Origin of the sequence: Micromonospora sp. NPDC005413, from assembly GCF_040606435.1 — a bacterium.
Lineage (GTDB): Bacteria > Actinomycetota > Actinomycetes > Mycobacteriales > Micromonosporaceae > Micromonospora.
In genome coordinates, this window is the sequence record NZ_JBEXEV010000001.1 from 291,061 (window position 1) to 348,731 (window position 57,671).

Annotated in this window: 44 protein-coding genes (1 of these 44 running past the window's edge); 29 read left to right on the forward strand and 15 right to left on the reverse strand. The window is 70.2% G+C overall.

What is annotated here, in order from left to right; genetic code table 11:
* The 4 genes from ABZS37_RS01125 to ABZS37_RS01140 form a co-directional block, all read left to right on the forward strand.
* A partial coding sequence (locus ABZS37_RS01125) for a hypothetical protein (RefSeq protein WP_355164761.1) occupies positions 1 to 1,763 on the forward strand: 1,763 nt, incomplete at its 5' end.
* Positions 1,764 to 1,876: 113 nt separating this feature from the next.
* Positions 1,877 to 2,197, forward strand: coding sequence for a WXG100 family type VII secretion target (locus ABZS37_RS01130; RefSeq protein WP_354992343.1), 321 nt, complete (start codon positions 1,877 to 1,879; stop codon positions 2,195 to 2,197).
* Positions 2,198 to 2,224: 27 nt separating this feature from the next.
* Positions 2,225 to 2,539, forward strand: coding sequence for a WXG100 family type VII secretion target (locus ABZS37_RS01135; protein WP_355164762.1), 315 nt, complete (start codon positions 2,225 to 2,227; stop codon positions 2,537 to 2,539).
* An 11-nt stretch (positions 2,540 to 2,550) separates the two neighbouring features.
* Positions 2,551 to 2,859, forward strand: coding sequence for a YbaB/EbfC family nucleoid-associated protein (locus ABZS37_RS01140; protein ID WP_355164763.1), 309 nt, complete (start codon positions 2,551 to 2,553; stop codon positions 2,857 to 2,859).
* 116 nt (positions 2,860 to 2,975) lie between these two features.
* Here the strand turns inward: ABZS37_RS01140 and ABZS37_RS01145 are convergent, their stop codons facing one another.
* From ABZS37_RS01145 to ABZS37_RS01155, 3 genes are read right to left on the reverse strand one after another with little or no spacing between them, the layout of a single operon-like run.
* A complete protein-coding gene (locus ABZS37_RS01145; RefSeq protein WP_355164764.1) occupies positions 2,976 to 3,695 on the reverse strand; it encodes a hypothetical protein in 720 nt (239 codons plus the stop codon).
* Positions 3,692 to 11,398 (reverse strand): hypothetical protein, encoded by a 7,707-nt coding sequence (locus ABZS37_RS01150; protein ID WP_355164765.1) that lies wholly within the window; start codon positions 11,396 to 11,398, stop codon positions 3,692 to 3,694. Before ABZS37_RS01150 ends, ABZS37_RS01145 begins: the two co-directional genes overlap by 4 nt.
* 9 nt (positions 11,399 to 11,407) lie before the next feature.
* Positions 11,408 to 11,890, reverse strand: a complete 483-nt coding sequence (locus ABZS37_RS01155) for a hypothetical protein (protein WP_355164766.1) — start codon at positions 11,888 to 11,890, stop codon at positions 11,408 to 11,410.
* Between the two features lie 142 nt (positions 11,891 to 12,032).
* Here ABZS37_RS01155 and ABZS37_RS01160 point away from each other — a divergent pair, with 142 nt between their 5' ends.
* Positions 12,033 to 12,677 carry a hypothetical protein gene (locus tag ABZS37_RS01160; RefSeq protein WP_355164767.1) on the forward strand — a complete coding sequence of 215 codons (645 nt, stop codon included), beginning with the start codon at positions 12,033 to 12,035 and terminating at the stop codon, positions 12,675 to 12,677.
* A 3-nt stretch (positions 12,678 to 12,680) separates the two neighbouring features.
* Here ABZS37_RS01160 and ABZS37_RS01165 read toward each other — a convergent pair whose 3' ends face one another.
* Positions 12,681 to 13,889, reverse strand: a complete 1,209-nt coding sequence (locus ABZS37_RS01165) for a zf-HC2 domain-containing protein (protein WP_355164768.1) — start codon at positions 13,887 to 13,889, stop codon at positions 12,681 to 12,683.
* 152 nt (positions 13,890 to 14,041) lie between these two features.
* Here ABZS37_RS01165 and ABZS37_RS01170 point away from each other — a divergent pair, with 152 nt between their 5' ends.
* Entirely contained in the window at positions 14,042 to 14,785 is a 744-nt protein-coding gene (locus ABZS37_RS01170) for a response regulator transcription factor (RefSeq protein ID WP_355164769.1), read from the forward strand.
* A 55-nt stretch (positions 14,786 to 14,840) separates the two neighbouring features.
* Here the strand turns inward: ABZS37_RS01170 and ABZS37_RS01175 are convergent, their stop codons facing one another.
* Positions 14,841 to 15,476, reverse strand: a complete 636-nt coding sequence (locus ABZS37_RS01175) for a sigma-70 family RNA polymerase sigma factor (protein ID WP_355164770.1) — start codon at positions 15,474 to 15,476, stop codon at positions 14,841 to 14,843.
* Between the two features lie 111 nt (positions 15,477 to 15,587).
* Here ABZS37_RS01175 and ABZS37_RS01180 point away from each other — a divergent pair, with 111 nt between their 5' ends.
* From ABZS37_RS01180 to ABZS37_RS01190, 3 genes are all read left to right on the forward strand, one after another.
* The gene (locus ABZS37_RS01180; protein ID WP_355164771.1) at positions 15,588 to 15,722 is read left to right on the forward strand and encodes a hypothetical protein; all 135 of its coding nucleotides are present in this window, start codon (positions 15,588 to 15,590) and stop codon (positions 15,720 to 15,722) included.
* A 72-nt stretch (positions 15,723 to 15,794) separates the two neighbouring features.
* Entirely contained in the window at positions 15,795 to 18,065 is a 2,271-nt protein-coding gene (locus tag ABZS37_RS01185) for a hypothetical protein (protein WP_355164772.1), read from the forward strand.
* Positions 18,065 to 27,076 (forward strand): hypothetical protein, encoded by a 9,012-nt coding sequence (locus tag ABZS37_RS01190; RefSeq protein ID WP_355164773.1) that lies wholly within the window; start codon positions 18,065 to 18,067, stop codon positions 27,074 to 27,076. The genes ABZS37_RS01185 and ABZS37_RS01190 overlap by 1 nt, the downstream gene beginning before the upstream one ends.
* Positions 27,077 to 27,126: 50 nt before the next feature.
* Here ABZS37_RS01190 and ABZS37_RS01195 read toward each other — a convergent pair whose 3' ends face one another.
* From ABZS37_RS01195 to ABZS37_RS01220, 6 genes are all read right to left on the reverse strand, one after another.
* Positions 27,127 to 28,155: a CE1758 family FMN-dependent luciferase-like monooxygenase gene (locus ABZS37_RS01195; RefSeq protein WP_355164774.1), complete on the reverse strand. Its 1,029-nt coding sequence runs from the start codon at positions 28,153 to 28,155 to the stop codon at positions 27,127 to 27,129.
* A gap of 48 nt (positions 28,156 to 28,203) precedes the next feature.
* Positions 28,204 to 29,283, reverse strand: coding sequence for a hypothetical protein (locus ABZS37_RS01200; RefSeq protein ID WP_355164775.1), 1,080 nt, complete (start codon positions 29,281 to 29,283; stop codon positions 28,204 to 28,206).
* A 350-nt stretch (positions 29,284 to 29,633) separates the two neighbouring features.
* Positions 29,634 to 31,373 carry a S8 family serine peptidase gene (locus tag ABZS37_RS01205; protein WP_355164776.1) on the reverse strand — a complete coding sequence of 580 codons (1,740 nt, stop codon included), beginning with the start codon at positions 31,371 to 31,373 and terminating at the stop codon, positions 29,634 to 29,636.
* Between the two features lie 229 nt (positions 31,374 to 31,602).
* Positions 31,603 to 32,352, reverse strand: a complete 750-nt coding sequence (locus ABZS37_RS01210; protein ID WP_355164777.1) for a zf-HC2 domain-containing protein — start codon at positions 32,350 to 32,352, stop codon at positions 31,603 to 31,605.
* Between the two features lie 37 nt (positions 32,353 to 32,389).
* Positions 32,390 to 34,069, reverse strand: coding sequence for an RICIN domain-containing protein (locus ABZS37_RS01215; RefSeq protein ID WP_355164778.1), 1,680 nt, complete (start codon positions 34,067 to 34,069; stop codon positions 32,390 to 32,392).
* Between the two features lie 66 nt (positions 34,070 to 34,135).
* Positions 34,136 to 34,729, reverse strand: coding sequence for a sigma-70 family RNA polymerase sigma factor (locus ABZS37_RS01220; RefSeq protein WP_355164779.1), 594 nt, complete (start codon positions 34,727 to 34,729; stop codon positions 34,136 to 34,138).
* Positions 34,730 to 34,857: 128 nt separating this feature from the next.
* Between ABZS37_RS01220 and ABZS37_RS01225 the strand changes: the two genes are divergently transcribed.
* The 9 genes from ABZS37_RS01225 to ptsP all read left to right on the forward strand — a co-directional run bounded on the left by ABZS37_RS01225 (position 34,858) and on the right by ptsP (position 41,764).
* A complete protein-coding gene (locus tag ABZS37_RS01225) occupies positions 34,858 to 35,025 on the forward strand; it encodes a hypothetical protein (RefSeq protein WP_355164780.1) in 168 nt (55 codons plus the stop codon).
* Positions 35,026 to 35,124: 99 nt separating this feature from the next.
* Positions 35,125 to 35,886 carry a DeoR/GlpR family DNA-binding transcription regulator gene (locus tag ABZS37_RS01230; protein WP_355164781.1) on the forward strand — a complete coding sequence of 254 codons (762 nt, stop codon included), beginning with the start codon at positions 35,125 to 35,127 and terminating at the stop codon, positions 35,884 to 35,886.
* On the forward strand, positions 35,883 to 36,791 hold the full coding sequence (pfkB, locus tag ABZS37_RS01235; protein ID WP_355164782.1) for a 1-phosphofructokinase: 909 nt from the start codon (positions 35,883 to 35,885) through the stop codon (positions 36,789 to 36,791). Before ABZS37_RS01230 ends, pfkB begins: the two co-directional genes overlap by 4 nt.
* 59 nt (positions 36,792 to 36,850) lie before the next feature.
* A complete protein-coding gene (locus ABZS37_RS01240) occupies positions 36,851 to 38,035 on the forward strand; it encodes a PTS mannitol transporter subunit IICB (RefSeq protein WP_355164783.1) in 1,185 nt (394 codons plus the stop codon).
* A gap of 5 nt (positions 38,036 to 38,040) precedes the next feature.
* Entirely contained in the window at positions 38,041 to 38,349 is a 309-nt protein-coding gene (locus ABZS37_RS01245) for a PTS lactose transporter subunit IIB (protein WP_355164784.1), read from the forward strand.
* Positions 38,342 to 38,776: a PTS sugar transporter subunit IIA gene (locus ABZS37_RS01250; protein ID WP_355164785.1), complete on the forward strand. Its 435-nt coding sequence runs from the start codon at positions 38,342 to 38,344 to the stop codon at positions 38,774 to 38,776. The genes ABZS37_RS01245 and ABZS37_RS01250 overlap by 8 nt, the downstream gene beginning before the upstream one ends.
* Complete coding sequence (locus ABZS37_RS01255; RefSeq protein ID WP_355164786.1) at positions 38,773 to 39,813, forward strand: zinc-dependent dehydrogenase; 1,041 nt, start codon at positions 38,773 to 38,775, stop codon at positions 39,811 to 39,813. Before ABZS37_RS01250 ends, ABZS37_RS01255 begins: the two co-directional genes overlap by 4 nt.
* Before the next feature lie 9 nt (positions 39,814 to 39,822).
* A complete protein-coding gene (locus ABZS37_RS01260; protein ID WP_355164787.1) occupies positions 39,823 to 40,098 on the forward strand; it encodes an HPr family phosphocarrier protein in 276 nt (91 codons plus the stop codon).
* Complete coding sequence (gene ptsP / locus ABZS37_RS01265; RefSeq protein WP_355164788.1) at positions 40,091 to 41,764, forward strand: phosphoenolpyruvate--protein phosphotransferase; 1,674 nt, start codon at positions 40,091 to 40,093, stop codon at positions 41,762 to 41,764. The genes ABZS37_RS01260 and ptsP overlap by 8 nt, the downstream gene beginning before the upstream one ends.
* A 295-nt stretch (positions 41,765 to 42,059) precedes the next feature.
* Here the strand turns inward: ptsP and ABZS37_RS01270 are convergent, their stop codons facing one another.
* Together ABZS37_RS01270 and ABZS37_RS01275 are read right to left on the reverse strand one after the other, a co-directional pair.
* The gene (locus tag ABZS37_RS01270) at positions 42,060 to 42,650 is read right to left on the reverse strand and encodes a TIGR03086 family metal-binding protein (RefSeq protein WP_355164789.1); all 591 of its coding nucleotides are present in this window, start codon (positions 42,648 to 42,650) and stop codon (positions 42,060 to 42,062) included.
* A gap of 159 nt (positions 42,651 to 42,809) precedes the next feature.
* Complete coding sequence (locus ABZS37_RS01275) at positions 42,810 to 42,944, reverse strand: hypothetical protein (protein WP_355164790.1); 135 nt, start codon at positions 42,942 to 42,944, stop codon at positions 42,810 to 42,812.
* A gap of 9 nt (positions 42,945 to 42,953) precedes the next feature.
* Here ABZS37_RS01275 and ABZS37_RS01280 point away from each other — a divergent pair, with 9 nt between their 5' ends.
* The 3 genes from ABZS37_RS01280 (at position 42,954) to ABZS37_RS01290 (ending at position 45,734) form a co-directional block, all read left to right on the forward strand.
* Positions 42,954 to 43,700, forward strand: a complete 747-nt coding sequence (locus ABZS37_RS01280; protein WP_355164791.1) for a phosphotransferase — start codon at positions 42,954 to 42,956, stop codon at positions 43,698 to 43,700.
* 107 nt (positions 43,701 to 43,807) lie between these two features.
* Positions 43,808 to 43,972 (forward strand): Imm21 family immunity protein, encoded by a 165-nt coding sequence (locus ABZS37_RS01285; RefSeq protein WP_355164792.1) that lies wholly within the window; start codon positions 43,808 to 43,810, stop codon positions 43,970 to 43,972.
* Between the two features lie 337 nt (positions 43,973 to 44,309).
* Positions 44,310 to 45,734: a class I adenylate-forming enzyme family protein gene (locus ABZS37_RS01290; protein WP_355165080.1), complete on the forward strand. Its 1,425-nt coding sequence runs from the start codon at positions 44,310 to 44,312 to the stop codon at positions 45,732 to 45,734.
* Between the two features lie 49 nt (positions 45,735 to 45,783).
* On the opposite strand, the gene ABZS37_RS01295 is transcribed toward ABZS37_RS01290, so the two are convergent.
* A complete protein-coding gene (locus tag ABZS37_RS01295; protein ID WP_355164793.1) occupies positions 45,784 to 46,416 on the reverse strand; it encodes a 4'-phosphopantetheinyl transferase superfamily protein in 633 nt (210 codons plus the stop codon).
* Between the two features lie 15 nt (positions 46,417 to 46,431).
* On the opposite strand from ABZS37_RS01295, the gene ABZS37_RS01300 reads away from it, so the two are divergent.
* Genes ABZS37_RS01300 through ABZS37_RS01330 form a run of 7 tightly spaced genes read left to right on the forward strand, consistent with a single transcriptional unit; the run spans position 46,432 to position 51,910 of the window.
* A complete protein-coding gene (locus tag ABZS37_RS01300) occupies positions 46,432 to 46,722 on the forward strand; it encodes an acyl carrier protein (protein WP_355164794.1) in 291 nt (96 codons plus the stop codon).
* 2 nt (positions 46,723 to 46,724) lie between these two features.
* Entirely contained in the window at positions 46,725 to 46,967 is a 243-nt protein-coding gene (locus ABZS37_RS01305) for a hypothetical protein (protein ID WP_355164795.1), read from the forward strand.
* Positions 46,964 to 48,079, forward strand: coding sequence for a beta-ketoacyl synthase N-terminal-like domain-containing protein (locus ABZS37_RS01310; RefSeq protein WP_355164796.1), 1,116 nt, complete (start codon positions 46,964 to 46,966; stop codon positions 48,077 to 48,079). The genes ABZS37_RS01305 and ABZS37_RS01310 overlap by 4 nt, the downstream gene beginning before the upstream one ends.
* Positions 48,076 to 48,633, forward strand: a complete 558-nt coding sequence (locus tag ABZS37_RS01315; RefSeq protein ID WP_355164797.1) for a beta-ketoacyl synthase chain length factor — start codon at positions 48,076 to 48,078, stop codon at positions 48,631 to 48,633. Before ABZS37_RS01310 ends, ABZS37_RS01315 begins: the two co-directional genes overlap by 4 nt.
* A 1-nt stretch (position 48,634) precedes the next feature.
* Positions 48,635 to 49,939 (forward strand): beta-ketoacyl-[acyl-carrier-protein] synthase family protein, encoded by a 1,305-nt coding sequence (locus ABZS37_RS01320; RefSeq protein ID WP_355164798.1) that lies wholly within the window; start codon positions 48,635 to 48,637, stop codon positions 49,937 to 49,939.
* Between the two features lie 10 nt (positions 49,940 to 49,949).
* Complete coding sequence (locus ABZS37_RS01325; RefSeq protein ID WP_355164799.1) at positions 49,950 to 50,879, forward strand: phytanoyl-CoA dioxygenase family protein; 930 nt, start codon at positions 49,950 to 49,952, stop codon at positions 50,877 to 50,879.
* Positions 50,876 to 51,910, forward strand: coding sequence for a phosphatase PAP2 family protein (locus tag ABZS37_RS01330; RefSeq protein ID WP_355164800.1), 1,035 nt, complete (start codon positions 50,876 to 50,878; stop codon positions 51,908 to 51,910). The genes ABZS37_RS01325 and ABZS37_RS01330 overlap by 4 nt, the downstream gene beginning before the upstream one ends.
* On the opposite strand, the gene ABZS37_RS01335 is transcribed toward ABZS37_RS01330, so the two are convergent.
* Positions 51,831 to 52,628, reverse strand: a complete 798-nt coding sequence (locus ABZS37_RS01335) for an alpha/beta fold hydrolase (RefSeq protein ID WP_355164801.1) — start codon at positions 52,626 to 52,628, stop codon at positions 51,831 to 51,833. The genes ABZS37_RS01330 and ABZS37_RS01335 overlap by 80 nt on opposite strands.
* Before the next feature lie 101 nt (positions 52,629 to 52,729).
* On the opposite strand from ABZS37_RS01335, the gene ABZS37_RS01340 reads away from it, so the two are divergent.
* A protein-coding gene (locus ABZS37_RS01340) for a beta-ketoacyl synthase N-terminal-like domain-containing protein (RefSeq protein ID WP_355164802.1) crosses the window boundary here: on the forward strand, positions 52,730 to 57,671 show its 5' portion. Its footprint extends 2,981 nt past the window's final position; only the first 4,942 of its 7,923 coding nucleotides appear in the window; its start codon is at positions 52,730 to 52,732; its stop codon lies off the right edge, out of view.

The following is a 57,671-nucleotide window of genomic DNA, read 5'->3' on the forward strand; positions in this document are numbered from 1 at the left end:
CCGGCGCGGATGGTCAGCCGGCGCAGAGCGTGGACATCACCTACGGCGCTGACGGCAGCAGCACCTGGACCTACGCCGACGGCACGAAGGTCGACCGCAACGCCGCCGGTGACATCACGCGCGAGGTCACCGCTCAGGGTGCCGAGTTCGACCGGTTCACGGCCGATGGCAAGCCGACGCACGGCACCGTGCCCGGCGCGGATGGTCAGCCGGCGCAGAGCGTGGACATCACCTACGGCGCTGACGGCAGCAGCACCTGGACCTACGCCGACGGCACGAAGGTCGACCGGAACCCTGCCGGCGCGGTGGTTCAGCAGACCACCTCCGAGGGCAGCGTCTTCGACCGGTTCAACGGCGACGGCAGGCCTACCCACGGGACGGTTCCCGGCCAGGACGGCGAGCCGGCGCAGCAGGTCGACATCGTCTACAACGGTGACGGGTCGAGTGTCTGGAGCTACCAGGGCGACGGCTCGAAGGTCTTCCGCGCCGCGGACGGGACGGTCACCCGGCAGGAGCTGAAGGACGGCAGCGTCTTCGACCGGTTCAACGGCGACGGCAGGCCCACCCACGGGACCGTTTCCGGCCAGGACGGCGAGCCGGCGCAGCAGGTCGACGTCACCTACGGCGCCGACGGGTCGAGTGTCTGGAGCTACCAGGGCGACGGCTCGAAGGTCTTCCGCGCCGCGGACGGGACGGTCACCCGGCAGGAGCTGAAGGACGGCAGCGTCTTCGACCGGTTCAACGGCGACGGCAGGCCCACCCACGGGACGGTTCCCGGCCAGGACGGCGAGCCGGCGCAGCAGGTCGACATTGTCTACAACGGCGACGGGTCGAGCATCTGGAGCTACCAGGGCGACGGCACCAAGGTCTACCGCAACGCCGAGGGCGACACCACTCGGCAGGTGCTGAAGGACGGCACGACCTTCGACCAGTTCGACGCGATGGGCAACCCCACGCACGGCACCGCGCCGAGCACGAACGGGCAGCCGGCCCAGCAGATCACCATCACGTACGCCCCGGACGAGTCGAGCACGTGGAAGTACGGTGACGGCACGACGATCCGGCGGGACCCGGCGGGAACCGTGACGGGGATGCAGGCTGGCGGGTGGACGTTCGACAGGTTCGACGGACAGGGACGGCCCACGCACGGCAGCGAGGACGGCAAGAACAACGCCGTCGACATCAAGTACTCCGGCGACGGCTCGAGTGTGTGGACGTACCAGGACGGGACAGTCGTCAACCGCAACCCCGACGGGGACGTCGTACTGATGCAGGCCGACGGGTGGATATACGACGCGTTCGACGGTCAGGGCCGCCCGACGCACGGGAGTAAGGACGGCAAGGCCGTCACCATCTCGTACGGGGCCGACGGGCTCACCACCATCATGAACGACCCCAAGAACGGGGTGGTCACCGACGGCAAGGGCAACCCGGTCGCCGTCATCGTGGACGGCAAGCGCTACGAGTACGCCGTGCAGATCCCGCTGCTCGGGGAGTCGATCAGCAGTGTGCGTAAGCAGCGCGACTCGATCGATGGCAACCTCAAGGCGGTGGCGATCCACCTGCAGTCGATCTGCGAATCGTGGAACAGCCCGGCGGGGGACAAGTACGAGGCCCTCACCACCGACCTGAAGAAGCTCACCACCGACACCCAAAGCCTGCTCGATGACGCCCTCACGGCGATGCAGAAGTCGTACAACAACTACGTCGGGGCCGAGGGCGCGAACCTCAAGAGCATGACCGCCGAGACCCGGCAGCGCTGAACCGGGGACTGTCGCGGTGTCCCGCAAAGAGGTCACTCGCGCTGTCCGCGCAGGCACCACCATCCTGATGAAGGCAGAACAGCTGTCGACGGCAGCGGAAGAAAGAAGGTGCGATGGACCACATTCTCGTAACACCGGAAATGATCATGGATGCCGCAGCCAGCTGTGACGGGACCGCGACGGATATCGACGGTGAACTGGCCAACCTGCGGTCGATGGTGGTGCAGCTGCAGTCGATCTGGCACGGCGTTGCGGCCGGGCAGTTCGACATCCTCATGCACGACTTCGACGTGTTCGGCCGGATGCTGCACAACGCGCTGACCGACATCGGCAGTGGCCTGCGCGGCAACTTCCACAACTACGTCGATGCCGAACAGGCCAACATCAACAGCCTCGTCGCCGTCAACCAGGACATCCCCGGCGCGAACCTCTAGCCCTCCGCCCCGAGACAGGAGAGATCCATGCCAGATCCCACCACCAGCAACCTGCGCGTCCCGGCAGAGCTGGAGATGGCCGGGCAGACGCTCAACGCCAAAGCCGCCGAAATCGAAGGACAGCTCGCGGCGTTGATCAGCAAGCTGGCGCCCCTGGAGGACATGTGGCAGGGTCCGGCGCAGTCCTACTACCAAGGTCTGCAGCAGGAGTGGAACATTGCTGCCAACGGCCTGTTCGGCGAGACCGGTGTGCTCGGCAGGATCGCCTCGGCGATGAACCTGTCGTGGAACAACTACGCCGAGGGCGAATGGGCCAACGTGCGTACCTGGTCACAGCGCTGAGGGAGGACCCCATGTCGGACTTGGACCGAATGATGGAGCAGGCGCAGGCGATGCAGGACCAGGTGGCCGCCATGCGCGATCGGCTGTCGGCCACCGAGGTCACCGGCACGGCCGCCAACGGTGCGGTACGGGTCTCGATGACCGCGGCTGGCACCTTCACCGGCGTACGCCTGGATCCGCACCTGTTCGCCGACACCGACCCGGAGGAGTTGGAGGAGCTGATGCTCGCCGCCCTGCAGGACGCCGGCGCACAGCTGCGCGAGATGACCGAGCGCCGGATGGGCTCGCTCAACGAGATCTTCCAGTCACTCCAGCAGTAGTCGGGTAAACAAGAGGAAGCCGACGCCATGCCGACGTGAGTCGCCGCACCGTCGGAGGCGTTGCCGCACCGACTGCTGCTGAGTGCCGCCGGCGGCGTGCCTGACGAGTTACTCGCTTAAGCCCGCATGCCCTGTCGGACGGGGACGCGGCCGGGGCGGCGGCCGCAGTCTCCGGGCACCGGCCTTACCTGGGACACGGACGACCGGCTGCTGACCGAGGCGTACCCACCCGGTGGCCTGCCGGACGGCCCGCGCGCCGACCCGCGCCGGGCCTGGCGCTCGCGCCCGCGGACCCGCGCCGGGCCTGGCGCCCGCGCCCGCGGACCCGCGCTCGGAGTGAGCGGCGCCGATCCGGCTGCCCTGCTTGCCCGCCGGCCAGTCGGCACGCCATCCCTGGGTGCTGGCGGCAGGAGCCCCAGGTTCTCCACGACCATGTCGTAGTGCGCGTGAAGTTCCGTTGCCAGCTGGTTGACCAGGTCCGGCACCAACGCCTTGAATGCGGCGCCCAGCGTGCTCTCCTCCCCGCCGTTGGCCAGTTGCGCCAACAGGTCTCCACCTGCGGGCGCTCCAGCACCGAGGGGATCGCTGGGCCGACCGGCTGCTACGGCGGCCGGCAGGATCAGGTGCCCGGCCGCCGGTCCCGCCGTGACCCGCTGGAGCACGTGCCGGCCCTCCACCGGGCCGGGGCCGAACACCGGCAGGTCCACCCGGGCGGCCAGAGCCCGCAGCGCCGCCACGTCGGTGACGGGTCCGAGGGTCTCCGGGCCGAGCACGGTGACCGTGGTGTTCGCCCGCGCATCGAGCCGGTCCCATGTCGGTTCCTCTCGCCCGCTCAACAGTCCAGGATCAACGCGCCGAGGGCGTGCAGCACCGGCTGCCGTCCCGGATTGGCGACGGCCAGCAGGCGCAGACCGTCCATCAGCGTCGTCTTCGTCTCGGGGTGCAGACCCATGGCCGCGGCGTGCACCTTGTCGACCGGCAGGGGCTCACCTCGGGTGGCGCCGTGGACGTATCCCAGCAACCGCGCCATCGCCGCGTCTGAGGCTGTCACGACCGGAAGGCCGGTGTGCAGTGCGGGCAGGGCGCTCAGCACCGCGTCGCCCTCGCCGATCAGCCCGGCGAGCAGCCCGTTCCGGCGGACCGGGTCGGTCTCGGTGAGGAAGGCGTCGCGGATCTCAGCGTGCCCTGTCGCGGCCAGGGTGTCGGCCGCCTCGTCCGCCGCCGTCCTCGTATCGGGCGCCGGACCGATCGGCTCGGAGTCGCTGAGCCAGCGCACCGGGACCGGTTCGCCCGGCACCTGGGGCATCCGGCCGAGCAGGTCCAGCCCGGCCGTGGTGACGGCGGTCGGCACGGCCACCCCGGGCTCACCGACGATGATATGGATGTCTCTGGCGAACTCGCCGGCGCGGATCCGGGTGGCCAGTGCCTCGTCGCTCACCTGCGCAGGGCGCGCCCAGGCGTACCACGGCAGGTCCTCGATCACCCAGCCGTCGGGCAGCGCGTACGTCCCGTCCGGCGACCGCCGCAGACCGAACGGCGCGGGCGGCACGGACCCCTCCGGGCGTACGTGCCACCGCACCGCCCACTGCTGCAGCGTGGGCGACCCGTGTGCGTCGACCGGCGTGGTGCGCCGGACGATCGCCGGGTCGGTGGGCCGCTCGGTGAGCGCGACCGGGTTGCCAGGCAGGGCAGCGGCCGGGTCGAACAGAGCCGTGCGCAGCGCCCCGTCGGTCAGGTGCTGGGCGGGCGTGGCCAGCTGGACGGTCTCCGCGAGCTCGTGCAGCCCGGTGGTCGCCACCGCCTGGCCGCGGAACAGCTCGTCGTACGCGGTCAGCCAGTCCAGCGTGAACGACCGGCCCAGCGCCTCGCTGACCGGCGCCGGCAGGTCGATGGTGGACAGGCCGTCGAAGGCGGAACCGGCGGCGCGCACCTGCTCGCCGAGCAGGGCGTGGTGCAGCAGCAGGACGGGCACCCAGCGCACCAGGTCCGTGAGCGTGCCCTGCAGCCCGTCCACCGCGGCGGCCACCACCGCCGGGGTGTTGCCACCACGTTCGGCCCGGGCCTGCGCGGCGGTGGTGGCCTCTCGGATGCGGGTGTCGAGTTGGCGGGTGATCCGTTGCCGGGTGGCGTCGTCGGTGTCCCGGTCGGGCCGGTGCAGGGCCGCGTGGATGTGCGCACGGGCCTGGTCGACGACCGGGCGCGCGGCCCTCTCGTACGCCGTCGGCGTCGCCTCCAGCAGCGGCGTGGTGCCGTCGCCCTCGGCGGGTGTCTTCGCGTAGGCGTGCCGGCGCAGCGCCTCCTCGGTGAAGTACCCGGGGATGCTGGCCTTGACGGTGGCGGCCAGCGTCTCCCACTGCTCCACCCCCGCCGGATCCGCCGACTCGTCGAAAGCCGTGCGCAGCCTGGCCTGGGCGTCGTCGTAGAAGGCCTGCACGGCCGACTCCGGCACATCCCGGTCCGCGTCGCGCGCCTCGAGCACGGCGGCCTGCACGGCCGCCTCGTGGCGGTGCGCCTGCAGATAGAGGAACGCGGTGCCGCGTACGGCGGTCAGCAGCTGCTCGTAGCGCACCTGCCACTCGTGCTCGGCCGCCTGGAATGCCGGGTCGTCGCCGCGGGTGCCCGCAGCGACCACCGGGGCCCACACCTGGTCGAACAGGTGGCTCCCGGCGGCGATGAATTCCGCCCGGAACCGGTCGGCCACCTCCGCGGGCAGCCCGTCGAGCGACGCGAGCTGCGGGCTCCGTTCGGTCCGGGCGGCCGCGTCGGCCACCGCGTTGCCGAAGGCACCGACGAGATCGGGCCGGAACTGCTCGACGTGCCAGGCGGTGCCGATCCGGGCGGCGTAGTCGGTGCGCAGCGCGTCCTGCCGCGCCGTCCACTGCTGCGCCCGCGCGGCCTGGTTCAGCGTGGAGATCTCGGTGTACGGGTCGCGCAGCTCGGCCAGGGCCTCGTCGAACGCCTGTTGCTGCAACGCCTCCAGTCCGACGAAGTGCCTGTCGTGCGCGGCGAGGTGGTCGCGGGCGAACTGCGCACCGAGCAGCCGTACGGCGTGCGTCGTCATCGTGGCGTCGAGCGCACCGGGCCGGCCGGCCCGGTCGCCGAGGAAGCTGTGGAAAGCCCGCGCGGCGTCCTGGGCCGCGGCCACCGCCAGGCCGGCGGCGACCAGGTCAGCGCGCAGGTCCGTCCATTGCTGGGCCACGTACTCGTCCCAGTCGTCGCCGCCCAGCCGGGCGTGGGTCGCCTGCATACTCGTGCGGAAGGCGGCCTGCATCGTCGCCAGGTGACCGGCGGGCACGTCGTTGTACTCAAGGGTGCTGACCGCGCTGCGGAAGATGTCGTCCGCGAGCTCGGCGACGGACTCGTCGACCGTTGTGCCGGCCTCGGCCTCGACCGGGGCAGGCCGGGCGACAGCCGCGTCCAGCAATGCGGGCAGCTCGCGCGCGGCCCGATCCACCTCGGTCGCCCAGCCGCGACCGACACCGCCGGTCTCCCACAGCTGCTGCCAGGACCGCGCGGTGCGGGCGTCGAACGTGGCGCGTACGGCTGGCAGCACCTCGTCGAGGCGGTCGGCCTGCTCCGGATGCGCGTCCCGCCATTGCCGGACGGCGGCGTGGAACCGGCTGTCCACGTCGAGTGCGGCGGCGTGCAGCTCCTGCTCGGCCACCGCGGCCTCGGTGAGCTGGCCGGCGTCGGTGTGCAGCCGGAGGTCATGGCCTGAGGTCGGGTTCGTCGAAGCGTCGTTGCCGGCGTCGAACCGGTACGACTTCGCGGCTGGTGCCCCGGCCGGGGCGTCGGTGAGGGCGGACGCGAGCAGGCTGATCTGCGGGTTGCCGGGTAGGCCGGTGAGTAGCCGGTCCGCGATCTGTTGTGCGCGTTCCGGCGTGATCGGCTGGCGGGTGCCGACGAATTCGACGGTTGACACGGGCTGCGACGGGTGCAGCTCGGTCAGTGCTGCCCGGATGACCGGCAGGCTGGTCACCGAGCCGTCGACGACGATGGTCAGGTCCGGGCCGGGGCGTAGCACCAGTCGGGTGGGCGCCATCCCGGCGTGAAGGTGCACGACGTTGCCCTGCACGGTCATCGAGAGGCCGTCGGGCATCGCGTTGACGTAGGGCGCCTCGTGGGCAAGCGGGGCGCGCATCGGTACGGCCGGTGCCGGCGGCGGCGTCGGGGCCACCACGACCGGCGGTGCCTCCGGTTTGGCCACTGCTTCGGCCGGCGTGCCGGGGGTCGGGGCAACCGGGAGGTCGTGGCCTGGGGTCGGGTTCGTCGATGCGTCGTTGCCGGCGTCGAACCGGTACGACTTCGCGGCTGGTGCCCCGGCCGGGGCGTCGGTGAGGGCGGACGCGAGCAGGCTGATCTGCGGGTTGCCGGGTAGGCCGGTGAGTAGCCGGTCCGCGATCTGCTGTGCGCGTTCCGGGGTGATCGGCTGGCGGGTGCCGACGAATTCGACGGTTGACACGGGCTGTGACGGGTGCAGCTCGGCCAGCGCCGCCCGGATGACCGCAATGCTGGTCACCGAGCCGTCGACGACGACGGTCAGGTCCGGGCCGGGGCGCAGCACCAGCCAGGTAGGCCCCACCCCGGCGTGGAGGTGCACGACGTTGCCCTGCACGGTCATCGAGAGGCCCTCGGGCATCGCGGCGACGTAGAGCGCCTCATGGGCAAGCGGCGCGCGCATCGGTACGGCCGGTGCCGGTGCCGCCTGCGGCGGCGTCGGGTCCACGACGACCGGCGGTGCCGTCGGTTTCGCCACTACCCGCGGTGTCGCCACGGCGTTCGCCGGCGTGGCGGGGGCCGCGTCGTGCGCCGGGGCAGCCGGCGTGGTTCCTGCCGGGTGCCCGCCGGGCGTCGGGTCGGGAGTCCGCACCTCGGTGCCGGGCGTCTGTTCGGGCCGCGGCTTGCGAAGCACGTTGCGCGGCGCCTCGTCGGGGGTGCCGAGCACGACCTGACCGTCATCGCCCCTGGTGATGGTGCGGGCGGCCGCCGCCTCCGCCGGACCGCCGATCCCGGCACCGGGACCCGTCGCGGGCTTGCCGCTGCCCAGCGTGCGGCCCGGATCGGGCCGCTCGCCCGGCGCGCCGGCGTGGGTGCGGGCATCCCGCGCCATCGCGGCGGCGCTGCTCTCCGCGGTGCTGGGCGGCTTGACGAAGGTCAGCGCGCCGTCGTCGGTCTGCGTCGCCGATCCGTGCGACGGGCCGCGGCTGGACAGGCCGCCACCCCTCGAACCCGGAGCACCGCCGCCCCCCGAACCCGGAGCACCGCCGCCCCCGCCGAACGAGTGACCACCGGTGGGCCGGGCACCGTCCATGGTGATCGCGCCGGACTTGGGGTCGAATCTGATCTGGTCGGAGGTGATTGCTCGAGGGTTCGCCGGCACGAGAGTGCCGTCCGGCAGCATGCGCAGCGAGTCGATCCCGCTGCCGCCGCCCTTGCCACCGGTGGCCGTCCACCGGTCGATGGCCACCGACCGGGTCTGCGTGCCGATCTCGGCCACTTCGAGTGACGTGGTCGGCACTTTCACCGGCTCTGCCGTGCCGTTCGCCTCGTTCCAGCGGTAGTGGGCGCTGTCCGGCGGCGTGCCCTGGCCGGTGCCCTCCCTGTTGAACGACGGGTTGTCGGCCGGCTTGGCAACCGTGACGGGCGGGGCGTCGGGGGCCCGGCCCCAGCCCTTCGGCGGCGCCGACACGCCCTCGGTCCTCCCCAACGGCGTCCACTGGTGGGTCGCTTGGTCCTTGACCAGCAGCGACGTGGGCTCACGCTGGAAGAACAGCTCCTTGCCGTCGAGCCTTTGCCCGATCGACTGAGGCTTGCTGATCTGCTCGGCGGTGAATCTCTCACCCGGGCTGATCGAGCGCGACTGCCAGCCGTGGCGCACCCCCGGCCCGTCCAGGTCGTGGAAACTCGACTCGCCGGGCCGCGGCTTCACCGGCGGCCCCGACGCGAGCGCCGGCGGCTTCTGGAACGTCAAAAGGTCCACGGTGCCGTCCGGGTTCTGCCGGAGCATCTGCGTGGGTCGGGCAGCCTCGGCTGGACGAGCCGCCGGTGCGACCGGGTTGACGTCCCACGACCTGCCGTCGGCGGAGTAGCTGAGGATCCGCTCCTGCGACTTGCCGCTCAACGGCTGCGAGTGCAGGACGTTCTCGCCCGGGCGCAGCGTGGTCGGGCCCATCGTGCCGTCGGCGCGCAGCTCGGTGTAGGAGAACGACGTGTCCGGGCCGGTGGCGGGTCGCTGGGGGGCCGGGTCCGCGGGCGAGCGGCCGGTGCCCTGCACCGGGTGCGCATCGCCGCCGAGCCGTCGCCCTTCACCCGCGAACACCGGCTCCGCCGAAACCCGCACAAGATCGGTACGCCCGTCGGGGCCGGTCTGCAGCAGTTGACGCCCGGGGGTCGGGGTGCTGGCCCGGGGCGTGGCCGTAGGCACCGGAGCATCGGCCCGGGTGGCCGCCGGGTCCGGCCGCAGCGGCACGGCGCCGTGCTCGATCCGGGCAAATCCCGCGTCCGCCCGCGCCGGTGCGGGTGGAGCCGACGCGTCCAGCAGGCGCGAGTCGACGTGCGTCGCGGCCGACCGGTCGGAATGCCCGGCCACCGGCGTGTCCACCTCACCCGGCCGCGGCGTGGGCCCGGCGAGGTCCTGGTGGCGGGCTGGGCCGGCGGTGGTGTCGCGGGGTGTGTCGAAGACCTTGACGTGTTGGTCGCGCAGTTGCTGGGGGGTCGGGTGTGTGGCGGTGGTGGCGGTTTCGTCGAGTACGCGTCCGGGGCCGCGGGGCGCCGATGGCGCGACGGTGTGCTGTGGTGGCGCGATGTCGGCGGTACGGGGAGGGGCGACGGGGCTGGCGGTGGTGTCGCGGGGTGTGTCGAAGACCTTGACGTGTTGGTCGCGCAGTTGCTGGGGGGTCGGGTGTGTGGCGGTGGTGGCGGTTTCGTCGAGTACGCGTCCGGGGCCGCGGGGCGTGGACGGCGCGACGGTGTGCTGTGGTGGCGCGATGTCGGCGGTACGGGGAGGGGCGACGGGGCCGGCGGTGGTGTCGCGGGGTGTGTCGAAGACCTTGACGTGTTGGTCGCGCAGTTGCTGAGGGGTCGGGTGTGTGGCGGTGGTGGCGGTTTCGTCAAGTACGCGCCCGGGGCCGTGCGGCGCGACGGTGTGCGAGGCGGAGGGGGCGAACACGTGGTCGGCGACGCCGGGCCGGCTGATCGGCGGCATCAGGTGGTTGCCGCTGTTCAGCACCGACGTCTCGGGTAGGCCGCCGGGGCGCATGGCGGGCGGCAGCGACGGCCCGTGCGGCACGGTGGCCGGGCCGGTCGACGGGGTGGCGTGCACCGTCGGGCCGGTGGCCGGCGACTCGGGAGGGATGCTACGGCCCGTGGTCGTCCCGAGCGGCCCCCGCTCAATCACGTTGGGCTGCACCGGCTGGTGGACGACGTTCGACGCCGGGGTGTTGACCTGCGGGGTAAAGTCGCCGCGCGCGCCGGTGGGGGAAACGGTGCGGTCGAGGTTCGCCATCCGCAGCCCGTCGCCGCGCGCGCCACCGTGTGGTGCGGTCGTCGTCGTGGTGGGGTGCGGTGCGCCGAGCGGCTGGTTGACGTGGCCGGTGGTCTGCTGGGTGGACGCATTCACCGACTTGGTGCCGCCCGGCGCACCGACCGTCAGACGGCGTGCGTCGCCGGCGGACGAGGCCGACACGGTCGGTGCGGTGTGGCTGCTGGTCGGCACCACCGGCGCGGCCGTGATGTCGCTGGCGCTCACCGCCGGCGTGGTGTCGTTGAGGCGGGGTGTGTTGGCGATGTCCGCGCCCTTGACCGGCGCCGGGCTGTTGAGCTGCACGCCGGTGCCGTCCGGGCTGGTGGTCGTCGACGCCTTCGGCGGCGCCTGCATCTTCGGGACCGGCGGGGGAGTGGCGCCGCGGAAACCCAGCCGCGGCACCGAGTTGACGCCCCGGATCGAGAACAGACCGCCCAGCCCGCCCGCGAGCAGGATGTTCAGCAGCAGCTCCGAGGTGCCCAGCTCCAGCGGCAGGCCCATCGACCCGTAGACGATTCCCCGGGTGCCGAACTCGATCGCGACCTGCATGGAACCGAACGTCAGGAAGCCCAGCGCCAAGTCGATCACCATGGTGGCGATCCGGCCGGCCACTGCGCTCATGGCCGGCAGCAGGCCGGCGAGCAGGCTTGACAGGGCGGCGAGCATGGGTGCCAGCACGAACGCGAGGCCGATCGTGAGCAGACCGAGAATGGCCAGCACGATCTGGACGATCCCGGCGGCCCTCTCCCGCTTGATCTGCTCCTCGACCTTGCTGGCGTACTCGTCGAGGAAGTCCGCGAACTCCCGCGCCGCCTCGGCCATCTTGCGCAGCTTGACGTTCACCGCGTTCGCCGCGGCCGTCGCCGAGAGGTATGCGAACCCGAACCACTCGATGCCGTTGTAGGCCGACATCACCGTGCCGCCGAGGGACTCCAGTCGATCGGCCTGTGCACGCCAGTCGGCCGCGAGCTTGCGCAGCTCCTCGGGGTTCGCGCGTCCGTCATACTGCTTCGCCACGGTGCGTCGTCAGCCGTCGGTCTTCGGCGTGGGGTATGGGTTGGTGTTGTAGTCAACGGTGATCGGCGGCATCGTGCTGTCCTGCGGCGCCCCGTCGCCCTCGCCGGCGATGGCATGGACGAAATCGTCGAACATGTCTGTCACGGCGTGCTCGGCGGCGTTGTAGTTCGCTGCCGCCACCACGGCGCCGTAGCGGACCCGGTCGAGGATGCCCGGCGTCTCCACCTTGGTGGTGTCGGCCGGGTCGGGGGTGCCGAACAGGCGGTTCTGCACGTCTTTGAGGCGCTCGTTGAACGCGTCGGCCGCCTCGGAACTCTCCCCGAGCCAACCGATCTTGAGCTGTTCCCAGGTGTTGCCGATCTCCGTCCAGTCGTCCTGCAGGTTGGTGATCAGCGAAGCGAGGTAGACGCTCGCGGAGCGGTGCATGTAGTACATGTCCACGTTGATCCGCACCGCGGAGGCGTCGTAGTTGGTCGCACCGTCACTCACCATGCACGCTCCAGTAGGTCGACTTCACCCTCCCGGCTCGACCGTAGCCATCCGTCATGGCAGCGTCCCAGACCCCGTTCCGGCGGCGGTGGGTCGTACCAAGAGGGACGTTGCCGCCACCCCGAAACGCGCGCAGGGTGTAGGTATGAGCAATCCCAAAACCTCTGTCGTGCCGGTCGATCTGACCCAGGAATGGCCGACCGGCCGTCACGTCAGCGGGAAGAACGAGGACCTCGTCGGCTTCGAGGCGCCCACTTCGGACGGCCAGGGCGGCTACACCAACAACGAGGGTAAGCCGGTCGACGAGCACGGCAATCTGCTGCCCGACCCGAACGCGCCCACGGGCGATCCGGGCGAACCGGACCTGCGCAGCTACGACGTCAGCCCCGGCCAGATGTACGACGCCGAAACGACGATCCTTCAGGCGATGACGGGCCAGATCGCCGACTTCGAGCATTTCCGTGACACCGCGATCGCCAGGTCGAGCTGGGTCTTCTGGGCCGGCAAGGAGTCGGACACGGTCGCCGTCGCCCACGAGGGGGTGCCGCTCAACCCCAACGTGAAGTGGATCGGCGCCTACGACGACGGCAGCGGCTGGTACGCCCCGTACAAGGACCCGCACCCGGAACAGACCGCGGAGATGCAGTACAGCCAGTTCCAACTGCTGCAGGGCTGCGGCGGCGTGCTCGAGTTGGTCGGTGAGTTCGTCGGCAGGCTCAACAACGCCGCCCAGATCTACGCCAGCGCGGACATCAACTCCACCGTCCCGGACGGCACCAGCACCGCCTGAGCCTCAGCCGCCGTTGGGGCCGATCTCGGCTTCGGCGTCGTGCGAGAAGTAGACGGTCACCACTACCTTGCGGTCGCTGCGCAGCACCGCCACGTGCGAGATGCCGGCGATCGCGGCGGGTACCGTGCCGGACACCTCCTGCTCCTTGCCCGCTCCGCCGATCCAGTTCACGACCGCCCACCGGTTGTCGTCCGGACCGTAGCCGTACAGCCGGTAACCGGTCCCCTTGGTCAGACCGGTCAGCTTCGCGCGCACCTCGGTTGCCCCGTCCTTCGCGGTCAGCGCCACCGTCATCCGCACCCCGCTGTCCACGTCGGTCGTCGAGGCCGCCGCGTTCACAGCGGCCCGGGCCGTCGGCCTGCTGGGCTCGCCGTTGTGCTCGCGCAGGAGCGCTGTCGCGGCGGTTCCGCCGAGTGTGACGGTCGCGACCAGCATCCCGATCGAAACAAACAGAGTCCGCGTACGCCGGACCGGTCGTGTTTCCCCAGCCGGTTGGGTGGACAAGGGAATCGGAGCAGGCACGGTCGACGGTGCCGGTCGCTTCACGGGCTTGGTGCGCACCTCCGGCGTCATCTTCGGCATCATCGGCGCGGCAGCCGGCTCGGCGGCGGCAACCGCAGGCGCGACGGCCGGCACGACAGGCGCGACGGTCGGCACCCTGAGCGATACGGCCCGCAGGGCAGGTGCAGCAGCCGGCGCTGCGGGCGCAGGAGCCGGCGCAGCGGGCCCGGCGGGCGGCACAGCGGACGGCGCATCCGGCAGGACAGGCGCGGCGGGCGGCACTGTGGGCGCGGGAGCTTGCATGGCCGGCGCCACGGCGGTGCGCGTCGCCGGAGCGGACGGCGCCGGTTCGGGCGCCGGCGCATCAGTCCCGGCTGCGGACTCCGTGGGGCGGTGGCGGTCGGGCCGGCGGGATCGGTGCGGCCAGCCGATCCGGGACCGCGGCTCCTCGGGCTCCTCGATCGGCGTGAACCGGGCCGGGAACGCCGGTGGCACCGACGTGCCGAGCGCGCCGTACATGCTGGCCAGCTCTTCCCGATCGTCGAGGAGTAGGGCCATCGCCCCGAGCACCTCGCACACCTGCGTCGCCTCGTCGCGGCAGGTCGCGCACGCGTCGAGGTGGGCGCGCACCCGCTGGGCCGAGGCCGCGTCGAGCTCGTCGAGGTAGTAGAGCCCGAGCAACTCCTCGACGTGCTCGGTGCCGTCCGCCACAGATATCAATCCCCGGTCCGCTTCCGCTGGTCCGAGCCCTCGCCGGGCTCCCTGCCCATCCTCGTCGAACGCCGGGGCGCCGCGAGACACCAGGCGAGCATGCTCGATCCGTACGGGGAGCGGAAAGTCCCTCATCGGGGGGCATCGCCACCGTGACCGACCGGGACGCTGGCGGATTTCCGCGGTTCGTGAACCGGGCGGGGCCGGCATCCGTCTCAGTGGCGCCCGTGAACACGGGCTCGACAGCTTGGAGGAACCCGGTGTTGACAGTGGCCATCGTTTCCGATCAGCCCATCTCCCGGGCCGGCCTGGAAAAGCTGGCATCCGACGATGGCGGTCTGCGCGTCGCGGCCACCATGGCGAACGTGGACGAACTGCTGGCCGGCGGTCAGACGTTCGACGCGGTGGTGCTGGAGCTGCCGTCGGGCGGGACGGACAACATCGCGAGGGCGGCCACGGTGGGCCGGCCGCTGGTGAGCGCGGCGTGGCACCGGTCACCGAGCCTGCTGGCCGCCGTCCGGGCCGGGGCGCGGGGTTGTTTCAGCAGCCTCACCGAGCAGCGTGACGTGCGGGAGGCGGTGCGGGTGATCATCCGCGGTGGCTTCTACATCTGCCCGCGGCTGGTCGGTCAGTTTCAGGGCGAGCTCGCGCGCGGCGGGGGCGAGGAGCAGAACGGGCTGGCGCCGCGGGAGGTCGAGACGCTGCGGTTGATCGCCTCCGGCTTCACGCACGCGCAGATCGCGACCCGCATGGGCCTCTCGCAGGCGACGGTCAACACGTACGCGAAGCGGATCCGCGCGAAGCTGAACGTCAGCAACAAGGCGGAGCTGACCCGGATGGCGATCGAACTGGGCCACTTCAGCCACCCTCGCGGGCTGAGTCGCACCGCGGCCTGATCGCGCGCTGGGCGGGAACCGTTCACTCATCTGCTCGTTCCGCGGGGGCAGAGCGTCATGCCCTACGCGGACGGTCGCGTTCGGCCGACGGTTCCCGACTTTCGAACTCGCGTCCGGCCAGTGCCTCGCGCAATGCCCGCAGCGCGTAGGAAGTGCGTGACTTCACCGTTCCCAGCGGCACGTCCAGGACCTCGGCGACCTCGGCCACCGACCTTTCCTGGAAGTAGATCTCGACAAGCGTGATCCGCAGCCGCTCCGGCAGTGCGGCCAGCGCCGCCCGTACCTCGGCGGCGTCCAGCGTCCGCTCGATGGGATCGCCGCCGATGTGAGTGTGGGCCTCGACGTCCTCGTCGGACACCTCGCCGGGGCGGGCCTCTGCAGCCGGGACCTGGTCGATGAGGATCCGCTTCGCGATCGTGAAGATCGACGCCCTGCTCCACCGGCCGTCGGCATTGCGAGCCTCCGGATCACGCCAGGCACGTAGCAGCGTCTCCTGGACGATGTCCTCGGCCCGGCGTACGTCGCCGCGGGTCAACCGGGTCAGGAAGCTGAGCAGCACCGGACCGTGGACCTGCTGAAGGTGGCGCAGAGCGGCCTCGTCCGCCTCCGAAGCCTGCGCGGCGGGGGCCGCCGCGGGCAGGGAGGAAACCGGCTCCGGCAGCCCTGGAGGATCAGTTGAGCCTTCAACCACCCTTTGACTCTTGCACAGGACTTCCGCAACGTCCCCATCGGGGATCGTTGTTATATACCGGCGGTTGTGATAGCGGAGGCGACCTCAAGGGGCATCCGACCGAGCCGCCGCATGCCACAGCCTTTGGCGGCACTCTTCGGCGGAGCCCTGTTGTGGGCTACGGGCGGCGGCGAACGTGTGGTGGTCGCCCGGCTCCCTCACGACGGCGACCCGGAGACCGGGCCGGCCGTGGTGGGTGTCGTGTGAAGAGAGGACTTGCTGGCGTCCCTGTGACAGGACGACCGTCGACCATGACCGGCGGAGTGGAAGAGGTGCGGCGTGGATGTGCTGGCGGACTGCCCTGAATGGTTCACCCTGGCCGGGCTCGGCGTGTTCGTGTACCAGAATGAGCCGAGCCGGTCGCCCTCCAGCACAGTCACAGACGGGAATAACCCGGGCTCAAGGGTGATCGACAGTGGGGTGTACGACCTGGCCAGGCAGACCAGGCCCCCAACTGGGGTCGCGCTGATCATTCCCGACCAACCCTCCGAAAGCCTTCGTGCCTATCTACACGATTTGGTAGCCGCCGATGGCCAGCTGGTGGTGGTCCCGTTCTCGTCCAAGACCTTCGGGCTCCTGGATCTGACCGGCGCCGTCAGGCTGCAGGACCGGTTGGGCATCGTGACGGGCGTGCCGGGAAGTGCCGTCGACGGGGGCGTGCCGACGGTCCTGGAGGCCCGTCTCGTGCCGATTGAATCGACAGAAAAGCTTGGTACGACCGGTCGGTCAGCTACCGCCTACCGCCTGCTGCCCGACGCGCTGGTGGCGAACCGCCAAAAGCTTGGCGAGTTGGCCACAGGGACCCAACCACCGTCCGTGGCCAAGCTGGCCAGCTATTCCGCGGCCGGTGGGAGCCCGACAGCCGGCGGCGACGGCTTCGTAGCGGGCGATCTCACGCCTCTGGCCGGCGTGTACTACGCGACCTTCGGCGACCTGCCAAAGCTGCCCCTCGCAGAACTGCTCGCCTCCACGAGCCCGCTGTCTCGAACGGGCCTGAACGCCGCCCTCGACTGGGAGCCGAGGCCCATGCCTCTGGCGAACGTGCTGCGGGAGTTCAAGTCGGGTCGGGCGGCCGCCGCACTGGTTCACGCTTCTTCCGAGAGTCGTACGGCGGGGTCGCTCTGGATGGTGATGGACCACGCCGGGAGGCTGGGGTGGGCGAACGGAACGCAGCCGGTCGCCTCGGTGGTCTTGGACGGGGCTGTCGACGAGAGAGCAGCCAACCTGGAGGACCCGCACAGCGAATTCGTGCTCGTCGGGCCGAAGGGATTGCCGTACGGGCCGGAACTGCCGCCCGAGCCGACGTGGACGCCGCGGCTGTCGGCCAACGCCCGACGAAGAGGCGACACGATTTTGCTCGGCCCGGACGGGCCGTACGCCGCGACCCAGGAGATCATGGCGAAACTCGACCGCCATGACGGCCCGATCGTCCTGGTCAACGTCCGCCGCGGCGTACGGTCCAGGCACGGATCCACTCTGGACGAGCTCACCGCCAACAGCCTGCATCACATCTTGGAGAAGAACCCCACCATCAGCGTGGTCGTCGCCACGGAGGACAACGACCAACTGAAATCGATCGTTGTCAACCAGCACGGCCGGTCATCGGTGCAACCGACGATGCTTGGCTTCGAGAAGTTCTGGCTTGTGGAGGGGCCGCGGTCGGGCTACCCGGAGCAATACCGGAGCCTTACCGGAGGTGCGTTGGTGCGAGCCGCGAAGCTTGCTGACGCGCCAAAGGCTGGGCCGTCGGAATTGGTGGCAGGTCTCATCAACCAGCCGACGTGGAAAGGCGTCGAGTCATACCTGGAGCAGCACTCGCCCGAGCTGCTCACGCGTGAGGTCGTGCGGGAGTTGACCCATCTGGGATCAGTGAGCGTGGCCAACGGCGAGCGGCCGTCCCGGTATGGCATCGGGCAGGTCAAAGACCACCCCTTCTACCGGCCGAATCTGACCTTGGAGGCGCACCGGGCCTTGATCGAGCAGGGGTTGCGGGCGAAGGAAGACCCGGAACTTGGCGGTAAGCGTCCGTTGGAACCGCAACACGCCTCGCTCATGGATGCGATTGAACCGCACACCCAGACGGCTGACTCCAGTTTGTTCCTCGGTTATCTCACCTCGCGCTCTCTGGACCCCGCCCGCCTCGGCCAAGCGGTCGGCGACTACGTGACGGGCCTCCTGTGGTTGCGGGAATTGTTGCAGGCCACGAGAAATCCCGAAATAACGAAGGTTGACCTCGCTGCCGTGCTGGCGGTGGTGAGAGCCAAGGGGGAGCTTGAGGAGGAGCGGGCGGCCCGCCGTCCGGGCCAGCCCGAGATCTTCCGCGCGCACGCCGCCATGGTGGCGGTGATCGCCGATTTCGAACGTTTAGGGGGACCACCAGCCGATTGGCGCGAGCGACTCAAGGCCACGGACTGTCTCACCGGCACTGATCGCGTCTTCTGGCATTTCATGATCAGTAATGTTTTTGTGCCCATGTTTCCAGAGGGCAAAGCGGAGCTGAGGAGCATACGGGAATTCATGGCCGCATGTCACGATAAGGCTGGTGTCTGATGCCCGGCTCCTTCACTCCGCCAATCTGCTTCCACGGTTTCACACCGGTCGCTTCCGGCATCTACCTCAGGCTCGAACGCACCCTTACGGACGTGCCTCCCCACGTTCGAGGTGTGCAGCCGATCGCCGGCTTGGTGCAGGCACACATGCACCAGGACGCACTGGGCGCGGAGAGTGTGCGAGCGGCATTACGGCTCCAGGGACCGTCGACTGTCGCTCGCCTGTCGGTAAGCCTTCCCCCGGAATTCAGTAAAATCATCAGCCGCGAGGCGGCGTTGTCCGCCGTCGACCACTTCGGCGTGTACCTCGATCTGCCGGAACGGGCCGATCTGGTCGATCCGGCCGACGACCGGTTTCTACCCATCACCACCGAGCGCAGCGTCACAAGTTCGGCTTCCGCGACCGGTGTCCGGCTGATACCTCAGAGGCATCTGCTGGCAGATCTCACCGCAGCTGTGGATAGTCAGGCAGCCAGCGGCTATGAGCCGATGCGCGGTCAACTGCGACTGGCGGCCGACAACGTCGAGATCGGCGCACCGCGTGCGGTGGCCGCCGCGCTGCCGCCATGGGCTGCGGACCCGCCGTCCGCGCTCGGCGCGCCGGTGGCCGTCAAAACCTACGCCGAGTTGATGTCGCATCTTGACGGTCTCGCAAAGTGGCAGCAGGCGAAGGTCACCGCCATTGCCTCCGAACGCACATACGAAGCGTCCGTGAGGATGCACCCATGGGGCTTGGAGGCATCGGCGCCGCTGCCTCGGCGTCCGGACTCCATCTCGGTATCACTGCCGGACCCTGCGCTGTCGGAACGGGAACTAGCCTGGCTCGATGGCGTGGCCCTGGCCATCAGAGGGAAGCTCGACGGCCCGAAGGTGTCGCCTGACGACAAAGGCTTCAAGGAGTTGGACAGCTACATCGAAGGCCTACGTGAGGAGGTCGCCGACGCCCGGAAAGCCCGGGAGCTGCCAAACAAACCCGTCACTGATGTCATCTTCGAGGCGGATCACAGCACGCTGCAGAAGTGGCAGCAAGAAGGTGAAAACGCCGCCCGGTCGTTCGAGAAAAGGGCGAGCGGCACGGTTGACCCGGAGAGACGAGCCGCGTACTTGCTCCGAAGCGTGTTGCACCGTGATTTTTGGGTCGAGATCCAGGCGCTGGACGCTGCCAGGCAGGGAACAGGCAGCAGCCGACCGAGCGTCGAGCACGACATTTATCCTGCCGAGGCGGGCCACGGCGAATCCATACCACTGACCCGGATGCCCCCCACGCCGTCGACGGCTGCCGCGCGCCACCAGTTTATCCCGATGGTCCGGGCGATTCTCGAGCCATCGGCGGCTCAGGTCACCGAAGAGCATATGGCGACGCTGACGGTGTACGCCAAGGAGGCGTACGCAAATCGCACCGAGGGCGAACCTCTAGGGCTGGACGCACTGCGCCGACGGCACGGCTACGCCACTCTCAAGCAAGACCTCGAAGGGACGCGGAAGCGGACGGGCGTGCGGGGCAGTATCGAGCGTAAGGTAGCGAGATATATCAAGAGTGCAAAACCCGAGGCGACCGATGATCGAAGGCACGAGCTGCTGAGGCTCGCTCTGCACCTGCTCGACAATGTGCCGAACCTGAACCTCACCGGGGCGGAGTACGAAACAGTAATCCGGAATTCGGACGTTTTCCTCGACTGGGCCCAGCCTCGCTACTCGAAGACGCATTTAGACAGTCCTCCGCCCGGCCCTCTGCCGCTGGATGTGTTGGAGAAGTTGATTCGTGGCAAGCTGGGTGGCGAAGCCTCCTTGAGCTTGCGGGACGTGGGACGCATCGCCGAGGAGCGGAATGCTCGGCGGACCTGGTGGGAGAAAAAGCCTCTCTTGTCGAAACGGCTGATCTCCCGGGTCGGAAGTGCGCCGGGATCTGGCACGCTAACGCGATCTGTCTCCGCCACGCACACGCATCGGATCACGGGAAAGCTGGAAAACGGTGACTCGGAGCAAGACCGCAACCGAGAGGTGAAGGCACTTCGCGCCCGGCTGGAGGCGGCGAGCCCGCCGGTGAGCGTCTCTGACGAGGACCTCAAACGACTGGTCGCGACCCGGCGCCGGCTCTACACCAAATCGTGGGATCGCCGCTACACCGCCATGGGCCTGCTCCACTACCAGCAGATGGCGCGGGAGCTGCTGGGCCGTGACGACGTGACCCCGGACGTGCTGCGGGACCTCGCTGTCCTGACGCGCCCCGAGTCCTCCTTGCGCGTCGGCGGCGTCGACCAACCATTCAATCATCGACAGATCCGGCAGGATCTCACCAAAAACGCACTCAAGAAGTGGCGGCCCGGCACGGAGAAGCCCGGCCCCAGGCCGGAGCTGGGGGGCAGCGGTCGGGATTACAGCCGATTGGTGACCGCTTTCCACACTATCGAATTAGGTCCGTTCGTATCCGACTTGACCGCTTGGATCAACCAGTCTGTGCCGTTCAGCGGTAATCAGATCACCGATGATGTCGTCGCGCGTAAGATCACGTCTCTTTTTGGCCAAACGCTCGATGATGGCACACCACTGGAAATCACCGTCGATGGCAGCATTTATGATATCCGACTCTGGGCGATACCGACCCGGAAACCAGAGGTCGAGCCAGAAAGCCTTCCCGGCGGGAGCGGCCTGTTCCAGGGCGCGCTGGAAGGCCGCACCTACGGCTATTCCGAATTGGCAACCTCCGAGATGCAGACGCAGTCGCTCTACTACGACGGGGGTCTAGCCCATCGATACCTGTTGGGCGTACGGTCCGACACGACGGTGACCTATGGCCAGAGCAGCGGTTCGGGGAAGCGGGCTCTCAGCAGCACCACCAAGGCCAGGTACCAGCAAGTCCGAATCAAGGAGAACATGGGATGGGTGGCCCTTGATGTGAAATGGGCGCTGCGCGTTCAGGAGCGCAGGACGTACCACCGCAAGCGCGACGCCGCGTCCGAGTTCGCGGGTGTGCCGACCGTGGTCAATGCTGTTCGGGAGGGCACCCTCACCGGGGATGAAGAGGGCGGGCGGTGGATCGAGCGCACCTTCACGGACAGCGAGGGGAGGCCGGTCACGAATACGATTCGATACGCGGTGCCGGAGTTCCATCTGCCCTACTCGGAAGAGCAGAGTAAAAGCGATGAGCTGAAGGCGAAGACTGACGCCGATTACGGGAAAACAATCCCGATCAGTGATCCAAGTGATTTCGAGGTGTGGAGCATGGATCATGCTGTCACCCGGATCCAACTCGCGGATCAGGTGATCGCCTCCGTCCGGAAAATTCTCACGCCCGCGGATTACGCCTTCTGGAAAACGCACCTTGAGCGATACCTGTCTAACGATGAGCTTGCCCTGAACTTCCAGAATCTCCTGCGCCCCAAGGACGAACGCGGCTACCAGCAGACGTTCCGGGTGCTACTCGAGAGCGACGGTCGTCGCCTCAGCTTGAGCCTCGGCGCCAAGGACAACAAGCCGATCACGAGCCTCACCAAGATCAGTCAGGTGAGCAAAAGCGGGGAGACCCGGATCGACCGGGTGGTGGCCTCCGTGCTCAGGACCCAGGTCACTCTGAACAACGACTCCTCGCACCGTGCGACGGCGAACGAGTCCGTGCGGCTCTGGAGCTCCCGGGTGGCTCGGCTCGGCGGGCGCATTCAGAAGCCCTTCGGCCATAAAGTTGGCCAGTTCAGCCAGCAGAGACGGACCTTCACCACCCGCGCCGCTCGGATTGTCGACAACCTGCAGGTGGCGTCGATCGACTTCGACCTAGAGCTGAGAATTCACCATCACCGCGACAAGGACCTGATGGCCGGTCGCCCTGGGCACGTGTGGTACGAGGATCACGAGAATGTGTCGGGCTTCGCGCACGTCCTGGTGCATAAGGACAACCTCGAGAAGGTGAGCACCCCAGGCGCCCCCACGCCTTCATCCAGCAAGCCCAAGCCCGAGGAGATCGCTGCTGCCGCGAGTAAGTCGGAGAAGACGACGAAGACCCCGGCTCCCCGCTGGTGGAACCCTGGCGCCGGCTGGGGCCTGACGATGGACGTCGTCGATCGTCTGGGAGGCGTTGAAGGTCTCTACAACGCGATCGTCCCGCATCTGGTCAAGGGAGGGCACCTTCCCAAGGTGGCGACCACCGCACGTGGCGGAGCCACAACGCCGTGGGCCATCTTGCAGAAGATGCCAGTAACCGGCGCGCTGCAGAATAATCCCGGCCTGGACTATCGAAACTGGCAGACGCTCATTCGTGAGTTGTCGGAGGACAACCTCCTGTCCAGGGCGGACGATGTAATGGACTCCAAGCTGAACGACCGCGGTATCGTCTGGATCTTCAGGCATCCCGATTCGCCGATCCGCATGGAAAATGCCCTCACCGTTACCCTGACGGCGGAAACCATCCGCTCCTCTTACAAGGAGCAAACCGCCTACGAGCTGCAGTACGGTCACATGAATACGGAGACGACCACCCTCAAGGATGCCAAGGTCTCGGCCCGGGAAGGTGGATTGTTCGCCGGCGCGGGCGGGAGCATGGGCGGCGCTTCGATGCAGGGCACATTGAATGCCCAGTATGGCTCCAGAGAGTCAGAGAACGTCGGACGGACGCAGTCCAGTTCGGTGCTCTCCGACACCGACGGCCAAAAGATGAAAAGCCGGAGCTTCGAGGCGGAGATTCGCTGGTACTGGACGGTCAAACCCGCAAGTAATGCCCCTGACGCAACGGAATCCGGCACAGTTGACGCGCAGGCCGTCATCCTGCAGCCGGACAAGCTCAACGGCACCGCAGATACCACACCCTTGGGCAGGCTCGTCATCGAACCCGGCTCAGGTAACGTTCCACCGATGACCACCGAGAACCTGTCGGTTGAATTCATGGAGCGTGCCATGAAAGATCCGAATGCGCAGTCTCCGATAACCAGAATGAACGCCACCGCCTACACCGTGCTCGGAACCTTTGGTGCGGAGAGGTTGCAGGCCGCAATGGCGGAGGCGATCGCGGGCGAGCGCAGTCGCGTATTTTCGGACGGGGTGCGCGGGCGGTTCGCTCGGGCTCTGGAAAAGCTGGAGCCAGATCCGGAGATACGGGCGCAGCAGTTGGAGTCGTTTCTGTCGAATGCGATGAGCCGGCAGGCCTACAAGGGCTTCCTGCTCAGGGCGTTGACGGGGGCGAGCGTGGCGATACCGGTCGGCGACGAGGCGGCGGGTCTGACCGCCGCACTGGTGGGGACTCCAGAGATCGTGAAAGTGTGGAAGCCCTACTCGCAGCAGGTCACCGAAGCCCAGGCTGGCGAGGAGTCCGGTGCGGATAACCTGTGGCAGGCGGGGGGCGGGGCCGGTGGATTCATCGGAAAGAGCGGCTTGAAACCCGTTATCGAAGACGCCCCGAAGAATGACGCTGGAAACAGTGAGTTGGTGATCGGGACCGGCGCCGCTGCGCGGGTGAAGGGGAGGGGAAAGGCAGCCGTCGAGTCGAAAACGGTGGGTAAGTACTCTGGCCTGTTCCAGGACGCCTCGGCTGTGATCGTCCGTTCCGCGGTAGTCCATCGGGTCCAGGTGGGCAAAACTGTAAAATGGGTGGCGGGCGAGGTGCTGTTGAACATGAAGACGACAGACGTGATCCCGCACGCCCGTCTCTTCACCAACGCCGGCATTATTGCCGAGCAGATAGCAGAAGCGAATTCGACCGCGCCGCCGATGGCCACCCTGACGACTGCGGTGAGGTCGTCGAGTGGTCAACAGCACTCGTCCCACGGGGTGACGGTGTGGCAGATGCTGCTCAGTGGTGGCAACGAGCAGACAGGCGTTGCTCCGCTCGTCAAGGCGTTGGCGAAGGCGGCGGAGCCGTTCAAATCCGCCGGGCTCGCCAACTACGTCACCTCGGTGCCCGCCATCGTGAATCCCTTCATGGGCAAGGCGCTCGACGGTGGCATGTCCCAGTCCTACGTCGATGACGATCAACGAACGTTCCAGATAACGTTGAGGGCTGAACAGGTGGGCCAGGCCGCGGGCAGTCATGACAGCGGCAGCGGCACCAAGTCCTACACCCGTGGAAACGACGCACACAACGAAACCCGCCGGTGGACCAGCGCGAACGCTCTGGTCGGCAGTTCTGGCGGGCTGGGCCAGCCGTCTCAGCCCGAAGAGGGCGACACGGCGGAGGGGTTCGACTTCGGGTTCGTGGCTGCTTCCGTACAGGGCGGATTCAGCCGGGCCGCCGGCCGCAGTGATACTCACGGCTCAAACCTGCTGACGATGCAGGGTGTGCGCGCGAGCAACCTGACCGGCTACTCCCAGAACGTGAGGTTTTTTGGCTCGATCGAGGAGACCACACCCAGCACGACGGCAACACTGAAGAACATTTTCGGCGCGAGTCGGAAAGCCCAGCCCTTCGATGTCACCGTTAAGCTCCTCGTCAGCGAGCCCACGGGCGGCTCCACCACCCTGGGAGCAGACCGGCCCCGCCCTGATTTTGGCTTGAGCCAGACGTTGCCGAAGGCCGCGCAGGTCGTCTCCATACGCGGGCTCGGTGCGATGCACACGGCAATCTCGTCCGCCGGCCTCGGCCGCCGCGGGACGGTGAACGACACCAGTCATCAACTCAACTACGAGACGTTCCCCAAGAAGCTGGGCGCGATGCTCACGGATGAGGGTGCCTGGTTCCGATCGCTGTCGACAGCGATTGCGGACCTCGACCCTGGACCCAGGGGCTTCATTGTGAAGGCCCGCGCCACCGAGGTTGAAGACCTCTACTGGGTGCCGAAGGCGGAGATCGAGAAGTACGACCACGGCACCGATCTCGTCGGCCACGGCGCCTCCGACAACCTGCGGTCAAATATGGTCGGGGCGCTCACAGTCGCCGCCCCGCCGGATGGCTTCAACTGGGTCGGAGGCACCGGGTCCGTCGGTACGCAGCGAGGCACGACCCGCGGTACCGACCAGACGCGTTGGAACGAGCACCGGGCGTGGCTGCGTACGAGCATGGCCCTGTTCGTCGTGCACGCCCGGTTGCAGTACGAGGTCGCGTGGCCCGGGAAGCACGGTGTACAGAAGATTCCGGCAATCGGGTACACCGATATCGTCGTGTCCAAGGCGGACGCCCGGGCGCTGGGAATTCCGGACGAGGCGCTGGCGGCCGTGGTACCGGCAGAGAGTCGCGCCACGGAATTTCCCGACTATGTGGCAGGAAGCGCTGCACGTCCTGACAAACCGTCCGCGGTTTCTTCCTCCACCGCCGATCGGTTCCACCGCTTGCTCCGGCAGGCGGACGCGGGCATGCACGCACTCCGTCCTCCTGCCGGCGTGAGTCGGGTGGACATCACCAACATGCCCCTGGTGCCGGACGGCGCGCACGCCGACCCGAAGGGCAAGAGACCCGCATCTGTTAGCCCCGTCGTGTGGTACGAACTCGTGCGCAGCGACAAGGAGTTGGTCTTCGTCCTGCGGGTGCACCTGACCGGAGACCCGGACGCGGTGTCGAAGGTCAAGAAGCTGACGACGGAGGGGGTGCAGTCCCACCTCAACGAACCGGGACACCAACTGCCGATGGCCGACCGTCAACTGAGGGTCGAGGTGCAGTTCGTCGATGCCGGGCAGGCGCACCTCGTAAGGCCGGTGGTTTCACCGACGGCTGGAGCCGACGAGGGCTGGGCATGGGGTCAGTCCCCGGCGTTCTACGCGCACGAGGTGCTGCGTTCCATCGGCGCGGCCGACCATCAACCCCCGAGCGGCATGGAGCCGGCGGGCGCGAAGATGGAGGTCCGTCCTGCGGACCTCCAGCAGATCATGGACGTCCTGGAGCCGATGTGGCCGTGGCGCGATGTTCCCGGGGGTGCACTACACGGCCTCCGTGCGGGCGACGGCGACCTCAGCCCGGCGCCGGAGTGGCTGCAAACGTCCCTCGCCCGGATCGACCGGCCGTACGCGGACATACCGAACCTGCTCAGTGACAGTTCGGTGCCCGGCGTCCGGGCGTTGCCTCCGCCGAAGGCCCTCCGGGCCACCGCGGGCCTGGACTCAAACTCAAACCAGTACTTTGTATGGCTCGGCACGGCGCGTGACGGGACGGTGGACCGACCCGTGTTCGAGTGGCTGAATGAGCGGTTGGAACAACTCGCCCAGGCCGGAAAGACACCCATTGTGGTGACGAGTGGCCGGGGCGGTACCGCCGATGTGTCCGGCAGCTCGAAGAGCGTCGGGAAGCTCAGCCTGACAAAGCTGCTCAGCACGTACGGCGTCGCTCTCGTGTACCAAGTGCCACAGAGTTCCGGCGGGCTCTCCGGGGCGAGCTTCGACAACAGCTGGAAGGTCCGCGGAGCCACCTCGGCGGCGGTGACCGCCGAGAGGGCGGACGCCACCTGGTCGCAGATCGATTCGACGCTGGCCACCGCGGCACGCGACCTGACCCAACCGACCGTCGAGCGCGTACCCGACGATTTCGGCGCGCTGGTGTGGGGCGCGCAGAGCGTACGCGAGCGGTTCGACCTGCTGCGGTCGCGCCCGGACCTGGCGAACGCGGCACACCTGGAACACGCCACCAGGATGGCCGAGCGGGTCCCGGCCAGCATGAACGTCGCACTGGTCAAACCCCTGCTGAGCTTCGGCCCGCACGAGGAGGTGGTGGTCCAGTTCGCGGAGTCCGCGCCGGAAGCGCGGCCGCGTGCGCTGCTGCAGGCGGTCGCTCGACTGAACGCAGCGGGCAAGCTGAAGGACCGGCAGGACTCCGCCGGAGCCACCGGCGACTTCGTCGATCTGGTCCAGGCGGTCCGGCTGGGCGCGAATGAGGCGGAGCACAAACAGTTCGACTTCACCGTTTCTCTGCTCAGGATCATCGGCCAGATCAAGGCCGGCAAGTTCGACGACGCGACGGATTTCATCACCGCCAACCGCGGACGGCTGGAACCGGGTCAGAAGAACACCTGGGTCGACGCGCTCGCGGAACTCAAGGGCTCTATGGCCAATGCCACCGAACGCGATCACCTCCAGAAGGTGCTTGCGGCGGTTTACGAGTGCTGAGCGGGGGCCCCGCGGCCGGCGTGGCGGCGGGGCGCCCTACGAGCGGCGGATCACCGCGGGCGGGGGCCGCCGGCGAGTTCGCGACGCAGCACGGGCAGCACCTCGGCACCGAGGATGTCCAGTTGCTCCAGCACCGTGCTCACCGGCAGCCCGGCGTGGTCGATCAGGAAAAGCTGACGGGAATAGTCACCGACGTACTCCCGGTAGCCGAGAACCGCATCGATGACCTGCTGAGGGCTGCCCACCGTCATCGGTGTGGTGTTCATGTGCTCCTCCAACGAGGGCCCGTGGCCGTAGAGGGGCGCGTTGTCGAAGTACGGCCGGAACTCCCGGACCGCATCCTGTGACCTCGGCCGGACGAAGACATGCCCGCCGAGCCCAACGACCGCCTGTTCGGCGGTGCCGTGGCCGTGCGCGGCGTACCGCTCGCGAAAGGTCTGGACCAGCCGGGCCGTGTGCTGCCAGGGCCACATGATGTGGTTGGCGAAGAAGCCGTCACCGTGGGCTGCGGCCAGGTCCGCGGTCTCCTCGCTGGACACCGACGCGTGCCAGACGAACGGCGGATGGCCCGCGAGCGGCCGCGGCACCGCCGTGAAACCCCGCAACGGCGTACGGAACTCGCCGGACCAGTCGACGGTGTCCTCGTCCCACAGCCGGCGCAACAGCCGGTAGTTCTCGGCCGCCAGCCGGCGACTGTCGTCGGCGTCGCGGCCGAACCACGAATACACCGGGCCGGAGATGCCCCGGCCGAGCATGAGGTCCAGCCGGCCGCCGCACAGATGCTGCACCGTCGCGTAATCCTCAGCGACCCGGACCGGATCGTTCGTGGTGATCAGAGCCGTTGCTGTGGAGAGCAGTATCCGGCTGGTCCGTGCGGCCAGGTAGCCGAGCAGCACGGCCGGCGCGGACACGGCGTACGACGCTGTGTGGTGCTCTCCGACGGCGAAGACATCGAACCCGGCCGCCTCGGCGTGCTCGGCGATCCGTGCCGTGCTGAGTAGCCGCTCGTGATCCGTTGGCACCCGGCCCGTCACCGGGTCGGGGGTGCGGTCGCCGAGACTGTAGACACCGATCTGCATACCCCCCAGACGAACGGGGCCGGCGACCGGTTCAGATCGTGGCCGGGCTCATCGGCCGGGGGTGGCCGCCGTACCCGTGTCGCGGGGCAGATATGCCGTTACGACGACCCGGGTGCCGCGGGTGACGGCGAAGTGGGAGAGATCGGCGATGCCGACCGGCAGCTCGCCGTCGAGTTCCTGTACACCGGCGCGGCCGGTCCAGTTGACCAGCGGCCGCTGCCGGCCGTCGAAGGTGTAGCCGTAGAGCCGGTAGCCGGTGCCCTCGTCCAGGCCGCTCAGGGTGGCCCGCACGGTGACCCGGTCGCCTTCTTCGGTGAGGAGGACCGACAGGTTCGCGCCAGAGTCCCGGTCCGTCGCGGAGGCGACGGCGGTACGGACGATGTTCGTCTGCACTCCCGGGGCCGGCGGGTCGAGCAGGGCCCTCGCGGAGATCCCGGCCACCATGAGGGTGAGCAGAAGCAGAGCGCTCAGGCCCGCGAAGGTAGCGGCCCGCCAAGAGAAGAAGCGCTTCCGCGGGGACTCGGCACGCTGGCCACCGCCCGGATGCTGGATGTCCGGCGGGCGGTCGAAGCCCGGTCGGGAGGGGTGCGCGACGGGTCGTTGGGTGGCCTGCTCTGGCGACGGTACGGACGGCAGCGCGGCCTGCTCCTGAAGGGGCGAGGGCTTCTGGACCGGTGCGACCGGTGGGGGTGCGACCCGCTGCTGCGGTGGCTCCCTCCGCCCGAGGTCGGGCCCAGCGGCGGCAGGCACCGGCCGGGTGGCCGGCTCGGCTCCCGTACCGCCGCGCCGTAGCCGGAACCGGCGTCTGTCGGTCTCCCGGGCCTCTTTGCGCGGCGGGCTTGCCTGCTCGCGCGGCGGCTCCTGCGGCGCGAACCGCGCCGGAAAGGCCGGAGGCACCGCCGTCCCCAGCGCCCCGTAGAGGTTGAGCAGATGATCCCTGTCGTCGCTGAGCAGGGCCAGCGCGGCGAGCGTCTCGCACACCTCGGTTGCCGCCGCCCGGCACTGCTGGCACGACTGGAGATGGCGGCCGACCTGCTCCCCGCTACGCCGGTCGAGCGCGTCGAGGTGGTAGAGGGCCAGCAGGTCCGCCACATGGGCGTCCGTACCGGAGACGTCTTGCACCCTCATCAGACCCTCGGTTCACCGACTTCGACCATCATTGCCTTTTTTGCCCTGCCGAGGAACGGTCACCGCACCCTCATCCCCTCGTCCTGCTTCGACAAACGTCAGCCTGCCACCAGTGCCCGCGGCGCTGTAGTCCTCCAAGTGGGGACGACAACCATGTCCCCGCAGGCTCAGCAGTCCATGATCAGGTAAACGAACCGGGTGAGCACGGCGGCAGAGGCTGCCACCAGCCCGACACGGTCCGGGTGCTCGACGAACGCCCGGACGAACTCGTTTGCGCTGGGTCAGCTTGGCGGACGGGGCGCCGGGGTCGCGCGGCGGCATCACCACCGGCGGCCCGGAGCGGGTGCCGGTCATGGCTCGTCTGGACGCTGCTTGGGCGACCTGGCTCCGATCGACGCCTTCGGCAGTGCCACGGTCTCGGCCCGGGTCCCTGGCCCGCCGCTGGCCACGGGCGCGTTGCGGCCGGCTTGCTCGTCCTCCGGGTCGCGCTTCCCGCCGTCCGGAGGCGGCGGGTCACTGTCCGGTTTACGGGAGGCCAACGGCGCCCGGGGCACGGAGGCCGGAGGCAGAGCGCCGCCGCGCACCGGCGGTGCGGCGGTCACCGGCCGAGGACCGTCGTCGTCACCGTCGTCCTCGGTCCCATCGCGCAGCAGCCGGCGGATCCGGAACACGAGCAGCACCGCCGCCGCGAGCGCGACCAGCGCCACGATGGCCAGCAACGCCGACCGTCCGCCGGAGCTGCCGGAGGTGAGCCGTCCGCCCGATTCCCGCCCCGACGAGGCCGCCTCGGCCTCCTCGGGCAGCACCTTCGTGACCGCTGCGGCGGGATTGATCATGCCCCAGCCGTACCGACCGTCGGGCTGTGCGCCGTCGCCCATCTTGTCCGACGTCACCTGGAGACGATGGGCGACCTGCTCCGGGCTCAGGTCCGGGTATGCGGCCCGGACCAGCGCGACGGCGCCGGCGACAAAGGCCACCGCGTACTGGGTGCCGCTGCCCGCGACGGCGCCGACACCGGTGATCCCGACGCTGCTCACGTTGACACCCGGGGCGACCACGTCGAGGCCACCACCGCGGTAGTCGGCGGCGCGCTGGCCGTCGACGGCCACGCCACCCACCCGCAGGACACCGGGGCCGATCTCCGCGTCCGGGTTGGCCGGAACGGAAGCACGTGAAGCGCCGATCACCACGACGACGCCCCGGTCCACCGCAGCCGTGATCGCCTTGGCCACCTCGGGCTTGGTCGTGTCGACGAAGTCGCCCAGCGCGATGACTGTCGCACCCGCCTCGGCGGTGGCCTCGATGGCCGAGGCGCCGTCGGCGGGCTGGACCTTGGCGTCGTTGCCCATCACCCGGACCGGCATCACGGTGGCGTCGGGGGCGACGCCCATGACGTCACTGCCCTTGGTGGACTGCCCGACCACCAGACCGGCCATGGCGGTGCCCGAGCCGAGGCAGTCGGTGTCGCCGCGGCCGCTGCCGCTGACTATGTCCATGCCGACGGCCACGTGACCACTGAGCGTCGGCAGGCTGCCATCCACACCAGAGTCAACGATCGCCACGAGCTGCCCCTTGCCGCGGCTCTGCGGCCAGGCCTGGTCGGCGGCCAGGCGCAGGCTTGCCCAGTCGGAGCGACTGCTCGACGCCGCCGTGGTCGCACACTGCCCCTTCTTCGCGGGGCGCTGTGTCGGCGCCTTGCTCGGGACCGTGGCGGCACCGGCGACCCGCGCGGGCGGGACGACGGGGCGCGCCTTGGCGGTGGGCGTGGCCGCAGGCTTGCCGGGCTTGCCGGGCTGCGGTTTGACCGGTGTGGTCGGCGCCTTGTCGGGCAGCACACCGTACTTGACGCCCTCGCCGACGGCGTCCCAGGGCAGCACCAGCAGCCAGCCCGCCCGCAACGGGCCCGGGTCCTTGAGGGTGCCGCCGTCGGGTTGGCGGCGGCCGGAGTTGAGGTTGCGGATCTCGACGGAGCGAGCCCCGTCGCCGAGGAACCGGGCGGCGATACTGATGAGGTTCTCCGGCTCTCCTTGGTACGACGGCGCGACGGCGTAGAACTTGACGTATTCGTCGGCGGCCGAAGCCGGAGTCACGACTCCCACGATCAGAGCCACCATGACGCACACCGCGAGGCAGGCACCGCGTGCCGACCGGGTGATCCAGAACATTCTCTACTTCCCTTTGTCGTCGCCCAGGGCGGATCTGCACACACGACGGCCGAAACAGCGCCGTGGTTCACGGCCGGACGCATTCTGCGGCGGCATCGGATCCCGTCGTGCCACGCCGCCATCCGGCGCTCGCCAGACGCAGAGGCGGCGTGTCTCAGCGCGTTGTCGCGGGCGTTGCCCTGGGAAGTTGCACCGTGACCGCCGGTGAGCCGTCCGCCATGCTGATCCTCACGAAGGCCAGGTCGTTCAGGGCCACCGGCAGATCGCCGGAGACTTCCTGCACGGTGTCGGCGCTGGTCCACGTCGCGATCTCGTGCGCCTGGCCGTCGAGCGTCACCGCGTACAGCTTGTAGACGGTGCCCGCGCGCAGGCCGGTGACCGTGACCCGCACGTGCACTCCGCCGTCGGTCTCCGACGCGAACACCGAGACGGTCGCACCGGTGCGGGGCTCACTCCCGGTCGCCGCGACCGTCACCACCTCAGGCCCGGCCTCGTCACTCATCCGATCCATCACGAAGAGGGCGCCGAAGCCGACGAACAGCACCACCGCAAGCGCCAGACCGGCCCGCATCAGCGCGAGCCGCTGCCGCCGGGGGCGCGGCTGCCGCCCGGGCCCGGCGGGGCCCGAACGCCCCCCGGCCGGCCGGACCGCGTCGGAGCGGCCAAGGCGGGCAGGGGGCGCCGCCGGCTGGGTGACCGGCGACGCCTCCTCGACAGCCACATCGTCGCTGAGCAGTGCGAGGGCGGCGACGACCTCGCACACCTCGTGGGCCGCCGCCCGGCAGTGCGCGCAGTCGCGCAGGTGCCGGTCGACGGCGTCACTGTCGGCCGGATCGAGGACGCCCATGTAGTGCGGACCCAGTAGGTCCGTCACATGGTCGCCCAGGGCGGGTAGGTCCGGCACGCCGCTCAGCTTCCTGGTCCGCCGCGCCCGGCCGGCGTCACTGCTTCACGAATTTCCACTTCTGGTCTCTCTGGTTGTCCCGGCGCTCCAACTGTTCGACCCAGTATCCGTTCCAGGTGGTGCCGTTGTCCCTCGTGGGCCCGATATCCTCGCCGAGCAGCTCCATCACCTGGCCGGAGCGGCGGTTGGTCATGACCACCTTTTCGGCACCGACGTCCTCCAGCAGCCACTGCTGATTCTGGTCGTTGTCGTCACGTGCGTACACCGCCATTTTCGCGTTCTGTTGCATGGACCTGTCCTCCACACCCAGGGCCATGTTGTTCCAGGCGTTCACGATGATGACGTGCCGCCTGTCCGGCGCGGGGTAGAGCCGCCAGCGCTGGTCGTCATGCCCATCGTCCTTCCAGAGCTGGACCCGGGTGCCGGGCTGCGTGTTCGCGTTGATGCCCGGGAGCTCCACCAGCGACGCGGCCCACGGGCTCGTCAGGCGGTACTTGGCACCCGCCTCGTACGCGAACAGCCTCGGGCCCTGGGGCTTCTCCTCGGCGGGCTTGCTGGGCTGGTTCGTAGGCTGGGCGAGTGGGCTCCTGCTCGGCGAGGCCTGGACGCTCGGGCTCGCCGACGGCGAGGGGCTCGCCGACGGCGTGGGGCTCGGCTTCGCGGTGGGCACGGACAACCGGCTGTCCTTCTCGTACTCCGCGACGTGGGCCGGAACCTCGTCGGCCAGCTGGCTGACGTTGACACGGGGCAGCCCGGCCGCGCGCCGCACCGGGTCGATTCCCCACTGGTACGCGCTCAGCGCCAGCCGGTACGGGTCCTCGCCGTTGAGCCCGGACAACTGCTGCGCCATGTCGCACATGGCGACGCCGAGCGCCGGGATCGCGTCCGCGGGTCGCCACACCGACGTGTCCGTGCCCGGCTGGTACTTCTCCCACAGGGCGGGCGTGAACTGGGCGACGCCCTGACGGTCCGACGTTCGCTTGTTCACGTCGAAGCCGGACAGCGTCCGCAACTGTGCCGCGATCCTGGCCGGCGTGATCTGTGGGCACAACTTTCCGGCGGTCTGGATCGGCTGTACGAGAGAGTCGGGCACCTTGAGTTCGCTGGCCGCCCCGGTGCTGGCCGGCTCGGCTCTCTCCTTCTCGGAGAACTGCGGCTGCTCGGCGTACCAGGCCGCGTACCCCTTCACCTTGTCGACGTAGGTCTTGGCGTCCTTCGGGACGCCGCGCGCGTCGAGCACCGCCTTGACCCCGGTCTGCTCCGCCGCGATGGCGGCTGGCCAGAGGTCACCGTCGAGGTCGGCTTCCCGAAGGTGGCCGACGTTCTCACAGGTCCGGTGACCCAACGCGATGATGTTCGCCCGCCGGTCGGCGCGGTTGGCATCCGACGAGGGCCGCCACCTCTCCCACGCGGCCTGGTCGAGGCCGGCGATCTTGTCGGGGCCACCCTTGAAGCCGGACGCCGCCATGATCTGCGCGGCGAGCTTCGGCGGGTTGAGGGTGGGGCAGGACAGGGCCGCCTCCACGATGGCGGGCAGGTCGCCTTCCGGAACGGGCTCGCCGGCCAGCTTGTCCGGGTCGGCGGTGGCGGCCATTTCCAGACCGACGGCCCCGCACGCCACGATGATGCCGACCAGGGCCACGATCTCGACGCGCTTCCGCGTTGACGATATGAGCCGTCGCCACGGGCGGTGCTGGCCACTTGCGGATTTTGTCATCGACTCACTCTTACGCTCAGGGGTGGAGAGGTCTCGTGCACATGACGGCACGGCAGCCACCCGGGTTCACAGCTGCTCGAATTTTCTTGGCGTGCCCTTGCCCGCATCGCCGTCGCCGGTCGATCGTCGCTGGCCTGCGGGACCGAAATCGAAGCCACGGCTGACGAGTGCCTCTCGCATGGCCCGCAGGGCGTAGAAGGTGCGTGACTTGACGGTGCCGGCCGGGACGTCGAGGGCGTCGGCGGCCTCGGATACCGACCGTTCCCGGAAGAAGATCTCGACCAGCGTGATGCGCAGCCGCTCGGGCAGGGAGTCGAGCGCGGCCCGGACCTCACGCGCGTCGAGGAGGCGCTCGATGGCGTCGTCCGGCTGCGCGTGATCATCGATGTAGCCGACCGGCAGCTCGGCCGGCCGGACGTCGGCGGAGCGCATCTGGTCGATCAGAATACGTTTGGCCACGGTGAACAGCCAGGCCCTGTTCCAGTGCCCCTCGGCGTTACGCGCCTCTGGATTCCGCCATGCCCGCAACACCGTCTCCTGCACGATGTCCTCGGCGCGGTGGACGTCGCCCCGGGTCAGTCGGGTCAGGAAGCTCAGCAGCACGGGCGCGTGGACCTGCTGCAGATGCCGCAGAGCGGCGACATCTTCGGGACGGTCCATGCTCGCACCCAGACCGTCCGCAGGGGAGTGGGCGCCAGCTGCCGTGCCGCTGGCACCGCTGACTTCTGGGGAGGGTCGCACGCGGCAAAGACTTGCACCGGGATTGCGGATTGTCTACTCAGCGACACATGACGGTGACAGCCTGGCCGGTTGGTGTCTGGGCTGTTCATCGCGGCGAGGTGTCCGGTGGCGTGGTGTCGGCCGTCCATCCCGCTCGCGGCGGTGACGACGATGTCGAGGCGGCGGCCGGTCTGGCGGTGGTGAGCTGCTCCGCCGAGTCCCGATCGTCCTGCTGAATACCGCCGGTGTGGCTTTCTGTGGCCCATCTCTTGACTTCCCCTACAACCGGGCGTAAACAAAGCACAAGCAAAACGAAACGGCGGTGAAACAACAACATGTACGCCGAAGAACGACAGCAGGAGATCCTTCGCATCGCCCGGGAAGTGGGCCGGGTCGAGGTGGCTGGCCTGGCCGACGGGCTCAACGTGACGTCGGAGACCATCCGCCGCGATCTCACCATCCTGGAGCGGGCCGGGGTGCTGCGTCGGGTCCACGGTGGAGCGATCCCGGTCGAACGGCTCGGGTTCGAGCCCGCGTTGGCGGCGCGTGACGCGGTGCTCATCGAGGAGAAGGAGCGCATCGCCAAGCTCGCCTTGAGCGAGGTGCCGGAGGAGGGCGCGATCATTCTCGACGCCGGCACCACCACCGCCCGGCTGGCCCAGCTGCTGCCGGTCGACCGAGAGTTGACCGTCGTGGTCAACTCGCCGGTCATCGCCACGACCCTCAGTACCTATGTCAACCTCAACGTCCTGCTGTTGGGTGGACGGGTCCGCGGGAAGACCCTCGCGACCGTCGACGACTGGGCGCTGTTGCCGTTGGCGGACCTCTACGTCGACGTCGCGTTCGTCGGGACCAACGGCATCTCGGTCGAGCGTGGGCTGACCACCCCGGACCCGGCCGAGGCGGCGGTGAAGCGGGCGATGGTCCGTGCGGCCCGCCGCACGGTGCTGGTCGCCGATCACACCAAGCTCGGCAACGACTATTTGGCCCGGTTCGCTGAGCTGGCCGACCTCGACCTGCTCATCACCGACAGCCGTGCCGACCTCGACCTGGTTGGTGACCTGGAGTCCGCGGGCGTTCGGGTGGTACGCGCATGATCGTCACCGTCACCCTCAATCCCAGCCTCGACCGGGCCGTGGAGGTCGACTCGCTCACCCGGGGCGAGGTCATCCGGGCTGCCACGGCCCACCTTGACCCCGGCGGCAAGGGCGTCAACGTATCCCGTGCCCTGCTGGCCAACGGGGTGCCGTCGGTAGCAGTGTTGCCGTCCGGCGGTGACGAGGGCAACCAGCTCATCCGCCTACTCAAGGCGGAGGGTGTGGAGGTCCTCGCCGTGTCGATCTCCGGAAGGACCCGTTCCAACATCACCCTGGCCGAGCCCGACGGCACGGTCACCAAGATCAACGAGCCTGGCCCGGCCATGTGCCGCGCCGAGTTCGACGAGGTGATCGACCGTGTGCTCGCCCGCGCCGGCGGTGCCGACTGGGTCGTGCTGTGCGGCAGCGTCCCGCCCGGTCTGCCCGCCGACGCTTACGCTCAGCTGTGCCGGAAGCTGCGCGCTGCCGGCGTCAGGGTCGCCGTCGACACCAGCGGTCCTGCCCTGCGCGAGGCCGCCCTGGCCGGGGCGACCCTGCTCAAGCCCAACCGCGACGAACTGGCCGAAGTGGTCGGCACCCCGCTGACGGACCTCGCCGATGTGGTCGATGCCGCTCAGTGCCTGCGGGCATGGGGAGCCGGCACGGTCGTGGCCAGCCTCGGCGCTGACGGCGCTGTCCTGGTCAACGCCGAAGGGGTCCGCACCGGCACCTGTCCGGTCGCCCGGCCCCGCAGCACCGTCGGTGCCGGCGATGCGCTGCTCGCCGGGTTCCTCGCTGCGGGCGCGCAGGGTGCCGCCGCCCTCGCTGAGGGCCTGGCCTGGGGCGCCGCCGCGGTGAGCCTGCCCGGCAGCCGGATGCCCGGCCCCGCGGACCTGTTCCGCCACGACGTCACCATCCACCCCTAGCCGGACGAGCTTCTTCCCCTGCGGCCGTCTGGACCGCCACTCCTGAAGGAGATACCCCCGTGACCTCCTCCTCCTACACCCCAGAGGTAAAGGGCCAGGGCCTCAGAGCCACGGTGCAACGCCTCGGCGGCTACTTGGCCGCGATGGTCATGCCCAACATCGGCGCGTTCATCGCCTGGGGCCTGATCACCGCACTGTTCATCCCGACCGGCTGGATCCCCAACAAGACCCTGGCCGAACTGGTCGGGCCGATAATCAGCATCCTGCTACCGGTGCTCATCGGCTACACCGGCGGCCGGCTGGTCCACGGCCAGCGCGGTGCCGTCGTGGCCGCGGTGGCGACCATGGGCCTCGTCGTCGGCGCGGATGTGCCAATGATCCTCGGCGCGATGATCATTGGCCCGCTCACGGCCTACGTCCTCAAGCTGTTCGACGGCCTGGTCGAAGACAAGATCCGTCCCGGCTTCGAGATGCTGGTCGACAACTTCAGCGCCGGCATCATCGGCGCCGCGATGGCCATCGGCGGTGTCTACGGCATCGGCCCGGTGGTCGAATGGCTCACCAAGCAGGCCGGCTCGGGCGTCGACTGGCTCGTCGACAAGGACCTGCTGCCGCTGACCTCGGTGCTCGTCGAACCTGCCAAGGTGCTCTTCCTCAACAACGCCATCAACCACGGCGTGTTCGGCCCGCTGGGCATCGCCGAGGCGGCCGACAAGGGCAAGTCGATCCTGTTCATGATCGAGTCGAACCCTGGCCCCGGCCTCGGCCTGCTGCTCGCCTTCATGGTCTTCGGCCCCCGCGCGCTGCGGGCCAGCACCCCGGCCGCGATCATCGTGCAGTTCCTCGGCGGCATCCACGAGATCTACTTCCCGTACGTGCTGATGAAGCCGAAGCTGATCCTCGCCATGATCGCCGGGGGCGCGGCAGGCGTCGGCACCTTCGTGATCACCGGTGCGGGCCTGGTCGCCACCCCCTCGCCGGGCAGCATCTTCGCCTACCTCGCGGTCACCCCCAAGGGCGGCTACTTCGGGGTCATTCTCGGCATCGTGATCGCCGCCGCCGTCACCTTCGCGGTCGCCTCGGCCCTGCTCGGCTTCGGCCGCGGCGAGCCCGTCGAGGCCGCTCTCGGCCCGGACGAGGAGGCGGTTGTCCGCCCGGACGAGGAGGCGGTTGTCCGCCCGGACGAGGAGACGGTCGTCCGCCCGGACGAGACCCTCAACAAGTCGGCGAAGCAGGAGGTCTGAACATCATGCCCACCATCAACGGCACCGAGATCAAGAAGGTCGTCGTCGCCTGCGACGCCGGCATGGGCAGCAGCGTGATGCTGGCCAGCCAACTACGGCGGCAACTGACGAAGAACGCGGTGACCGTCGAGCACACGCCGGTCAACTCGATCCCGGCGGACGCAGACGTGGTCATCTGCCACCAGGGGCTCGCCGCACGGGCCCGTGTCAGCGCGCCCGACAAGGTGATCGTGCCGATCCAGGTGTTCATCGGCGACCCGGCCGTCACCAGGGTCGTGAACGCGGTGCAGCGCGGTGGTGAACTGAGTGGCTGAGCTGCTGGCCCGTGACGCGATTCGGCTCGACGAGCGGGCCGGATCGCGGGACGAGGCGATCCGCCGCTGCGGCGCGGTGCTCGTCGAGGTCGGCGCGGTCACCCCGGCGTACGTGGACGCGATGCTCGCCCGCGAGCAGAGCGTGTCCACGTACATCGGGGAGGGCGTCGCCATCCCGCACGGCACGCTGAACAGCAAGGAGTCGGTCCAGCGCGACACCCTCGCGGTGCTGCGCTTCCCGGACGGCGTCGACTGGGACGGCTTCGACGTGCGGGTCTGCGTCGCCATCGCCGCGGCCGGCGACGGGCACGTGGACATCCTGGCTCAGCTCGCCTCGGTGCTGATGGACCCGGCGCAGGCGCAGCGGCTACGAGAGTCGACGAGTGCCGATGACGTGATCACTATTCTTGAAGGGAAGCCATCGTGAAGGTTGTCCGATTCCACGCACCCGGTGACATCCGCATTGAGGACGCGCCCGAGCCCACGCCGGGCCCCACCGACGTGAAGATCCGCGTCCGGGCATGCTCCACCTGCGGCACCGACGTGAAGATCTCCCGCTTCGGCCACCACCACATCGCCCCGCCGCGCGTCATGGGCCACGAGATCGCCGGCGAGATCGTCGAAGTCGGTGGCGACGTCACGGGCTGGCAGCCGGGGGACCGGGTCCAGGTCATCGCCGCCATCCCGTGCGGTACGTGCGCCGAGTGCCGGCGCGGCCGGATGACCGTGTGCCCCAACCAGGTGTCGATGGGATACCACTTCGACGGCGGGTTCGCCGAATACCTGGTCGTGCCGCACAACGTCCTCGACGTCGACGGGCTCAACCGGATCCCCGAGGGACTCAGCTTCGCCGAGGCGTCCGTCGCCGAGCCCCTCGCCTGCGTCCTCAACGGCCAGAACCTCGCCGGTGTGGGGGAGGGCGACGACGTGGTCGTCGTGGGCTCCGGGCCGATCGGCTGCCTGCATGTCCGCCTGGCCCGGGCGCGCGGCGCGGCCCGGGTGTTCCTCGTCGACCTCAACCGCGAACGCCTCGACCTGGCCGCCAACCTGGTGCAGCCGGACGCGGCGATCTGCGGCGCCGAGACCGACGTCGTCGACGCGGTGCTCAAGCTCACCGAGGGCCGGGGCGCCGACGTCGTCATCACCGCCACGGCCGCTGGCGCCGCCCAGGAGCAGGCGGTGCAGATGACCGCGCGGCAGGGCCGGATCAGCTTCTTCGGCGGCCTGCCGAAGGACAAGCCGGTCATCTCCCTGGACTCCAACCTCGTGCACTACCGCGAACTGACCATCGTCGGTGCCAACGGCTCCAGCCCGGAGCACAACAAGGAAGCGCTGCGACTCATCGCCAACGGCTCCGTGCCGGTCGCCGACCTCATCACCCACCGCCTGCCGCTCGACCGCGCCCTCGACGCCTTCGGCATCGTGGCGCGCGGCGAAGCGATCAAGGTGACGATCGAACCGTAGGAGGATCCGTTGCCCACCAGAACAGTCCTCGTCGGCTCCGCCAGCGGGCTGCACGCCCGCCCGGCGGCGCTGTTCGTCGCCGAAGCGGCGAAGCAGCCGGTGCTGGTCACCATCCGCACCAGCGACAAGAAACCCGTGCCGGCCCGCAGCATGCTCGCCGTGCTGTCGCTCGGCGCCAAGAAGGGCACCGAGGTCACCCTGGAGGCCGACGGCGATGGCGCGCAGGCCGCCGTCGACACCCTGGCCGACCTCCTCGAACGTGATCTGGACGCCGTCGATGCGTGAACTTCGGGGAATCGGGGCCAGCCCCGGTGGTGCGGCGGGGCCGGTCTACCGGCTGGCCCCGCCTCCGGCCCTGCCGCCGTTGGTGGAGACCGTTGATCCCGGGGCCGAGAAGGCGACCGTCCGGGCCGCGGTCCTCGCCGTCGCCGCCGACCTGACCCGTCGCGCCGACACCGCCCTGGACGCGACCGCCGCCGAGGTCCTGCGCGCGCAGGTCATGATGGCGCAGGATGAGACGCTCATCGACGCGGCCGACATCGCCATCGACGGCGGTGCGGACGCGCCGCACGCGATCACCGACGTGCTCGCCGGGCACCGGGCCGCCTTCGAAGCCGCGGGCGGGTACCTCGCCGAGCGGGTCAGCGACCTCGACGACCTGCGGGACCGCCTCGTCGCGGCGTGCCTGGGGTTGCCGATGCCGGGCGTGCCGGACCCTGGCCGTCCGTACCTGCTCATCGCCCGCGACCTGGCGCCCGCCGACACCGCCGGCCTCGAACCGGCCCTGGTGCTGGGCCTGGTCACGGCCGAGGGCGGGCCGACCAGCCACACCACGATCCTGGCCCGGACACTCGGTATCCCGGCCGTGGTTCGTTGTGCGGGCATCCTGGACGTGCCCGACGGCACGTTGGCCAGTCTCGATGGCGCGAGCGGCGTCGTGGTGGCCGGCGTCTCCGCCGAGACGGTGACCACTGTTAACGCGGACCGGCTCGCGGAGATCGAACGCCGCGCCCGCTCCCAAGGCCCCGGGCGGACCGCGGACGGCCATCCCATCGCGCTACTGGCCAACATCGGCTCGGCCCGCGACCTCACCGGCGAGGTTGAAGGCGTCGGCCTGTTCCGCACCGAGCTGCTCTACCTCGACCGCAGCGACCCGCCGTCGCACGAAGAGCAGGTCGCCGCGTATCGCGACGTCTTCGCCGCGCTGCCCGGCCGCAAGATCGTCGTGCGCACCCTCGACGCCGGCGCCGACAAGCCGCTGCCGTTCCTGCGTTTGGCCGATGAACCCAACCCTGCGCTGGGCATCCGCGGTCTGCGGGTCGCGCGGCAGACACCTTCCGTGCTTACCACGCAGCTGGCGGCGATCGCGACGGCGGCTGCGGCGGCGGACGCCGACGTGTGGGTGATGGCGCCGATGGTCGCCACGGCGGCGGAGGCGGCCGCGTTCACTGAGTCCTGCCGCGAGCACGGCCTGCCGACCGCCGGCGTGATGATCGAGGTGCCGGCCGCGGCCCTGCGCGCCAGCCAGGTGCTGTGCCACGTGGACTTCCTCAGCGTCGGCACCAACGACCTCAGCCAGTACACGTTCGCCGCTGACCGCATGTGCGGAGACCTCGCTGAACTGCTCGACCCGTGGCAGCCCGCGCTGATCGCGCTCCTCGCCTCCTGCGCGGCAGCCGGCGTCGAGGCGGGCAAGCCAGTCGGTGTGTGTGGAGAGTCCGCCGCGGATCCCGATTTCGCCCTGGTACTGGCAGGCATGGGCATCACCAGCCTGTCCATGGCGCCCCGCAGCATCCCGGCGGTGCGCGATTCCCTGGCCGCGCACACCCTGGACGACTGCCGCCAGATCGCCGAGGCGGCCCTGGCCGCCCCCAGCCCGGAGGCAGCCCGGGCGGCGGCGGCCGGTGCTTCGCGCCGGCTCCGGTACGGCGACGGCGTGTCCGTGCGGTGAGCGTCGGAGTCGTGGATGTGGTTCCGCTGGGGAACCCCCAGGAGGTACTTCTTCGCCGGCTCGATCGGGACGGACTCCCGGGGGTTATCCAGCCTCAGATCGCTGAGCTGATCCTCGCGGCACTGGAGCGGACCGTATCGGTGGGGCCGCGTACATGGCCTCCGGGACACAGCAAGCGCTCGCGGCTCTAGCCCACATGGCCGCCGACCACGCAGTTACTGAGAAGGTCTGGTCTGGGCATCGGTAGCAAGAGGTCCTTGCCGCTGTCATCCTCGCCGGATCTGAGTATCGATTGCTAGGACGTCCACCGGTGGCTGCGGCCGGTGAGTCCGAGGACTCGGTCGAGCAGGGGAGCACCAGCGGGCTGGGTAATTGACGGCCCGAACAGGCCGGGGGTGCCGTCGCTGCCGGACTGTTGGGACACCAGGCGGTGGACTGTGTCGAGGGTCTGGTCATCAACGTCGTATTTCTGCCCGGTCGCGCTGGCGAGATCCCATCCGTGAACGACCAGTTCGTTGAGCGCGACGATGCCCATGATCTCGGCCGGCAGCACCACCCCGCCGGCTGCGGTCTGGCCCGTCCATGCGGTTGGCTTGCGCCACGCGGCAACCAACTCGTCGAGTTGCACCGGCAGTTGGCTGCGCCACTTCGGGTCGAGGTTCGCGACCGAGGGGTTGCCCGGACCAGCGGGCGCAGCGTCCGATCCTTTCTCAGCAGCGATCCGGAACGCGACCGTCAGCCCCATGAGGTGGTCGAGCAGATCGCCGACCGTCCACCTCTCACACGGAGTGGGACAGGTGAGCTGGTCATCTGTCACCCCATGCAGCAGCGTCTCCAGTGCACGGACCGCAGGTTCGAAATCCGAGGTGCCGTTGCTGTTGGTCATCTCTCGTCCTCCTTCGCGAATGCTTCTGGACGCTACATGTTCGGACCGACAAAATAGTCCAGCTGCGAATGATCATGCTGACGCCGATCGATCACGCCACAGGCCGGGCGACTGTGCTCGATCGCCCAGCGGGCGACCGGCTCAACGTCGCAGCACATGTCACCACAGGCCCTGTCGGCGCCGGCCGTTCGTGTCCGAACGTGCCAATGTACGCGAGTCGGCCAGGTCGCTTGCCTGTGCGCCGTAGCGCACTTCGATCGCACGAAATAAACCCGGGGCGGCCTCGATGATCATCCCGTGATAATGGCCGATGTGGAGGAAGTCAAGGTCGTCGTCGCCCATGACGAGCGGGCGACCCTGCGTGTCGGTGATGTGTTCCTGAAGATCGACGGTGATCAGACGCGCACCGACGTCGAGGTCGAGGCGATGGCTCTGGCGCCGATCCCGACTCCGCAGGTCCTGTGGCGCAAGCCACCCGTGCTCGCGCTCGCCGCCCTGCCCGGGATGGCACTGGGCCGCCTCGGCGAGCCGTCGCCCGCGTCGTCGGCGGCGTGGGCCGCGGCGGGTGCGACCGCGCGGACGCTGCACGACGCGCCTCTGCCGCCATGGCCCGGTCGGCGCCTCGACGAGATCGCGTCGCGCCTCGACGGCGAATGCGAGTGGCTCGCCACGAATGGTGTCCTTCCCACGGACGTGGTCACCCGTAACCGCCAGGTTGCTGAGGCTGCGCTGCGGCCGTGGAAATCGGTGTTCATGCACGGCGACCTGCAGATCACCCACGTGTTCGTCGATGATGACGAGATCACCGGTGTGATCGACTGGTCCGAGGCGGCCCAGGGCGATGCCCTGTACGACCTCGCCGTCCTGACGCTTGGACACGAGGAGCACCTTGACGATGTGGTCGCCGGCTACGGCACCGATGTCGACCTCGACGTGATCCGCGGGTGGTGGTCGTGGCGAAGCCTGGTGGCGGCCCGCTGGCTGGTCGAGCACGGCTTCGACCCGTCCCTGCCCGGCTGTGAGTTCGACGTGTTGAGATCCCGGATGTGAGGCTGCACGAACCCGACGTTCTGGGCGACGAGCCGGCAATGACGACGTAACTGTCCTCGGAACGGCTTTTTCTTCGGTGGCCAGGAGCGTACGAGGAAGACGACCTGGTGAGCGCTGCACGCCGAGCGGTACGTGATGGCGTGAATTGGGACGCGGATGAGGATGTCCGCTGGGTGGTGGACGGGCCGGTCTTGATGTTCGGTTCGGCGTGGCCCGGAGCGGAGTTGGAGCCCGACAACCACCTCGTGATCGATCTACGCCCGAGCCAATAACCGGTCGGGGCGACGTACCGCGCCGATGGTGACAACTGGATGATCCGAGCGAGGGCCTGTTGGCATCGAGGAGTACCTCGTCTCGCGCTGCTTGTTCCCTCCCTGTCAGCCGGTCTAGCGAGGGATGTTCGTGACCGCGCTCTTGGCGCGGGCGCAGCTCTGCGCAGCCACCGTCTCCGCATGATGCCTGCCGGGTGCTTGACGGTAGGGGCAGCGCCGATATAATTCACCAGACCAGGATGTCATCAGATGAGGAAACCTCTTTCGTCCGACGCGAGCATATCCGTCGAGTCGAGCCGGCCCGCCGTTCGAGCAGCGTGGAGGCCACGTGTCCACTATAGATTCGCCGCTGGTCGCCGGAAGGCACGGTTGGCCCGCGCACGGCACGGGTTGGGTCGACGACGTCCTGCTTGCCGGGCCGGGCAGCGAGACCTGCCTCGTCCTCGGCGCACCGCTCACCAGGGCGCAGCTGCGCGCCGAGGTGACCTCCCGGCAGGCCCGGCTCACCGATGCCGGGCTGCGCCCGGGCGGCGCGATAGCGCTGCGACTACCGCCCTCGCTGGCGTACGTGGCCAACCTGCTCGCTGCCTGGCGGATCGGCGCCCAGGTGACGCTGCTGGACCACCGACTGTCGCGTGGCGAGGTTGAGCGGGCGCTCGACCGCGTCGGCGCGCAGTTCCTCGTGCAACCCGCCGCGGCCGTGGTCGCACCGCTGCGCGGCTTCGTCACCGTCGACGAGACGGTCATCGCGCGCCCGACCGGGCGGCCGGCGTCGACACCGCACGCGCTCATCCAGCTAAGCTCCGGGTCCACCGGTCCGTCCAAGGTCATCGGCCGTACCGTCGACGATCTCGCCGCCGAGATCGAGCGCTACACGCGCATTGACGGCGTGCCCCGGCCCGGCGAGCGGCTCGTGCTGCTCGCGTCGATGGCGCACGTGCTCGGCCTGGTCGGCGGCCTGCTCTACGCGCTGCACGCCCGCGTCAGGCTCACGGTGCCCGAGCGGATGACCGTGGGCGGGGTGCTGGGCGCAATCACGGCGGAATCCACGCCGACCACAGTGATCGGCGTGCCGGTCCACCTCGAGATGCTGATGGCCGGCCGCCCCGACAAGCCGCTGCCGCAGTTCGTGCGGATGACCACGGCGGGCGAGCTGGTCCGGCCCGGGGTCCCTGAGCGTTTCGCGGCCTGCTACGAAACGGTGTTGGCCAACATGTACGGGATGACCGAGGTCGGCGTCATCGCCACCGACCTGTTCGGCGTGCACCGGCCCGGGGTGCGGCCGGCGCCCGGGATCGACGTACGGGTCGTCGACGGTGAGCTTCAGATCCGCCGGCCCGTCACACCGTACGTGGGGCTCGTCGACGAGAGCCGCTGGTCCGACGGCTGGCTGCGCACCCGTGACGCAGCCTCGCTCGACCCCGAGACGGGCCTGGTCACGATCCGCGGCCGCCTCGACTCGCAGGTCTCCATCGGGGGCCTCAAGGTCGACCTGACCGAGGTCGAACAAGCCATCCTCGACCTGCCCGGCGTCACCGAGGTGGTGGTGACGTTCGACGGCGGTGCCATCGAGGCTTACACGGCTGTGGAGAAGCCGTGGACCGGGCCGGAGCTCGACGCCGCGCTGGAGGACGTGCTGGCCCCGTACAAGCGACCGCTGCGGTGGCAGCTCCTGGAGCGCCTGCCGCGTACGTCCAGCGGCAAGGTGGTGCGCGACGTGGCGGTGCTGCGCCGCGCCTCGGCCGAGCCGACGCCGTCATGATGCCCCGACGCGGAGCGCGTGCGGTGCGGCTGCCGACAGGCCCCGGCCGTCATGGCGCGGTCGCCTCCCTTGGGTCGGTGACCAGCCGGATGCCATCGGTAGCGTCGTGTTGGAGCGGCCTGTCCTGCCCGGCCACCGCCAGCACCAGGCGGCCGGGAAGGACACCGCAGGCCACACCGGCCGGGCTGCCGGGCACGGGGCGTAACGGCAGCGACCCCAGCGGGTCCGGCCAGACGGGCGGCAGCACCAGCGGCTGCCGTAGACCGCCGCCGCGCAGGCCGGTGCCGCGTGCCTTGCCGATGGCCTCCTTCTGCGTCCACAGCCACAGGAACGCGCTGGTGTGCAGCGGTGCCGGCCGGTCGGTCAGCCAGTCGGCGTCGGCCGCCGTCATCCAGCGCCGGGCCAGCGCCTCACCGGGCAGCGCGCGTTCGCGCTCGATGTCCACGCCGACCGCCGTGACCGCAGACACGGCCACCGCGACCACGCCGCGTCCGTGGCTGATGCTCGCGTGCAGCCCTCGCGCCGCGCCGGTGAGCCTCGGCCGGCCGGCCTGGTCCCGTGCCACGCCGACCTCGCCGGCCGGCACGCCGAGCAGGTCGGCGGCGGTGCTGACCAGATATTCCGACGCCCGACCCCTGGGGTCGTCGGTGATCTTCGCAATCCGCACCACGACCCATTCCATGGGAGGAGTCAAGCAATGTCAGATGAGGTTCGCCAGTCCATCATCGATGCGCTGGCCCAGATGAACTACGACGTTGACGACGTCACCGGGAACACCGTGCTCGGCCCTGCCGGGCTCGACCTGGAGTCGCTGGCCGTCGCCGAACTCGCCGTCCGCATGGAGGACACGTTCGGCGTCAAGTTCACCGATGAGGAGTTGGAGAAGCTGGCCGACCTGACGCTCGATCGGTTCGCCGCCGAGGTGGCCGGGCGTGCGGAGCCGGCGCGAAGCGCACCCGCCGCGCCGGCTGCATCGGCGGCGGAGTGACGGTGGGCGGCAGCGATCGCCGCGACGAGATCCTGTCGATCCTCGCCGACGTGGGCTACCGGACAGTCGACGCCTCGCGCGAGCGCATCGACTCGCTGGAGCTCGCCCGGCTGGTGTACGAGATAGAGCGGCGCTACGGCCTCGACCTGGACCTGGGCGACGACGAGCTGGCAGCCATGTCCACGGTGTCCGGTGCCGCGGAGTTCCTCGACCGCCTTTCCCTGACGGCGGCGGAGCCGGAGTGACCCGTTCACCTGTTCTGGTCACCGGGCTGGGCCTGCTGTCGGCCCACGGCCGCGGCCCCGCGCCGCTGCTGGCGGCGGTGTTGGCCGGGGCGCCCGCGTTCAGCGAGGTGCGCCGCTTCGACCCGGGCCGCAGCCGGGTGCGAGCGGCCGCGACGCTGGCCGACGCGGGCGGCCTGACCGCCGAAGTGGTTGCCGTGGTGGCGGACGCCTGCGACGACGCCGGGTTGGCGCACCGCCGTGCGGAGTGCCCGTTGTTCTTCGCCACCGGCACGGGCACCACGGTGGTCCGTTCCGGCGGGCCGGGCAACGGGCCGGCCGAGCTGGCGGCCGCCGTGGCCCGACGGTGCGGGCTTTCTGGCGTCGCGCGGGTCTACACGTCGGCGTGCGTGGCGGGCAGCACCGCGCTGGCCGAGGCCGCCTCGATGATTGCCCGGGGTCTCTGCGAACGCGCCGTGGTCGCCGGGGGCTTCCTCGTCGACGCCGACCACCAGGCCCTGTTCGACGCCGGCCGGGCGCTGGCCGACGACGGCGCCGTGCGGCCGTTCAGCAACGGCCGGCGGGGGATGCTGCTGGGCGACGGGATCGTCGCCGTGGTGCTGGAGTCGGCGGCCGGCGCCCGGGGCAGGGGCGATCGGGTGCGGTCCCGGCTGGCCGGCTGGGCCCGGGCCGGCGACGCGTACCACGTCTGCCAGCCCGACCCGGGTGGCGCCGGGTTGGCGTCGGCCATCCGGGCCGGCCTGGCCCGGGCCGGGGTGACGCCGGCCGAGCTGGCGTACGTCAACGCCAATGGCACCGGCACGACGCGCGCCGACGCCGCCGAGAGCAGCGCGCTGCGCGTCGGCCTCGGCGCCGCGGCGGAGTCGGTGGCGGTGAGCTCGACCAAGTCCGTTCACGGGCACGCCCTGGAGGCGTCCGGCCTGCTGGAGTTCGCGGTCACCGCGCTGGCCCTCGACGCCGCCCGGTTGCCGGTCAACGCCGGCTTCCAGGCGGCGGATCCGCAATGTCCGGTACGGGTGGTCCGCGAGCCCAGCCCGATGGTGGGCCGGTACGCCCTGAGCTGCAACCTCGCCTTCGGCGGTGCGAACACCGCGCTGGTGCTGGGTGCGGCGTGACCGGCCTCGACACCGCCCGCGGCGCGCTTCGCGAGCTGGCCCGCGCGGCGTGGCCCGAGCCCGGCGACGCCGGCCTGCCACCCCCGATCCGCGGCTTCGTCGCCTCGCCGTTCGCCCCGCTCGTCGCGGCCGTCGCCGGCCGCTGCCTGCGTCGGCGCACCGGCGCCGGGCCCGCCGGGCCGACCGCTGTCGTGCTGGTCAGCGTGTACGCCGACCAAGCGACGGCGGCGGCCGTCGTCGCGGAGGTGGACGGGGGCCGCCGGGTGTCGCCGATGTACTTCTTTCAATCCGTGCCGAATTCGGTCCTCGGCCACGTTGCCACCGAATGGGCGTTGACCGGACCGGTCGTGTGCCTCAGCCCGGCCGGCGATCCACTCGGCGAAGGCCGGGCCGTGGCCGAGGGCCTGTTCGCCGATGGGGATGCGGCCGAGGCGCTGGTGATCATCGTCGAGCACGGCGTCGACCCGGCCAAGCCCTCCGGCGCTACCGCCGTGCTGCTCAGGCCGGACCACCAGACGACCAGGCCGCCGACCGGCGGCGGACAGGGCGGTTGACATGACCGGATCGACCAGAGTCTCGGCCACCATCACCGGCATCGGGCTGGTGACGCCCGTCGGGCGTGGCGTGGCGGACTTCTTCGCGGCGATCTGCACCGGACGCTCCGGGCTGGTGCGCCCACCCGACGGGCACGGCGCGGCCGGTGCCACGGAGGCGGTCGGGATCGCCCCGGACATCGACCCCACCACCGTGCTGCGGGCCAACGAGGTGCTGGGCGCCGACCGATTCCTGATCATGGCGTTGGCCGCCGCCGACGACGCGATGCGCGACGCCGCGCTGGAGGTCGGCCGCGATGTCGACCCGCTGCGGGTCGCCGTGGTCGTCTCCAGCGGAGCGGGCGGCCTCACCACCTATGAGGCGCAGGCGAAGGCCCGGGAGGCGCGCGGCCGCACCGCCGTGAGCGCGTACCTCTACCCAGGCTTCCTACCCAACATGGCGGCCGCCCGCATCGCCATCAGGTACGGCATTCAGGGCTACAGCTCCTGCATCGCCACTGCCTGCGCGGCCGGCGCCCACGCGGTGGCGGAGGCGCTGCGGCTCATCCGGGCCGGCGACGCGGACGTGGTCGTGTGCGGCGGTGCCGAGTCACCACTCGGGCCGACCGGCACCGCCGGTTTCGCCAATGCCCGGGCGCTGGCCACCGGCTGGTCCGACCCGACGCAGGCGAGCCGCCCGTTCGACCGGCGCCGCAACGGTTTCGTGCTCGGCGAGGGTGCCGGGATCATGGTCGTCGAGCGCGCCGGACACGCAGACGCGCGGGGGGTGGCCGGCTATGCCGACATCATCGGGTGGGGAGCTACCACCGACGCCTTCCACCCCACGTCGCCGCGGGCGGACGGCGCAGGCGCCGCGCAGAGCATGCGCCGGGCGGTCGCCGACGCCGGCGTCGAGGCTACCGACGTCGGTTACATCAACGCCCATGGCACGAGCACCAAGCGGGGCGACGTTGCCGAGACCCGGGCCGTCCACACCGCATTCGGTGCGCACGCCCCCGCAGTCAGCTCCACCAAGGGCGTGACCGGCCACCTGCTGGGTGGTGCCGGAGCCGTGGAGGCGGCGGCCACCGCCCTCACGATGACCTACGGGCTGCTGCCGCCGACCCACAACCTCGACGAGCCGGACCCAGCCTGCGACCTCGACCACGTGCGGGGTCACGCGCGCCCGGCTCGGCCCCGCGCGGCCCTGTCCAACTCCTTCGCGTTCGGCGGACACAACGTCAGCCTGATGTTCGGCCCGCCGTCCACGGCGCGGGCCCGGGAGGCGGACGCGGCGGAGGCGGTCACCACAACGGATCAACGATGAGAGGAGCGCGATGACAACCACGGAATTCACGCTGACCGACGCGGAGCGGGCCGCGCTGCCCACCGACGAAGATGTGCGGTCGTACGCGGAGCGGGGCTGGTACCTGAGCCAAAAGCTCCTCACCGACGACGAAGTGGACACGCTCGTCGAGGCCAGCGAACGGTTCTACGCGGGTCACCGCGACCGGCGGCTGTCCAGCCGGCCGGCGAAGCTGGCCTACTGGGAGCCGGCACACGGCGACGTGCAGCGGCACAACGACTACGTGCACTACGAGAGCGACGAGATCGCCGCCATCCTGCGCAAGCCGATCATCGGCGCGGTCGCGGCCCGGCTGGCGGAAGCGGCCGAGATCCGGGTGTTCCAGAGCACGCTGATCCTCAAGCCGCCGAGCCCCGGCGAGCCGAGCAACATCGTGCCCTGGCACTTCGACCGCCACTACTGGCAGACCTGCACCTCTGAGCGAATGCTCACCGCCTTCATCCCGATGCACGAGTGCACCGAGGAGATGGGCACCATCACGATGGTCGACGGCAGCCATGCCTGGAAGGAGATCGGCGGGGACGACAAGACGACGAGGCACTTCGCCGAGCGCAATCGTTCCGAGCTGGAGGATCTGCTCGTCCGCAACGCGGAGTACAACGGCGCGCAGGTGGACAAGATCCCTATGCACATCCCCAAGGGGCACATGAGCTTCCACCACTGCCGCACGTACCACGGCAGCGGGGCCAACCGCAGCCCGCGTCCCCGGCGTGCCATCTCGTTGCACCTACAGGACGGCGACAACCAGTACCGGCAGTTCCACCGCTCGGACGGTGACCTCGTCGTCTACAACCACGATTCCCTGGTACGCCGTGACGAGGCGGGTCTGCCCGACTACAGCGACCCGCAGTTCTGCCCGGTTCTGTGGCAGTCCTTACCCGCTCCGGGCGAGACGGCATGACGATCGGCACGCCCCGGCCCGTGGCGGTTGCACGGGACCGGGGCGACGGCCGGCGCGACCCGTTGCTGTGGCCAGAGGAGTGCCTGTTCGCGGTGGCCCTTACGCTCGTCGCCGGGCTCGCCGTGGTCACCGGCGCGTTCTCGTGGGCGTTGGCCGGCACGTTGGCCGTGCTGGTCGTTGGGCTCGTGGCCGTGTTCGCGCTGTCGCGCCGTCGGCGTACATCGCCGTTGGGGTCGGCGGCGCTCGACAGGCCGGCGAGGTCGGGCGGCCCGGCGGGGCTGGCCAGGTTCGTTGGCGGGGTGGCCAGGACGGGGGTGCCGTTCCTGGCCTGCGTAGTGATCTACACGAGCCTACGGGCCATCACCCCGCGGCTCGATCTTCCGCTTGTCGATCCCGCGTTGATCGAGATCGACCGGGCCGTCTTCGGCGGTGACGTCAGCCGTTGGGTCAACGACACCCTCGGCTCGCCCGCACTGACGCTGTTCATGGTGATCTGCTACCTGAGCTACGGCGTGTCCCAGGGGGTGTACGCCCTGACGACGCATCTGCGGGGCCGGGTGAGGGAGTATCACGACTTCGCGCTCGCGATATCCATCACCGCTGTCGTCGGCTATTCCGGCTACGTGCTGGTGCCGGGGGTTGGTCCGCACATCTACCAGACCGACACGTACGCCGACCCGCTCCCTGGCCAAGAGGGGTCGATCGGCGGTGCGCTGGACGCCATCACCGCGGTGCAGGGCCCGGCGCGGGATCTCTTTCCAAGCCTGCACACCGCCATGACGGTGGTGCTGATGGTGTACCTGTGGCGCGACGCTCGTCGGTGGTTCTGGTGGTATCTGCCGCTCGGCCTGGGGCTGCTGTTGTCCACGCTGTACCTGCGCAAGCACTACGCCGTCGACCTGCTGGCCGGGATAGCGCTCGCGGCGCTGGCGGTGGTGGTGTCCGGGCGGGTCAACCGCTGGTGGTACGGGCCTCGGGTCGACCGTCCGGCCGGAGCAGTTCGGTCATTCGCGCCGTCACCGCCGCGATGACCTGCGGATGGTCGAGGAGGAAGTGTCCGCCATCGACAACGGTCAGGTCGAAGCGGTCGACCGTCTCCTGCTGCCAGGTCAACGTGCCCGCCGCGTCGGCCATCCGGTCGTGGCGGCCCACCACGGCAGCGATCGGGCACGGCAACGCCGGCCGGGGTGGGCGGGCGTAGGTCTCCGCCAGCCGCAGGTCGGTGCGCAGCACGGGCAGGGCGAGTCGCATCAGCGCCGGTTCGGCGAGGACCTCGGCCGGGGTGCCGCCGAGGCGCCGCAGCGACTCGATGAGCCGGTCGTCGTCCAGCGCGTGCAGGGGGCGGTGCGCGAGACCGGCGGCAGGTCCGTTGCGCCCCGCGACGATCAGCAGCGCCGGGCCCGGGCCGGTGCGTGGCAGTGTCGCCGCCACCTCGTACGCCAGCAGGGCGCCGAAGCTGTGCCCGGCCAGCGCGTACGGACCAGACACGCGGCCGCGCAACGCCTCGCACGCCGCGGCCACCAGCTGGGGCCAGTCGTCGATCGCCGGCTCCTGTCGGCGGGTGCCGTGCCCGGGCAGGTCCACCGGCTGGACCGTCACTCCGACCGGAAGCCATCGCCTCCACCTGGTGAAATGCGACGCCGACCCGCCGGCGGCCGGAAAGCCGAACACGGTCAGCGACGGCAGCCCGGCCAGCCCGTTATCCAGGGCACTGTCGCCAATCGAGACGTGATCTATCAGCATTGACATCTCGCTCCTCGTCCGTTGTACTTCAACGTACAGGGAAGTCACCAGGCGGGGAATCGCCGTTGTAGCTCGCCAAACGGATGTGCGTGGGGGGTGCCGTGGGGATGCGCCGTGACCGTCGCTCGGCCTCCAGGGCAGGCGGGACCGACATCGCCGTGGTGGGCGTCGGTTGCCGGTTCCCCGGTGACGTGAACGACCTCGACTCGCTCTGGCGCGTTCTGGAAGAGGGGCGCGACGTCACCGGCCGGGTGCCGGCCGGGCGGCCCGGCGCCGCCTCGCTGGACACGGTCGGCGTCGGTGGGTTCCTGCCCGACATCGACCTGTTCGACGCCGAGTTCTTCGGCGTCTCGCCGCACGAGGCGCGCGAGATGGACCCGCAACAGCGCCTCCTCCTGACGCTCGCCTGGCGTGCCATGGAGCACAGCGGCGTGCCGCTGGCGACCTGGGCCGGCAGCAACACCGGGGTCTACTTCGGCATTCTGGCGATGGACTACGCGGTCCTGCACGCCCGCACCCTCGGCGTCGACCACGTTGGCGCGCACTACGCCAGCGGCAAGGAGTTCAGCTTCGGCTCCGGGCGGGTGTCGTACACGTTCGGCCTGACCGGGCCGTGCATGACCCTGACCGCCGCCTGCGCGTCCTCGCTGTTGGCGGTGCACCTCGCCGCCCGCGCCCTGGCGGCCGGCGACTGCGACACCGCGCTGGCCGGCGGGGTGAACCTGATGGTCGGGCCGGAGCTCACCCTCTATATGCGACGGATTCAGGCGCTGTCGCCGCAGGGGCTCTGCCGACCGTTCGACGCAGCCGCCGACGGGGTGGTGCGCGGCGAGGGCGGCGCTGTGGTCGTCCTCAAGCGGTACGAGGACGCGGTCGCCGACGGCGACCAGATCTGGGGTGTGATCAAGGGAAGCGCGACGAACCACGACGGTCGCAGCGCCGGCCTGACCGCGCCCAACGCCGTCGCCCAGCAGCAGTTGCTGCGTAACGCACTCCGAGATGCCGGCGTGGCACCCGCGGAGGTCGGCTACGTCGAGGCCCACAGCACCGGCACGCCCCTGGGCGACCCGATCGAGCTCAGCGCGCTGGCGGCGGTCTTCGGCCCGGAGCGTCCACCGGAGCGCCCGCTGCTCATCGGCTCGCACAAGGCCAACTTCGGCCACCTCGACTCCGCCGCCGGCATCCTCGGGCTGCTCAAGGGCCTTCTGGTCGCGCGCACCGGCATGGTGCCGCCGCAGATCAAGCTCGCCCAGCCGACGCCCCGGTTCGGCTGGTCCGGCTCCGGCCTGGCCGTCCCCACCACCCCTACGGCGCTGCCCCATGCTCCCCAACGCCTGACCGGCGTCAGTGCGTTCGGCCTGTCCGGCAGCAACGTCCACGTGGTGCTCGCCGCGCCCGACCAGGACCGCCCGGCCCCGGCACCGGCACCCGTCCAGTGGCCTGTTCTGGTGCTGTCCGGCCCCACCGAATCGGCCCTGGCGGACCAGGTCGCGCGGCACGCGGAGCTGCTCGACGACCCTTCAGTGGCAGAGCCCGACCAGCTCGGCGACCTGCTGTTCAGCACCGGCGCCCGGCGCAGCCACCACACGCACCGGCTCGCGGTGACCGGCGCGACAGCCGCCGACCTGCGCGGCACGTTGGCCAGGCACCAGGACGGGGAAGCGTCCCCCACGGCGATCGGCGGCGAGCTGCTCCACGACGGGCCGGCGTACGTGGTGCACGTGTTCTCCGGCCAAGGCTCGCAATACCCGGGTATGGGTCTCGACCTCTACCGGGCCGACCCGACCATGCGCGCCACGCTTGACGAATGCGATGCGCTGATGCGGCGGATCGCCCGTTGGTCGCTGCTGGAGGCGCTGGGCCGCCGCACCGGCAGCCGGCTGTCCGACACCCGGTTCGCCCAGCCGGCGATCTTTGCGCTCCAGGTCGGACTCTCCCGGCTCTGGGCGCGGTGGGGTGTCCCGCCGGATTCGGTCGTCGGCCACAGCATGGGCGAGGTCGCCGCGGCCTGCGTCGCCGGCGCGCTGCCGCTGGAGGACGCGCTGCGGGTCATCGTGCTGCGTGGCGAGCTGCTGCAGCCGGCCGCCGGCAGCGGGCGGATGGCTGCCGTTGCTCTGTCCGCCGACGAGGTCACCGCAGCCGCCGAACGGTACGCCAGCGAGGTCGTGATCGCCGCGGTCAACGGGCCGCGCTCGGTCGTGGTCGCCGGCCCGGGGGCCGCCCTGGACCGGCTGCTCGCCGAGCTGAACGCCGCCGGGGTGCGGTGCGTGCCGCTGACCGGTGACTACGCGTTCCACAGCCCGGCGGTTTCGGTGTACGGAGACGAGCTGGAGCGCCAACTCGACGGGCTGACACCGGCCGCGTCGCGGGTGCCGATGCTGTCCAGCGTGGACCCCACCGCCGACGGGCCGTTGCCTGGCCCGGCCTACTGGGGTCGCAACGTGCGCGAACCCGTGCTGTTCTGGCCGGCGGTCGACCGGCTGCTGGCCCGGCGGCCGGCGGTTTTCCTGGAGCTGGGTCCGCACCCGGTGCTGACCGGGCCACTGACGGCGGCACTCGCGGCCCGCGCCCGTCCCGGCGCGGCGATCGGCAGCCTGGTCCGGGGCCGGCCGGCGGCGGAGACCATGACGCGAGCCCTCGCCGAGGCGTACTCGGCTGGTGTCGCGGTGGATTGGGCGGCCGTACACGGCGAGGGCCGGCGGTACGTGCCGCTGCCGCCGGTGCGGCTGGCCGGCGAAAGGTACTGGCTACCAAGCCCGCCGGTCCAGAACGGGGCGTCCGTCGCCCAGGCGTCACCGGATGCGGTGCGGGTGGGCTCCCAGGGGCCCGCCGACCCCGGGCACGGTGCCCGAGGGCTCGCCGGCCTGGCGCTCGGCGAGCTGCGGGCCGAGGTGCGCCTCATCGCGCCGGACGGCACCGTCGTCCAAACGCTGGCCGGGGTCGGTGTGCCGGCGGCCGCCGCGCACAACGGCAACGGTGGCCGGCCGAGCCAAGCCGCAGGCGACGGGAGCGGCGCCGTCACGGATGCCATCCGTTCGGGTGCGAACAGCGGCGACGCTGGTGGCGGTGTCGGCAGCGGCGGCCGTGAGGCCACCAATGGGGCACGCCCCCGCGCTGGCGCGCCGTCGGAGCGGGAGCGGATCGCCGCCCTGGTCAATGACGCGGCCGCCGAGGCTCTGGGATACGAGCCCGGCCGGCGCCTGGCACGCGGGCGCGGGTTCTTCGAGCTGGGCATGGATTCGCTCGCCCTGGTCGCTCTCGTCGGCCGGCTCGAACGCGAGCTGGGGGTGGTCCTCGGCGCCGCCGTCGGCATCGAGCACCCGACCATCGACGCCCTCACCGACTATCTCCTCACCGAGGCGCTCCCGGCTGAGCCACGGCTCCCGGCTGAGCCACCGCCGACCCGCGATGCGGTCGTCGCGCCGGCCGCAGGGGCGCTCGTTGGTCCCGCCGCGTCGGGGACGCCTGCCCCGGTCGCGGCCGGGACGTCTGGTCCGGTCGCGTCTGTCGCGCGTGGGCCGGCCGAGCCGGTGGCCATCGTGGGCATCGGCTGCCGCCTGCCACAGGCCGACGGCCCCGAGCAGTTCTGGCGGCTGCTGTGCGACGGCGTTGACGCCACTGGCGACGTGCCGGCGGACCGGTGGGACGCCGGGGCGCTGCTCGGTGCCGGGCCCGGGTCACCCGGCACGGTGGTCACCCGCCGCGGCGGCTTCCTGGACCGGATCGACCTGTTCGACAACGCGTTCTTCCGGATCTCGGCCCGCGAGGCCCGCGCCATGGACCCGCAGCAGCGCCTCTTCCTGGAGGTGGCCTGGGAAGCGCTTGAGGACGCGGGGATCACGCTGGAGCACCGACGCGCCGCCCGCGTCGGTGTATTCGTCGGCATGAACACCACCGACTACCAGCAACTGCTCACCCGGCGCGCCCGGGACGTCGACCTCTACTACGGCACGGGCAACTCCTTCAGCGGAACGGCCGGCCGACTGTCGTACTTCCTGGACGTGCGCGGCCCGAGCCTGGCGATCGACACGGCGTGCTCATCCTCGCTGGTCGCGGTGCACCTGGCCGTGCAGAGCCTGCGCGCGGGGGAGGCCGATGTCGCGCTCGTCGGCGGCGTCAACGTGATGGTCGGGCCCACCGTCCACCTGGCCATGTCGGCCGCAGGCGCGCTGTCGCCCGACGGTCGCTGCAAGACCTTTGACGCCGGCGCCGACGGTTACGGGCGCGGTGAGGGCGCCGGCGTGGTGGTGCTCAAGCCGCTCGCGCAGGCGCAGCGCGACGGCGACCGGGTCTACGCGGTGATACGCGGCAGCGCGGTCAACCACAACGGCGCCAGCGGCGGCCTGACCGTGCCCGGCGGCGACGCACAGGAGGAGCTGATCCGCACGGCGCTCACCGTGGCCGGCGTCGCCGGGTCAGACGTGGACTACCTGGAAGCGCACGGTACCGGCACGGTGCTTGGCGACGCCGTGGAGGTACGCGCGATCGCGCGCGCGCTCGGCGGCGGGCGCCAGCCGGACCGGCCGCTGCTGGTCGGGTCCGTCAAGACGAACATCGGCCACCTGGAGGCGGCCGCCGGCATCGCCGGGCTGATCAAGACTGCGCTGGCGCTGCGGCACGGTGAGCTGCCCGCGCACCTGCACGTTTCCCACCCCACGAGCCAGGTGGACTGGGCGCGGCTGCCGGTCCGGATCACCACGTCGACGACGCCGTGGCCGGCCACCGGCGGACGATCCCGGGTCGCCGGGGTGAGCGCGTTCGGGTTCACCGGAACCAACGCCCACGTGGTCCTCAGCGGGCCACCCGCCCCGACGGCGTCGCCGGGAAGCGGTGCCGAGCGCCCGATGCCGGGTGCCGGTCCGGCGTCGAGAGCCGGCGCGATCACCTCCGGCCGTGCTCACCTACTGGTTCTGTCGGCCGCCGGGGACGCCGCCCTGGCCGCCGCGCGGGACGGCTTCGCCCGGGCGCTGTCCGCCCCGGCCGACGCCGACGTCGGCGACATCTGCTACGCCGCGGCGGCCCGTCGCGCTCACCTGGAGCACCGGCTGG

Excerpts from the sequence above, each read along its gene's own strand:
- ABZS37_RS01130 (WP_354992343.1), top strand. The coding sequence starts at position 1,877 with ATGGACCACATTCTCGTAACACCGGAAATGATCATGGATGCCGCAGCC.
- ABZS37_RS01135 (WP_355164762.1), top strand. The coding sequence starts at position 2,225 with ATGCCAGATCCCACCACCAGCAACCTGCGCGTCCCGGCAGAGCTGGAG.
- ABZS37_RS01140 (WP_355164763.1), top strand. The coding sequence starts at position 2,551 with ATGTCGGACTTGGACCGAATGATGGAGCAGGCGCAGGCGATGCAGGAC.
- ABZS37_RS01155 (WP_355164766.1), bottom strand. The coding sequence starts at position 11,890 with ATGGTGAGTGACGGTGCGACCAACTACGACGCCTCCGCGGTGCGGATC.
- ABZS37_RS01160 (WP_355164767.1), top strand. The coding sequence starts at position 12,033 with ATGAGCAATCCCAAAACCTCTGTCGTGCCGGTCGATCTGACCCAGGAA.
- ABZS37_RS01180 (WP_355164771.1), top strand. The coding sequence starts at position 15,588 with ATGCCACAGCCTTTGGCGGCACTCTTCGGCGGAGCCCTGTTGTGGGCT.
- ABZS37_RS01190 (WP_355164773.1), top strand. The coding sequence starts at position 18,065 with ATGCCCGGCTCCTTCACTCCGCCAATCTGCTTCCACGGTTTCACACCG.
- ABZS37_RS01195 (WP_355164774.1), bottom strand. The coding sequence starts at position 28,155 with ATGCAGATCGGTGTCTACAGTCTCGGCGACCGCACCCCCGACCCGGTG.
- ABZS37_RS01200 (WP_355164775.1), bottom strand. The coding sequence starts at position 29,283 with ATGAGGGTGCAAGACGTCTCCGGTACGGACGCCCATGTGGCGGACCTG.
- ABZS37_RS01215 (WP_355164778.1), bottom strand. The coding sequence starts at position 34,069 with ATGACAAAATCCGCAAGTGGCCAGCACCGCCCGTGGCGACGGCTCATA.
- ABZS37_RS01220 (WP_355164779.1), bottom strand. The coding sequence starts at position 34,729 with ATGGACCGTCCCGAAGATGTCGCCGCTCTGCGGCATCTGCAGCAGGTC.
- ABZS37_RS01225 (WP_355164780.1), top strand. The coding sequence starts at position 34,858 with ATGACGGTGACAGCCTGGCCGGTTGGTGTCTGGGCTGTTCATCGCGGC.
- ABZS37_RS01230 (WP_355164781.1), top strand. The coding sequence starts at position 35,125 with ATGTACGCCGAAGAACGACAGCAGGAGATCCTTCGCATCGCCCGGGAA.
- pfkB (WP_355164782.1), top strand. The coding sequence starts at position 35,883 with ATGATCGTCACCGTCACCCTCAATCCCAGCCTCGACCGGGCCGTGGAG.
- ABZS37_RS01245 (WP_355164784.1), top strand. The coding sequence starts at position 38,041 with ATGCCCACCATCAACGGCACCGAGATCAAGAAGGTCGTCGTCGCCTGC.
- ptsP (WP_355164788.1), top strand. The coding sequence starts at position 40,091 with ATGCGTGAACTTCGGGGAATCGGGGCCAGCCCCGGTGGTGCGGCGGGG.
- ABZS37_RS01270 (WP_355164789.1), bottom strand. The coding sequence starts at position 42,650 with ATGACCAACAGCAACGGCACCTCGGATTTCGAACCTGCGGTCCGTGCA.
- ABZS37_RS01275 (WP_355164790.1), bottom strand. The coding sequence starts at position 42,944 with ATGATCATCGAGGCCGCCCCGGGTTTATTTCGTGCGATCGAAGTGCGC.
- ABZS37_RS01280 (WP_355164791.1), top strand. The coding sequence starts at position 42,954 with ATGGCCGATGTGGAGGAAGTCAAGGTCGTCGTCGCCCATGACGAGCGG.
- ABZS37_RS01295 (WP_355164793.1), bottom strand. The coding sequence starts at position 46,416 with ATGGAATGGGTCGTGGTGCGGATTGCGAAGATCACCGACGACCCCAGG.
- ABZS37_RS01300 (WP_355164794.1), top strand. The coding sequence starts at position 46,432 with ATGTCAGATGAGGTTCGCCAGTCCATCATCGATGCGCTGGCCCAGATG.
- ABZS37_RS01320 (WP_355164798.1), top strand. The coding sequence starts at position 48,635 with ATGACCGGATCGACCAGAGTCTCGGCCACCATCACCGGCATCGGGCTG.
- ABZS37_RS01325 (WP_355164799.1), top strand. The coding sequence starts at position 49,950 with ATGACAACCACGGAATTCACGCTGACCGACGCGGAGCGGGCCGCGCTG.
- ABZS37_RS01330 (WP_355164800.1), top strand. The coding sequence starts at position 50,876 with ATGACGATCGGCACGCCCCGGCCCGTGGCGGTTGCACGGGACCGGGGC.
- ABZS37_RS01335 (WP_355164801.1), bottom strand. The coding sequence starts at position 52,628 with ATGTCAATGCTGATAGATCACGTCTCGATTGGCGACAGTGCCCTGGAT.